This is a genomic window from Allosediminivita pacifica (assembly GCF_003054175.1).
In the GTDB taxonomy this organism is placed as follows: Bacteria; Pseudomonadota; Alphaproteobacteria; order Rhodobacterales; family Rhodobacteraceae; genus Allosediminivita; species Allosediminivita pacifica.
This window is the reverse complement of the sequence record NZ_QBKN01000002.1, coordinates 230,223-282,188: the sequence shown is the minus strand read 5'-3', so window position 1 is coordinate 282,188 and position 51,966 is coordinate 230,223. Positions and strand designations below refer to the sequence as shown.

The 51,966-nt window shown below is 65.4% G+C and carries 51 protein-coding genes, 2 tRNA genes, 1 pseudogene and 1 riboswitch (1 of these 55 cut by a window edge); of the genes and pseudogenes, 41 read left to right on the top strand and 13 right to left on the bottom strand.

Features of this window, described 5'->3' with window-relative positions; all coding sequences use genetic code 11:
- Positions 1-20: 20 nt before the first annotated feature.
- Positions 21-2,552 carry a PAS domain-containing protein gene (locus tag C8N44_RS02835; protein ID WP_107974647.1) on the bottom strand — a complete coding sequence of 844 codons (2,532 nt, stop codon included), beginning with the start codon at positions 2,550-2,552 and terminating at the stop codon, positions 21-23.
- Between the two features lie 189 nt (positions 2,553-2,741).
- Here C8N44_RS02835 and C8N44_RS02830 point away from each other — a divergent pair, with 189 nt between their 5' ends.
- From C8N44_RS02830 to C8N44_RS02805, 6 genes are all read left to right on the top strand, one after another.
- Positions 2,742-3,923, top strand: coding sequence for a substrate-binding domain-containing protein (locus C8N44_RS02830; protein WP_107974646.1), 1,182 nt, complete (start codon positions 2,742-2,744; stop codon positions 3,921-3,923).
- An 88-nt stretch (positions 3,924-4,011) separates the two neighbouring features.
- Complete coding sequence (locus C8N44_RS02825) at positions 4,012-4,773, top strand: ABC transporter ATP-binding protein (protein WP_107974645.1); 762 nt, start codon at positions 4,012-4,014, stop codon at positions 4,771-4,773.
- A complete protein-coding gene (locus C8N44_RS02820) occupies positions 4,766-5,488 on the top strand; it encodes an ABC transporter ATP-binding protein (RefSeq protein ID WP_107974644.1) in 723 nt (240 codons plus the stop codon). The genes C8N44_RS02825 and C8N44_RS02820 overlap by 8 nt, the downstream gene beginning before the upstream one ends.
- Positions 5,485-6,516: a branched-chain amino acid ABC transporter permease gene (locus tag C8N44_RS02815; protein WP_107974643.1), complete on the top strand. Its 1,032-nt coding sequence runs from the start codon at positions 5,485-5,487 to the stop codon at positions 6,514-6,516. The genes C8N44_RS02820 and C8N44_RS02815 overlap by 4 nt, the downstream gene beginning before the upstream one ends.
- Before the next feature lie 4 nt (positions 6,517-6,520).
- On the top strand, positions 6,521-7,573 hold the full coding sequence (locus C8N44_RS02810; RefSeq protein ID WP_107974642.1) for a branched-chain amino acid ABC transporter permease: 1,053 nt from the start codon (positions 6,521-6,523) through the stop codon (positions 7,571-7,573).
- 190 nt (positions 7,574-7,763) lie between these two features.
- A complete protein-coding gene (locus C8N44_RS02805) occupies positions 7,764-8,687 on the top strand; it encodes an MYG1 family protein (RefSeq protein WP_107974641.1) in 924 nt (307 codons plus the stop codon).
- Positions 8,688-8,708: 21 nt separating this feature from the next.
- Here C8N44_RS02805 and C8N44_RS02800 read toward each other — a convergent pair whose 3' ends face one another.
- The 3 genes and pseudogenes from C8N44_RS02800 to C8N44_RS02790 all read right to left on the bottom strand — a co-directional run bounded on the left by C8N44_RS02800 (position 8,709) and on the right by C8N44_RS02790 (position 11,145).
- Entirely contained in the window at positions 8,709-9,674 is a 966-nt protein-coding gene (locus C8N44_RS02800) for a glutathione S-transferase family protein (RefSeq protein ID WP_107974640.1), read from the bottom strand.
- Positions 9,675-9,685: 11 nt separating this feature from the next.
- A pseudogene (gene ygiD / locus C8N44_RS02795) lies at positions 9,686-10,509 on the bottom strand (4,5-DOPA-extradiol-dioxygenase).
- A 60-nt stretch (positions 10,510-10,569) separates the two neighbouring features.
- Positions 10,570-11,145, bottom strand: coding sequence for an NADPH-dependent F420 reductase (locus C8N44_RS02790; RefSeq protein ID WP_107974639.1), 576 nt, complete (start codon positions 11,143-11,145; stop codon positions 10,570-10,572).
- 132 nt (positions 11,146-11,277) lie between these two features.
- On the opposite strand from C8N44_RS02790, the gene C8N44_RS02785 reads away from it, so the two are divergent.
- The gene (locus C8N44_RS02785) at positions 11,278-12,174 is read left to right on the top strand and encodes a LysR family transcriptional regulator (RefSeq protein ID WP_107974638.1); all 897 of its coding nucleotides are present in this window, start codon (positions 11,278-11,280) and stop codon (positions 12,172-12,174) included.
- Positions 12,175-12,294: 120 nt separating this feature from the next.
- Positions 12,295-13,599, top strand: coding sequence for a replication-associated recombination protein A (locus C8N44_RS02780; protein WP_107974637.1), 1,305 nt, complete (start codon positions 12,295-12,297; stop codon positions 13,597-13,599).
- A 9-nt stretch (positions 13,600-13,608) separates the two neighbouring features.
- On the opposite strand, the gene C8N44_RS02775 is transcribed toward C8N44_RS02780, so the two are convergent.
- From C8N44_RS02775 to C8N44_RS02765, 3 genes are all read right to left on the bottom strand, one after another.
- Positions 13,609-14,571 carry a glycoside hydrolase family protein gene (locus tag C8N44_RS02775; protein WP_107974636.1) on the bottom strand — a complete coding sequence of 321 codons (963 nt, stop codon included), beginning with the start codon at positions 14,569-14,571 and terminating at the stop codon, positions 13,609-13,611.
- Positions 14,572-14,718: 147 nt separating this feature from the next.
- Positions 14,719-15,486: an SDR family NAD(P)-dependent oxidoreductase gene (locus tag C8N44_RS02770; RefSeq protein ID WP_107974635.1), complete on the bottom strand. Its 768-nt coding sequence runs from the start codon at positions 15,484-15,486 to the stop codon at positions 14,719-14,721.
- Positions 15,487-15,523: 37 nt separating this feature from the next.
- The gene (locus C8N44_RS02765) at positions 15,524-15,901 is read right to left on the bottom strand and encodes a DUF2255 family protein (RefSeq protein ID WP_107974634.1); all 378 of its coding nucleotides are present in this window, start codon (positions 15,899-15,901) and stop codon (positions 15,524-15,526) included.
- A gap of 285 nt (positions 15,902-16,186) precedes the next feature.
- On the opposite strand from C8N44_RS02765, the gene C8N44_RS02760 reads away from it, so the two are divergent.
- The 5 genes from C8N44_RS02760 (at position 16,187) to C8N44_RS02740 (ending at position 22,584) form a co-directional block, all read left to right on the top strand.
- Positions 16,187-17,326, top strand: coding sequence for an efflux RND transporter periplasmic adaptor subunit (locus C8N44_RS02760; protein WP_107974633.1), 1,140 nt, complete (start codon positions 16,187-16,189; stop codon positions 17,324-17,326).
- On the top strand, positions 17,323-20,436 hold the full coding sequence (locus tag C8N44_RS02755) for an efflux RND transporter permease subunit (RefSeq protein ID WP_107974632.1): 3,114 nt from the start codon (positions 17,323-17,325) through the stop codon (positions 20,434-20,436). The genes C8N44_RS02760 and C8N44_RS02755 overlap by 4 nt, the downstream gene beginning before the upstream one ends.
- On the top strand, positions 20,433-20,906 hold the full coding sequence (locus tag C8N44_RS02750) for a GNAT family N-acetyltransferase (protein ID WP_107974631.1): 474 nt from the start codon (positions 20,433-20,435) through the stop codon (positions 20,904-20,906). The genes C8N44_RS02755 and C8N44_RS02750 overlap by 4 nt, the downstream gene beginning before the upstream one ends.
- A 40-nt stretch (positions 20,907-20,946) precedes the next feature.
- A tRNA-Arg gene (locus C8N44_RS02745) sits at positions 20,947-21,023 on the top strand.
- 316 nt (positions 21,024-21,339) lie between these two features.
- Positions 21,340-22,584 (top strand): lytic murein transglycosylase, encoded by a 1,245-nt coding sequence (locus tag C8N44_RS02740; RefSeq protein WP_107974630.1) that lies wholly within the window; start codon positions 21,340-21,342, stop codon positions 22,582-22,584.
- Here the strand turns inward: C8N44_RS02740 and C8N44_RS02735 are convergent.
- A complete protein-coding gene (locus C8N44_RS02735) occupies positions 22,527-23,282 on the bottom strand; it encodes a DUF1194 domain-containing protein (RefSeq protein WP_107974629.1) in 756 nt (251 codons plus the stop codon). The genes C8N44_RS02740 and C8N44_RS02735 overlap by 58 nt on opposite strands.
- A gap of 127 nt (positions 23,283-23,409) precedes the next feature.
- Here C8N44_RS02735 and C8N44_RS02730 point away from each other — a divergent pair, with 127 nt between their 5' ends.
- Positions 23,410-23,814 carry a c-type cytochrome gene (locus tag C8N44_RS02730; RefSeq protein WP_107974628.1) on the top strand — a complete coding sequence of 135 codons (405 nt, stop codon included), beginning with the start codon at positions 23,410-23,412 and terminating at the stop codon, positions 23,812-23,814.
- Here the strand turns inward: C8N44_RS02730 and C8N44_RS02725 are convergent.
- A complete protein-coding gene (locus C8N44_RS02725; RefSeq protein ID WP_107974627.1) occupies positions 23,811-24,497 on the bottom strand; it encodes a hypothetical protein in 687 nt (228 codons plus the stop codon). The genes C8N44_RS02730 and C8N44_RS02725 overlap by 4 nt on opposite strands.
- Positions 24,498-24,645: 148 nt before the next feature.
- Here C8N44_RS02725 and C8N44_RS02720 point away from each other — a divergent pair.
- Positions 24,646-24,729: transfer RNA gene (locus tag C8N44_RS02720), tRNA-Leu, on the top strand.
- A 130-nt stretch (positions 24,730-24,859) separates the two neighbouring features.
- Positions 24,860-26,002, top strand: a complete 1,143-nt coding sequence (gene nagA, locus C8N44_RS02715; RefSeq protein ID WP_107974626.1) for an N-acetylglucosamine-6-phosphate deacetylase — start codon at positions 24,860-24,862, stop codon at positions 26,000-26,002.
- Between the two features lie 3 nt (positions 26,003-26,005).
- On the opposite strand, the gene irrA is transcribed toward nagA, so the two are convergent.
- Positions 26,006-26,443 (bottom strand): iron response transcriptional regulator IrrA, encoded by a 438-nt coding sequence (gene irrA, locus C8N44_RS02710; protein ID WP_107974662.1) that lies wholly within the window; start codon positions 26,441-26,443, stop codon positions 26,006-26,008.
- A 176-nt stretch (positions 26,444-26,619) separates the two neighbouring features.
- Between irrA and fabA the strand changes: the two genes are divergently transcribed.
- The 5 genes from fabA (at position 26,620) to C8N44_RS02690 (ending at position 31,898) form a co-directional block, all read left to right on the top strand.
- Positions 26,620-27,129: a bifunctional 3-hydroxydecanoyl-ACP dehydratase/trans-2-decenoyl-ACP isomerase gene (gene fabA, locus C8N44_RS02705; RefSeq protein ID WP_107974661.1), complete on the top strand. Its 510-nt coding sequence runs from the start codon at positions 26,620-26,622 to the stop codon at positions 27,127-27,129.
- 435 nt (positions 27,130-27,564) lie between these two features.
- Positions 27,565-27,927 (top strand): hypothetical protein, encoded by a 363-nt coding sequence (locus C8N44_RS23100; protein ID WP_146178791.1) that lies wholly within the window; start codon positions 27,565-27,567, stop codon positions 27,925-27,927.
- Between the two features lie 1,180 nt (positions 27,928-29,107).
- Positions 29,108-30,337 carry a beta-ketoacyl-ACP synthase I gene (fabB, locus tag C8N44_RS02700; protein ID WP_107974625.1) on the top strand — a complete coding sequence of 410 codons (1,230 nt, stop codon included), beginning with the start codon at positions 29,108-29,110 and terminating at the stop codon, positions 30,335-30,337.
- Between the two features lie 6 nt (positions 30,338-30,343).
- A complete protein-coding gene (locus tag C8N44_RS02695; protein WP_107974624.1) occupies positions 30,344-31,135 on the top strand; it encodes an enoyl-ACP reductase FabI in 792 nt (263 codons plus the stop codon).
- An 88-nt stretch (positions 31,136-31,223) separates the two neighbouring features.
- Entirely contained in the window at positions 31,224-31,898 is a 675-nt protein-coding gene (locus tag C8N44_RS02690) for an FAD-binding oxidoreductase (protein ID WP_107974623.1), read from the top strand.
- Here C8N44_RS02690 and C8N44_RS02685 read toward each other — a convergent pair.
- Positions 31,799-32,437, bottom strand: coding sequence for a GNAT family N-acetyltransferase (locus C8N44_RS02685; protein WP_107974622.1), 639 nt, complete (start codon positions 32,435-32,437; stop codon positions 31,799-31,801). The genes C8N44_RS02690 and C8N44_RS02685 overlap by 100 nt on opposite strands.
- Positions 32,438-32,916: 479 nt before the next feature.
- Here C8N44_RS02685 and miaB point away from each other — a divergent pair, with 479 nt between their 5' ends.
- From miaB to metK, 8 genes are all read left to right on the top strand, one after another.
- On the top strand, positions 32,917-34,242 hold the full coding sequence (gene miaB, locus C8N44_RS02680) for a tRNA (N6-isopentenyl adenosine(37)-C2)-methylthiotransferase MiaB (protein WP_107974621.1): 1,326 nt from the start codon (positions 32,917-32,919) through the stop codon (positions 34,240-34,242).
- A 184-nt stretch (positions 34,243-34,426) separates the two neighbouring features.
- Positions 34,427-34,840 carry a hypothetical protein gene (locus C8N44_RS24160; RefSeq protein ID WP_188758620.1) on the top strand — a complete coding sequence of 138 codons (414 nt, stop codon included), beginning with the start codon at positions 34,427-34,429 and terminating at the stop codon, positions 34,838-34,840.
- A gap of 12 nt (positions 34,841-34,852) precedes the next feature.
- Entirely contained in the window at positions 34,853-35,137 is a 285-nt protein-coding gene (locus tag C8N44_RS02670; protein ID WP_107974620.1) for a hypothetical protein, read from the top strand.
- A gap of 134 nt (positions 35,138-35,271) precedes the next feature.
- A complete protein-coding gene (locus C8N44_RS02665) occupies positions 35,272-36,261 on the top strand; it encodes a PhoH family protein (protein WP_107974619.1) in 990 nt (329 codons plus the stop codon).
- A 73-nt stretch (positions 36,262-36,334) separates the two neighbouring features.
- A complete protein-coding gene (ybeY, locus tag C8N44_RS02660) occupies positions 36,335-36,841 on the top strand; it encodes an rRNA maturation RNase YbeY (RefSeq protein ID WP_107974618.1) in 507 nt (168 codons plus the stop codon).
- Positions 36,842-36,874: 33 nt separating this feature from the next.
- Positions 36,875-37,798, top strand: a complete 924-nt coding sequence (locus tag C8N44_RS02655; RefSeq protein ID WP_107974617.1) for a transporter associated domain-containing protein — start codon at positions 36,875-36,877, stop codon at positions 37,796-37,798.
- Positions 37,791-39,329: an apolipoprotein N-acyltransferase gene (lnt, locus tag C8N44_RS02650; protein WP_107974616.1), complete on the top strand. Its 1,539-nt coding sequence runs from the start codon at positions 37,791-37,793 to the stop codon at positions 39,327-39,329. The genes C8N44_RS02655 and lnt overlap by 8 nt, the downstream gene beginning before the upstream one ends.
- A 19-nt stretch (positions 39,330-39,348) precedes the next feature.
- Positions 39,349-39,397, top strand: a riboswitch (SAM-SAH riboswitch).
- A 3-nt stretch (positions 39,398-39,400) separates the two neighbouring features.
- Complete coding sequence (gene metK, locus C8N44_RS02645; RefSeq protein ID WP_107974615.1) at positions 39,401-40,567, top strand: methionine adenosyltransferase; 1,167 nt, start codon at positions 39,401-39,403, stop codon at positions 40,565-40,567.
- Between the two features lie 119 nt (positions 40,568-40,686).
- Here metK and C8N44_RS02640 read toward each other — a convergent pair whose 3' ends face one another.
- Positions 40,687-41,088 (bottom strand): winged helix-turn-helix transcriptional regulator, encoded by a 402-nt coding sequence (locus C8N44_RS02640; protein WP_210204140.1) that lies wholly within the window; start codon positions 41,086-41,088, stop codon positions 40,687-40,689.
- 83 nt (positions 41,089-41,171) lie between these two features.
- Between C8N44_RS02640 and C8N44_RS02635 the strand changes: the two genes are divergently transcribed.
- From C8N44_RS02635 to C8N44_RS02580, 12 genes are all read left to right on the top strand, one after another.
- Positions 41,172-42,017: an SDR family oxidoreductase gene (locus tag C8N44_RS02635; RefSeq protein ID WP_107974614.1), complete on the top strand. Its 846-nt coding sequence runs from the start codon at positions 41,172-41,174 to the stop codon at positions 42,015-42,017.
- Between the two features lie 122 nt (positions 42,018-42,139).
- Entirely contained in the window at positions 42,140-42,889 is a 750-nt protein-coding gene (locus tag C8N44_RS02630) for a dienelactone hydrolase family protein (RefSeq protein WP_107974613.1), read from the top strand.
- Positions 42,886-43,422, top strand: a complete 537-nt coding sequence (locus C8N44_RS02625) for a histidine phosphatase family protein (RefSeq protein ID WP_107974612.1) — start codon at positions 42,886-42,888, stop codon at positions 43,420-43,422. Before C8N44_RS02630 ends, C8N44_RS02625 begins: the two co-directional genes overlap by 4 nt.
- A gap of 40 nt (positions 43,423-43,462) precedes the next feature.
- Positions 43,463-44,176: a tRNA (guanine(46)-N(7))-methyltransferase TrmB gene (gene trmB, locus C8N44_RS02620; protein ID WP_107974611.1), complete on the top strand. Its 714-nt coding sequence runs from the start codon at positions 43,463-43,465 to the stop codon at positions 44,174-44,176.
- A 144-nt stretch (positions 44,177-44,320) separates the two neighbouring features.
- The gene (aroA, locus tag C8N44_RS02615) at positions 44,321-45,670 is read left to right on the top strand and encodes a 3-phosphoshikimate 1-carboxyvinyltransferase (protein WP_107974610.1); all 1,350 of its coding nucleotides are present in this window, start codon (positions 44,321-44,323) and stop codon (positions 45,668-45,670) included.
- A 52-nt stretch (positions 45,671-45,722) separates the two neighbouring features.
- On the top strand, positions 45,723-46,343 hold the full coding sequence (locus C8N44_RS02610; protein ID WP_107974609.1) for a (d)CMP kinase: 621 nt from the start codon (positions 45,723-45,725) through the stop codon (positions 46,341-46,343).
- 83 nt (positions 46,344-46,426) lie between these two features.
- Positions 46,427-46,879: a DUF4168 domain-containing protein gene (locus tag C8N44_RS02605; RefSeq protein WP_107974608.1), complete on the top strand. Its 453-nt coding sequence runs from the start codon at positions 46,427-46,429 to the stop codon at positions 46,877-46,879.
- 205 nt (positions 46,880-47,084) lie between these two features.
- Positions 47,085-47,714 carry a nitroreductase family protein gene (locus C8N44_RS02600; RefSeq protein WP_107974607.1) on the top strand — a complete coding sequence of 210 codons (630 nt, stop codon included), beginning with the start codon at positions 47,085-47,087 and terminating at the stop codon, positions 47,712-47,714.
- Positions 47,715-47,922: 208 nt separating this feature from the next.
- Positions 47,923-49,602 (top strand): 30S ribosomal protein S1, encoded by a 1,680-nt coding sequence (gene rpsA / locus C8N44_RS02595; protein ID WP_107974606.1) that lies wholly within the window; start codon positions 47,923-47,925, stop codon positions 49,600-49,602.
- Between the two features lie 321 nt (positions 49,603-49,923).
- Positions 49,924-50,205 (top strand): integration host factor subunit beta, encoded by a 282-nt coding sequence (gene ihfB / locus C8N44_RS02590; RefSeq protein ID WP_107974605.1) that lies wholly within the window; start codon positions 49,924-49,926, stop codon positions 50,203-50,205.
- Positions 50,206-50,209: 4 nt separating this feature from the next.
- Positions 50,210-50,569, top strand: a complete 360-nt coding sequence (locus C8N44_RS02585; RefSeq protein WP_107974604.1) for a LapA family protein — start codon at positions 50,210-50,212, stop codon at positions 50,567-50,569.
- A 90-nt stretch (positions 50,570-50,659) separates the two neighbouring features.
- The gene (locus C8N44_RS02580) at positions 50,660-51,325 is read left to right on the top strand and encodes a phosphoribosylanthranilate isomerase (protein WP_107974659.1); all 666 of its coding nucleotides are present in this window, start codon (positions 50,660-50,662) and stop codon (positions 51,323-51,325) included.
- Here C8N44_RS02580 and C8N44_RS02575 read toward each other — a convergent pair.
- Positions 51,322-51,966, bottom strand: partial view of a quinone-dependent dihydroorotate dehydrogenase gene (locus C8N44_RS02575; RefSeq protein WP_107974603.1) — the 3' portion only. The gene runs 414 nt beyond the window's last position; the window shows 645 of its 1,059 coding nt (coding positions 415-1,059); the start codon falls outside the window, past its right edge; its stop codon occupies positions 51,322-51,324. The genes C8N44_RS02580 and C8N44_RS02575 overlap by 4 nt on opposite strands.

Genomic DNA, 51,966 nt, shown 5'->3' with positions numbered 1-51,966 from the left:
CCGTATCCACGATCACAAGATCAACCGCCTCGACGAACTGCTCCCGTGGAACTGGAAGTCGTAGGATCAGGCGACGGTATCAACCGGTCGGTTACCTCGCTCTCGCGGTCATAGCTTCGCCGGTTCGGGAGCCCCGTCAGTCCGTCATGGAGAGCCTGGTGTTCATTCTCGCGACGCATCTTTTCGGCCATCTCGTGCGTTCGGCGCAATTCGGTCTCGCGCCGAACATCCTCGGTCACATCAATGGCATTGCCGAAGCCGTTTACCCCATCGTCGTCATATTTGTTCGGGCTCAGAGATACCAATACCCATCGCTCACCCCGCTCGGGATGATTCACGCGATGACGAAACCGGACTGACTTTCCAGAATTGATCGCCCGGTGAATGTGCGCGATACTTGCCTCGCGATCTTCGCGGGGGACATTGGTATAGACTGCGAATCCATCCTCCTGGATATTTTCGCATGTCACCCCGAGGAGGGCCGGAAGCTGTGGGCTTACAAAGAGAAAGTGCAGCTTGCGATCGATCGTGAGGCGGAACTCGAATATCGCTCCTGGGGCATTGTCTGCCATGACGAGAAAGCGAGCATGCGCGCGGCGTAGCTCTTCCGAGGCTTGGTTGGCGCGTTTCTCGGCTTCCATTCGTTCGGTCGCGTCGAACATGAAGCCGAACCAGCGCGCGACGCTTCCGTTTTCGACGATGGGTTTTGCCGTCGCTGTGATCCAACGCTCGCCGCCTTCTGTCATTGTGGTGCGAAACGTTTGCGAGAACTGCTCAAGTGTCTCGCGTGATCGTTCGGTGTCCGCTATGATGGCGGGCAAGTCTTCTGGATGAACAGCGTCGAAGACCGATTGGCCATTTTCGGTGATCTCCTTGGCGGAGACGCCCATTAGTGCGGGCATGCGCGGTGTGAAGAACGGGAATTCGCTCTTGCCATTTTCATCGATACGAAATTCGTAAAGAGCCGCGGGAGCATTCCCGGCGAGGCTGCTCAGCCGCTTGTGCAGGTCTTTCAGTTCTTCGAATGCCATGGCGGCGCGGGCTTCGGTTTCTTCCTGTTTGGTTACGTCGAGGAGGTTCGCGAACCAGGCGGTTACGCCGTCGCCGATCTCCGATGGCTGGGCGGAAATCAGGAGCCTCCGCGCCCCCTGTTGCGGATGGTTCAGCGTATAGGAGCAACTGAAAGGGGTATGGGTTTCACGGGCTATTTCAAATTTTTCTATCAACTGCTGCGAATCGGATTCCGAGACATAACGCAAACAGGAAGTTGGATCCCGATGTAGAGTTTCGGCATCAACGCCGACCATCTCGGGCAGGCTTGCGCTGAAGTATGCGAAGGCCACGGTCCCGTCTGGCATTTCGCGGTACTCCCAGAGCGCGCCCGGGGCATTGTCGGCCAGCCGGTTCAGTCTGTCGTGCGATGCGCGGAGTTGCTCTGCCGTTTCTGCCGCGCGTCGTTCGGCGGCGACCTGGGCGGTGATGTCGGCCATGTTCCCGAACCAGATGGTTGATCCGTCCGGCTGTGTGTAGGGACGTGTCGTCAACATGACGGCGCGCATTCCGCGAGTCGGATGCGCGATGTGCAGCACCCTTTCGATCTCTTCTCCGGTTTGGCGCACGACCGAGATCTGCGCGGCAATCTCTCGTTTCTGGTCGGCATCGATGTGCTTGAAGACGGCGCGACCGTCGCGCTGGATCTCTTCCGCGGTTACGCCGAAGAGGTCCGGCATGCCTGCGCTATGGTAGGTATAGACCCATTGCCCGTCCACGGTGTCGACGCGCTCGTAGACAGCACCCGGGGCATTGTCCGCCATCTGGCGGAACCGGTTCAGCTGACGCTTGGCGGCCTCGGCGCTTTCCTCGAGGCGAAGCATGTCTTCCTGTTCAGGCGTGATATCCCGCATCAGGCAGATCAGTTCTGTCGGTCGTTCTGTTCCTCTGTCCTCTGGCCATCTCCCCGTGAGACGCAGCCAAAGCCAGCTGCCGTCTGGGCCCAGGGTCCGGAATCGAGTGTCGATCCCTCCCAGTGGACAGGTCTCGGCCATGTTTCGAAGCGAAGCCGAGACGTCCGCGTCTTCCGCATGAATGCGTTCGAGAAATTGTCCGAATGTCAGATCTCGGCCGTCCGGTAGGCCGAGAGCCGCAGCGCCCGGGCCAAAGGCGATGGTTCCAGAGCCCGGCCGGATCGTGACCGGGACGAAGCCATCGGCAAGAGGGGCGGGCAACGAGCCGCGTGCCCCGGCCAGCATTCCGTTTGCCGTTGCTCCTTGCTCTGAAGTCAATTCGACAAGGATCCCCGCAGTCGGATCTTCGCGGTCGACCCACTTGGCAAGTACTAGGGCGTCCAGATCGTCCGGCTCCGCGCTCCATGGTTCAGCGACCGGCCGATCGCGTGTGCCGCTTCTAAGCACGGTGACTGCCTTGATGACGCAGGCGGGGACCGGGGCTGCCTGCGTCGTGAGCCGGCGCGCACCGCGACTGAGTGCGAGCAATTCACCCCCGTCGGAGCAGAGCCAAACAGGGTGATCAAGAGCTTCGATGAAGTGTTTCATTCTTCCAAAAAAGGCAGAACCGGTCGCCTGTCGTAGGCAACCTTCACCGCGCAAGCCTGCATGGAAAATCTTAAGGTGACGCTTCGCGCGGTGCGTCTGGAGACCGCTCGATATTTGCACCGGTCGAACTTGACAGGAACATTGCTTCGCATGTCATGATCGGCCCAGGGACCAGGGAGGAAAACTGGCATGTCGACCACGAAAATTCTGGGGGCCGCGGTTGCCGCGTTCGCCCTCACGGGCACTGCTGCGCTGGCGGACATCACCATCGCCCATGTCTATGGCAAGACCGGTGCGCTCGAAGCCTATGCCGAGCAGAGCCACATCGGCCTGATGCTCGGCCTCGAATACGCGACCGACGGAACGATGGAGATTGACGGAGAGCCGGTCACCGTCATCGAAAAGGACACGCAGCTCGATCCGGCGACTGCCCGGGCCGTTCTGGCCGAGGCCTACGGCGACGACGGCGCGCAGATCGCCGTCGGGCCGGTGAGTTCCGGCGTGGCGCTGGCCATGCTGCCGGTCGCTCAGGAATATGAACGCCTTCTGATCGTCGAGCCCGCCGTCGCGGACTCGATCACGGGCGAATCCTGGAACCGCTACATCTTCCGTACCGGGCGCAACTCTTCGCAGGATGCGATCTCGAATGCCGTGGCCCTCGGGGGCGAGGGGGTGACCATCGCCACGCTCGCACAGGACTATGCCTTCGGTCGCGATGGTGTGGCCGCCTTCAAGGAGGCGCTGGAAGGCACGGGCGCGACGCTGGCGCACGAGGAATACGTGCCCACCGACACCACCGACTTCACCGCCGCGGCGGAACGCATCTTCAACGCGATGGAGGGTGTCAAGGGCGAGAAGAAGCTCTTCATCATCTGGGCTGGCGGCGGCAACCCCATGGGCAAGATCAACGCCATGGACCCGTCGCGCTTCGGCATAGAGATCGCGACCGGGGGCAACATCCTTGCCGCGCTGACGGCCTACAAGGAGCTGCCGGGGCTCGAAGGGGCGACCTACTACTACTACGAGATCCCGGACAACGAAGTGAACGACTGGCTCGTGACCCAGCACCAGGAGCGCTACGACAGCCCGCCGGACTTCTTCACGGCTGGCGGCATGGCGGCGGGCATCGCCGTGGTTGAAGCGATCCGCAAGGCCGGCGGGGCCGAGGATACCGAGGCTCTGATCGAGGCCATGGAAGGCATGGAGTGGGAGACGCCGAAGGGCACCATGCGCTTCCGCCCCGAGGATCATCAGGCCCTGCAGTCCATGTACCACTTCCGCACCGAGGTGCAGGAGGGAAGGGACTACGGTGTTCCGGTCCTCGTGCGTGAGCTGGGCATTGACGACATGGATATCCCCATCCGGAACTGAGCCGCGGGACGGTGGGGCCGGTGACCGGTCCCGCCGCCCGTGCCAGCTTTCCCACCTCCTTCCTTCGACCGCGAGTCCACGGGGGCCCATGACCGACCTTCTTCAGACGACGGACCTGACCGTGCGCTTCGGCGGCCATGTGGCCGTCGATGGCGTCAGTTGCACCTTCCGTGCCGGCGAGCTGACCGCGATCGTCGGCCCGAACGGGGCCGGCAAGACCACCTATTTCAATCTCATCTCGGGGCAGATCCCCGCCACGTCCGGCACCGTGCAGCTCATGGGAGAGGACATCGGCCGACTTTCGCCCTCGGACCGCTGTCGGCGCGGGCTTGGTCGAGCCTTTCAGCTGACGAACCTCTTTCCCGGTCTGACCGTGCTCGAAAACGTCCGCCTCGCGATACAGGCGCACCGGCCGGTGTCACGTGCGCTCTTCTCCATGGCCGCCAGCCACACAGCCCTGACGACCGAGGCCATGTCGGTCCTCGAACGCGTCCGCCTCGACGGCGTTCGCGACCAGCCTGTCCGCGAACTCAGCCACGGCAACCAGCGCAAGCTGGAGGTCGCCATGCTGATCGCGCTCGATCCCAAGGTCTACATGTTCGACGAACCCACGGCGGGCATGAGCGCCGACGAGGCGCCCGTGGTCCTGGATCTCATTGCCGAGCTGAAGGCCGATACCGACCGCACCATCCTGCTGGTCGAGCACAAGATGGACGTGATCCGCACGCTCGCCGACCGCATCATCGTGCTGCACAACGGTGCGCTGGTGGCGGACGGCGATCCCGCAGACGTCATCGCCTCGGACGTCGTGCAGGAGGCCTACATGGGCAAGGAGCTTGCCGATGTCTGATCCGATCCTGCGGCTCGAGGGCGTCCACACCGACATCGCCCAGTACCACATCCTCCAGGGTGTCGACCTCGAGGTGCCGCGCGGCGCGGTGACCATGCTGCTGGGGCGCAACGGGGTCGGCAAGACCACGACCCTGCGCACCGCGATCGGCCACTGGGGTACCCGCGCCGGTCGCATTCTCTTCGACGGTGAGGATGTCACCGCGACGAAGACCGCCGACCGCGCCCGCATGGGCATCGGCTACGTCCCCGAGGACATGGGCATCTTCTCGGACCTGACGGTCGAGGAGAACATGACCCTCGCCGCCGTCTCGGGGCCGCTCGTTCCTGCGCGCCGAGACTGGATCTTCGGGGCCTTTCCGCCGTTGCGCACCTTCTGGAAATCGCCCGCGGGGACGCTTTCGGGCGGGCAGAAGCAGATGCTCTCAATCGCGCGCGCCATGGCCGAGGAGCGTAGGCTCTATCTCATTGACGAGCCGACCAAGGGCCTCGCCCCGGCGATCGTCTCGACCATGGCGGGCGCCCTTCGCGAGCTGAAGACGCAGGGCGCTTCGATCCTGCTGGTGGAACAGAACTTCGCCGTGGCCAAGGCGCTGGGCGATCATGCCGCCGTCATGGACGACGGGCGCATCGTCTGGACCGGCCCGATGTCTGAGCTGGCAACCGACGCGGGCCTCCAGGAACGCCTGATGGGCCTGAGCATGGAGGCGACATGACCGACGCGCCCGATCACCGTCCCACCATGGCCGGTATCACGATTGTCGACCGCATGGCGCAGGCCATGCCGGTGCTTCTTGTGCCGATCCTGCTGGTGCTCGGCTTTCTAGCCATCGGCAATCCGTCGAGCTGGCTCACGCTGACCGTCTCTGGGCTCGCCATGGGCATGATGATCTTCATCATGGCTTCGGGGCTGACGCTGGTCTTCGGCCTGATGGACGTCATCAACTTCGGCCACGGCGCCTTCATCTCGGTCGGGGCCTTCGTCGGCATCAGCGTGGTGCTGGGCCTATCGCAATGGGCGCAGGCGCCCTCGCTGGTGCTGAACCTCTGCGTGGTGCTTCTGGCCGTCCTTGCCGCCATGGTAGTCACCGGCCTTCTGGGCTGGGCCTTCGAGAGGGTCATCGTGAAACCCGTCTACGGCGCGCACCTCAAGCAGATCCTTGTCACCGTCGGCGGCTTGATCGTCATCGAGCAGCTCATCCACGTGATATGGGGCCCCGACGAGATCTTCTTTGCCCGGCCCGAAACGCTCAAGGGCGCCGTGACTTTCTGGGGTGCCGCGCTCGAAAAGTACCGCTTGCTGGCCGTGGCCATCGGCCTCGTGCTTTTCATCGCGATGCGCATGGTTTTCCGTCGCACCAAGATCGGCCTCATCGTGCGCGCGGGCGTCGAAAACGGCGAGATGGTCGAGGCACTGGGCTACCGGCTGCGCCTCGTCTTCGTGGGCGTCTTCATCGCAGGTTCCGCGCTCGCGGGCCTCGGCGGCGTCATGTGGGGGCTCTACCAAGAGGTCATCACGGCCGGCATGGGCGAGGAGATGATGATCCTCGTCTTCATCGTGGTCATCATCGGCGGGCTCGGCTCGGTCGAGGGCGCCTTCATCGGTGCGCTCATGGTGGGCCTGCTGCAGAACTACATCGCCTTCCTAGAACCCAAGCTGGCGCTGATCTCCAACATCGGCCTGATGACCGCGATCCTGATGTGGCGGCCCCAGGGCATGAAGCCCGTCGTGAAGGCGAAGTGATCCCATGCTGATGACCCTCATCTCCGGCGACCGGCCGCGGTCGCGCGTGCTGACCCTCATCCTCCTGGCGATCTTCCTCGGGCTGCTGTTTGCCCCCTTCCTGTTCCCTGGCGTGCGGTCGCTGGAAACGGCGGCGCGGATCTCGGTCTTCATCCTGCTGGCGGCAAGCTACGACCTGCTGCTGGGCTACACCGGCGTGGTGAGCTTCGCCCACACCATGTTCTTCGGCATGGGGGCCTACGGCGTGGGCCTTGCCTCGCAGCAGATGGGACGCGGCTTCGGGGCGCTGATCGTCGGCTCGCTCGCGGGTGCGGCGCTCGCCGCCGCCTTCGCCTTCGTCATCGCGCTCTTCTCGCTTCGGGTCCGCGCGATCTTCTTCGCCATGATCACCCTCGCCGTGGCCTCCGCCGTCGCGGTGCTGGTCAGCCAGCTGTCGCAGATCACCGGCGGCGAGGACGGCTTCACCTTCCAGATTCCCCGCGCGCTCGGCCCCGCCAACCGGATGGGCGTATTCATGGGGGTGAGCATTACCGGCAAGATCCTGAACTACTACCTGATCTTCTTCATGTCGCTCGCGCTCTTCCTGCTGCTGCTTCGGATCGTGAACTCGCCCTTCGGCCGCGTCCTCCAGGCGATCCGCGAAAACGACTTCCGCGCCGAGGCCATCGGCTACCGCGTGGTCCGCTACCGGACGGTCGCAACCTGCATTTCGGCCGCGGTGGCCGCCATGGCGGGCAGCTTGTTTGCGCTCTGGCTGCGCTACGTCGGTCCGGACACCACCCTGAGCTTTGAGATCATGCTGGACCTGCTGCTGATTGTCGTGATCGGCGGCATGGGCACCATGTGGGGCGCGGCAATCGGCGCCACTCTCATGGTGCTGGCCCAGACCTACTTGCAGGACCTCATGGGAAGCGCCGCCGAGGCGACCGAGGCTCTGCCGCTGCTGTCGCGCCTGCTGGATCCCGACCGCTGGCTGCTGTGGCTCGGCGTCCTCTTCATCCTGAGCGTTTACTTCTTTCCCACTGGCATCGTCGGGCGGCTGAGAGGCGGGCATTGAGGGCTGACCGGTGCGAAGGCAGAAAGATGGCTGCCTCATCCCACCGAGAGACTGCCCGCTCTTGCCGAGCTTTGAAGCGGATTAGGCGGCTCGCAAGATCCGGCTCGGCATGCTAGGCGCTTCACTTCGCCCGACGCGGCATTCGGTATCCGCGGGCCCTTTGCATACCAGACCAGCGCGAGCAGTATTCATGATCATCTCCCACCTCGTCACCCACTCAGGGGGCTTTCACGCGGATGAACTTCTTTCCTCGGTCGTCTTGACGCAGCTCTTTCCGGAGGCCCAGTTAGTACGGACCCGTGATGCCGCGTGGATCGCGCCGGGCGAGGGTAAGCTGATCTATGATGTCGGCCGCGACTATGATCCCGAGGCCGGAGTGTTCGACCATCATCAACGGCCAGGCCCGTTGCGCGACGATGATCAACCCTACTCCTCCTTCGGGCTGATCTGGAAACACTTCGGTCGGGAGTATCTGCGTGCGCTCAGGGCGCCGGAAGAACAGCTGGACGACCTGCATCAGAGCTTTGACCGCGGCTTTGTCCTGCCCATCGATCTGGTCGACAACGGTGCGCTCGAACCTTCGGCCGCCGGGCCGCTGGCCGGCATGACGCTTCCGGTTCTGCTGGAAAGCCTAAAGCCCGCCTTCGACGAGACCGATCCCGGCGCAGAGGATGTCGCTTTCTCAAAAGCCCTTGGCGTCGCGCGTGCCCTTGTCGAGGCGGCGGTGAAGGGCCGGATGTCGAAACGCCGCGCGCAGGGCATGGTGGATCAGGCCATCGAGGCGGCGGGCGAGAGCAAGATCCTCGAGCTTCCCCAGGGGATGCCCTTCCGCTCCGCCGTCGAGAAGGCCGGTGCGGACCACCTCCTCTTCGTCGTTCATCCGCGCAACGGCGACTGGGTGTTGACCACGATCCGCAGGAGTGGCGATACCTTCGAAAACCGCGCTGACCTGCCCGAAGCCTGGGCCGGCCTCACGGATGCCGCGCTCGAAGAGGCCAGTGGCGTCACAGGGGCGAAGTTCTGTCACAACGCCCGCTTTATCGCGGTTGCGGCGAGCCGCGACGCCGCGCTTGAAATGGCGGCAAGAGCGGTTGCCGCCACCGAAGCTGAATGAGCGTCGCGCCCGCGCGCTGCTCTATTGCGTCTGCTTCAACAGGCGGTCGATATGCGCCGGCCCCACGGGCTGTATACGTGCCGGGTTGAGGGCTTTGATGGAATAGTAGCCCCGCGTGATGTGATCCAGGTTCACCGTCTCGCGCACGCCGGGCAGGTTCAGGATACGCGCCATGTAGGCCGACAGCCGCGGGTAATCCGCAATCTGACGCAGGTTCGTCTTGAAGAGCCCGTGGTAGGCGGCATCGAAGCGGATCAGCGTGACGAAGGTGCGGATATCCGTCTCGGTCAGGCGGTCCCCGAACAGGTAATCCCCCGTCAGCCGCGCCTCCAGCATGTCGAGCGTCTCGAAGACACCCGCCACGGCCTCGTCGTAGGCCTCCTGCGTGCTGGCGAACCCGGCCTTGTAGACGCCGTTGTTCAGCCGGTCGTAGATCACCGGGTTCAGCGCCTCAATCTCCTCGGCAAGATCATCGGGGTAAAGCCGCAGGTCCGAAGGCACCAGCCGCTCGAAGGCGGTGTCGAACATGCGCAGGATATCCGCGCTCTCGTTGTTCACCATCACGCCGCGCTTCATGTCCCACAGAACCGGCACCGTGGCGCGGCCGGTGAAATGCGGATCGGCCCGGGTATAAAGCTCGTGCATGTAGGTCGCCCCGAACAGCGGATCCTCCTCGGCGCCGGGATAGCCGCCGAACTGCCAACCCTGGTCGGACAGCACCGGATGCACCACCGTCACCGGGATCAGGTCCTCGAGCACCTTGAGCTTGCGCGCGATCAGCGTGCGCGAGGCCCAAGGGCAGATCAGCGCCACGTAGAGCCGGTAACGCCCGGCCTCGGCCTCGAAACCGCCCTCGCCGGTCGGCCCGGCGCTGCCGTCCGGCGTGATCCAGTTGCGAAAGCTTGACACCTGCCGCACGAAGCGGCCCTTCTCGTCGGCCTTCTGCACGGGCTGCCAGTCTTCTGTCCATTTTCCGTCTACGAGCATCTTTCTTCCTTTCAGCGGGCGTGGAACACGAACGAGCGCATCGAGACCGAGGCAAGGTCGATGGCATCCGTCATGAAGGTCAGGTCGTCGCGGTCGTCCGATGCGCCGGCTATGGTCAGCGCGGGCATGTAGTGATCGACCGAGGGGTGCGCGAGCCGCAGCAGCGGTCCAAGCCCCTCGCGGTCGGCCAGCGCGCCGAAATCGCGGTCCGTCAGCCGGTCGGCAAACAGCCCGTCGAACTCCAGCGCGAAGTCATGCGGCTTGCCGTCGAACTGCATGGCGCGCAGGTTGTGCACCACGTTCCCGGACCCGAGGATCAGCACGCCCCGGTCACGCAGCTCCGACAGCGTCCGCCCGATCTCGAGCTGGTGCCCCAGCCCCCGGGTCATGTCGATCGAGACCTGGAACACCGGCACGTCGGCCCCGGGATAGAGGAACTTCAGCACCGTCCAGGCCCCGTGGTCGAGCCCCCAGCTGTCGTCCTCCTCGGCATAGTGGCTGGCAAGGATCGACACCACCTCGCGCGCCAGTTCGGGCTGGCCCTTGGCGGGGTACTGCTGGCGTAAAGCTCGGCGGGGAAACCGCCGAAGTCGTGGATCGTCTTCGGCATGGCCGAGACATCGACCAGCGTGGTGCCCCGCGTCATCCAGTGGGCGGAGACCACGAGGATCGCCTTGGGCCGCGGCAGGCTCTTGCCCAACTCCGTCCACGTGCGGCTGTAGGCGGTGTCCTCGATGGCGTTCATCGGGCTGCCGTGGCCGAGAAAGACCAGCGGCATCCGGTCGGAGGGGGCAAGGCGGTCGCGCAGGTCGGCGAGCGTGCGTCTGGCGGACATGTCTATTCCTTTCATCGGTCGGCAGGTGGGGTGACGGCGGCTGCACCGTCACGAGATCTCTCAGGCGCCAAGCCAGTGCGGCGCGACACCGCCACCGAGGCCCAGCACGAAACCGAACTGGATGTTCATGAAGCCGAGCGGCTCAAGGTAACGGGCGTTCTTCAGCGGTCCCGCGTCTATCGGCATCAGGCCGATGTCGGTGGCAAGCCGTGTCACGGCCGCCTTGGCGGCGGCGTCGTCCGAGGCGACCAGCGCCTGCAGCGCACGGCCCTCGATCTTCAGGCCCTCGGCATAGTGGCCTGCAAAGATCGTGTTGAACGCCTTGACCACGCTGGCCCCCGGCAAAAGCTTGGCGATCTCTTCGGCGGCCGAGGTGTCGAAGCCCAGTTGCAGCCCCGAGAAGTCCTCGGTGATCGGGTTCGACACGTCGATGACGATCTTGCCGTCGAAATCCGCCGCCGCCGCGATCGAGGCCGCCGCGCCGTAGGGGGTGGCGAGGATGACTGTCTCGGCCCGCTCGACGGCGGCAGCGAGGTCGTCGCCCTGGTCGGCGGTGACGACGTCATGACCTGCGGTGGACAGAACGCCGGCAAGGCCGCGACCGATGTTGCCGGCTCCGATGATGGTGATCTTCATGGCTCTCTTCCTTGTCTTTCGCCCGGACCGTTGCGGCCCCGGCGTCTGATCCGGATTTAGCCCTTGCGGACATTCCACAAAATGGCGACATCATTGAATGACTATCTTCAAATTATTCTCAATGGACAGCGCATGGACATCCTCGACCAGCTCCGCGCCTTCGTCGCCACCGCCAAGACCGGCTCCTTCACCGCCGCCGCCGACCAGCTTGGCGTCTCGAACCGGCTCACCTCGAAATACGTGGCCGAGCTCGAATCCCGCCTCGGCGTCCGCCTGCTCCAGCGCACCACCCGCAAGGTCGGCCTCACCCCGGCGGGCGAGGACCTTCTGGCGCGGGCTCCCGCGCTATTGGATGATTTCGACGATCTGCTGGCGGAGGTCTCGGAAGGCTCGCGCGCCTTTACCGGTCTCATCCGGATCTCAGCGCCGGTAACTTTCGGCGAGGTCTACGTGGGGGGGATGCTAGCACGGTTTTCCGAGGCCAACCCCGGCCTGTCCTTCGATCTGCGCCTGCACGATGGCTATGTCGACCTTGCCAGCGAGGGTATCGATCTCGCTTTCAGGATCGGTCAATCCGGAATGATGGCGATCAAGACGCGCAAGCTTGGTGAGATGCGATCCGTCGCCGTGGGAAGCCCGGGCTACGTCGCCAAGCACGGGGCTCCGGCAGTTCCGAAGGATTTCGAATCCTGCAGCTGCATCGTCGACACCAACCGGCGCATGCCGCGCCGGTGGACCTTCTACAACGGTGCAGAAGCCGAGACAGTGAACGTGATGGGGCGTTTCAGCGTCAATTCGGCGAGGGCCGCAGCGGATCTGGCGGCTGCGGGTCTAGGTATTGCCTACGCTCCGCGTTTCGCGTTGCATGAAAGGCTGGCCTCGGGCGATCTCGTGCCGATCCTCGACGATTTCGGAGGCGAGAAGGGCCAGGTCAGCGCGGTCTACCTTGAAGGGCGTGACCTGCCCCGCAAGGTTCGCGCACTGATCGAGTTCGCGGCCGAAGACATTCGTGCGACGTCGATCCTGTGATGATTGTTTGCTCCGGGAGACGGCTCTGAAGATGTTGCATCTCGCAGCCATGGTCTTATTCCGGCGAGGGGATGATCGCCCCGGCTTTGGCATCGTCCCGCAACAGATTCCAAGGATGCCATGACCGACCTATTCGATGCCGCGCCCTCGCAGGGGCATGTCCCACTCGCCGCGGCGTTGCGGCCGGAGACGCTTGATGATGTCGTCGGGCAGCCCGGCATCACCGCCGAAGGATCGATTCTGCGACGGCGCATCGCGGCGGGCGCGCTTGGTAGCCTGATCCTCTACGGCCCCCCGGGGATCGGCAAGACGACCATCGCGCGCGCGGTGGGCAAGATGCTTGGCAAGGAATTCCGCCCTCTGCATGCCACACGCGATGGCGTGAAGGAGCTGCGCCGCATCGCGGACGAGGCAAGGATCCGTCCCTTGCTGATCTTCGTGGACGAGGTGCACCGGTTCTCCGCCACCCAAGCGGATGATCTGCTGTCGATCTGCGAGGAGGGGACGGCCGATTTCGTCGGCGCCACCACGGGCAACCCCTACCATGCGCTGCCGCCTGCGCTTGTTTCACGGTCGACCATCCTCAAGCTCGAACCGATGTCCCTGGAGGACATGGAGCAGGTCGTCCGGCGGGGGCTCGACCATCTTGACGCAACCGGCGGGGATATCGAGATGACGGACGAACAGGTCCGGCTGATCGCGGGCCGCTCCGGCGGTGATGCGCGCCGGGCGCTGACGACGCTCGAAAGCCTGACAGTCGGGCATTCCGGTGGGAAGATCACGATCACCGAAGAGATGTTGGAAGAAGCCTATGCCTCGGCGGCGGTCAACCACGACCGTTCCGGCGATCAGCATTACGACGTCGTTTCCGCCTTCATCAAATCCATGCGCGGCTCGGACGCAGACGCGACGCTCTATTGGCTCGCGAGGTTGATCCACGCAGGCGAGGACCCGCGTTACATCGCCCGGCGGATCATGATCCATGCCTCCGAGGACGTGGGCCTCGCGGACAACACCGCGCTGCAGACTGCGGTCGCGGCGGCCACTGCGGTGGAGAAGATCGGCTACCCCGAGGCGCGCATCATCCTCGCCCATGCGGCGCTCCACGTGGCGCGCGCGCCGAAATCCGCCTCGGCCTGCCGCGGTATCTCGCTGGCGCTCGAAGCCGTCACCACGCAGCCGCCTGCCGTGGTGCCGAAACACCTGCGCGATGCGCATTACAGCGGGGCAGAGAAGCTGGGGCATGTGGGCTACCAGCTGCCCCACGATGACCCGCGCGGCTGGGTGGACCAAGAGTACGTTCCCGGGCTGCGTCCTGGCACCTTCTACCAGAGCGACGCGCGCGAAGCCCCCACATTCGAGAAGAGGGCCGATCAGTTCCACGAGCAGCTGACCGGCAAGCCAACGCGGCGCACCTTCCGCTGAAGATCCTTGTCAGCGGGAGAGAACCAAGCGCCCTGCCTCGTCCGTCGCAAGTTCCACAGGGTCGTCAAGCACGCCGCGGAATTCGCCACCTTCCGACAGGATACAGCGCATGAGCAGGTCCCGTCCGTCGGCATTGACCCAGCGTGGCGCATAATGTGCCGGGTCGGTCGAGCTGTCCATGAACGGCCCGGCCCCCATCCTCCAGGGGCCAGAGATCGCGTCTGCCCAGAGGTAGTGAATCCCCAAAACGGGCGCCCCGGGGTGCGTCGCCTTGAAGGCCTCCGACCAGGCGTTCGCGGGAGTGCAGAACAGGCAGAACCACCTCCCGTCCTTTTCGAAGACCGTAGGCACCTCGATCTCGGCGAAGGCGCCGGTGAAGATGGGTGGCTCCAGTGTCCAGCTTTGCAGATCGGGAGAACGGGCAAGCCCGATCGCGCCGCCCTCCATCGGATCTTCGGGGAGGGGGGAGCGGGCCGTGAAGAACATCAGCCAGCCGGATCCCTCCGGATCGCGCATGACCCAGGGATCGCGCATCGAGCAATCCTTCCAACGCCCCGGAACGTGGCCCTCGTAATGGTCCGAGCCGGGGCCTGATCGTTCCAGCGCCATGCCCTGCCGGGTCCAGTTTGAAAGGTCGGTACTGGTAGCATGGCCGATGCGCTGCACGAGCCCGTCTTCGGCATGGCTCGTTCCGGTGTAGAAAAGGTGCCAAAGGCCGTCTTCGCCACGCACGACCGAACCCGTCCAGGTCGTATAATCGTCGAAGGCCGGAGATTCCGCCGGGGCGAAGACCGTACCATTATATGTCCAGTCGGCAAGGTTGCGGCTGGTGGCATGACCGTAGGTCACGTTCCAGTGGCGCAACTCCGGATCACCGAGAGACTTGTCCGCTTGAAGGAAAAACGCATGCCAGAGGCCCTGATCCTCCGCGTACCAACTGTCCCAGATCCACTTGTCGTCGAGCTCCAGCATGTCCCCTCCGCGCGTTGAATGCGTGGCGATCCTAGTTGTTTCGCACTTGCTTGCACAGCAAGAGGGGCCACTCCGAAAAGCCCCGCGCCACGTGTCGCGGGGCCTCTGGTGATTGTGGAAAAGCGATAGGTGCGCCCTTGAAGGGGGTCAGATGAACTGGCCGTTGTCCACCTGGATCACCTGGCCGGTCACCGCCCGGCCCATCTCGGAAGCGAGGTAGAGGGCTGCATAGGCTTGGTCGATGGGTTCAGTCGAAGGCACTGAGGTGTTGGTATACTTGTCCGAGAACTCGAGCATCTCGCCACCACCTTCCTGTTCCCCCGCAGCCCAGGCACGGGCTGCATCGGTGTCGGTCACGCCCGGAGCAATGGCGTTGCAGCGGATCTTGGTGCCCGACAGCCGCATTGCGATATTGAGGGTCATCGTGTTCAGCCCACCTTTGGTCGACGTGTAGGCGACGCCGCAGATGGGGGTTGTGCCGTTGACTGAGGACACGTTGATGATGCGGCCCTCATTTCGCGGCATCATGTGGTTTACCGCCTCGCGGCAGAAGCGGAAGGGACCGGCGAGGTTGATCTGCACGATCTTGTCGAAGTGGTCGTCGCTGGTCTTCTCGACGGCATACATCTCGCCGACGCCCGCGTTGTTGACGAGAATATCGACTTGTCCGAACGCGTCGATCGCTTCCTTGAAGACGCGGGCAGGGGCGTCGCGATCGGCATTGTCTGCGACGACGGCGACCGCCTTGCCTCCATTTTTGCGGATGGCCCCGACAGCTTTGTCGAGTTCGTCCTGCTTGCGTGCGGTTATGACGACGTTCGCGCCTTCCTCGGAGAAGAGCTCGGCGATGGCGTAGCCGATACCCTTGCTTGCGCCAGTAACGATGGCGGTCTTGCCTTCCAGAAGCTTGCGCATTGTTTTCTTCCTATCTTGCTGGTCTTTGACGATGGGCTCAGCTCTCGCCGCGCGGCAGCACCTCGACAGTCGCTGCCCTGCAGCGCTGGGAAATCATCGGGGCGAGGTATTGGCTGTCGCCGTATTTTTCGCGGTAAGCGGCGTCGATCCCATCGAGGCTGTCGCCGTCGGCCTTGTTGAAATGCACGTCATGGGTTTCTCCGTCGGCCTGGATCTGGCCTGCGCCCTGGGCGAGGGCGGCCCGGTACCAGCTGGAGTTCTGGCCGGAATAGGCGCGAACGTAGAGCGCTCCATCGGAGACCACCGACCAGATGAAGGTCGGTGTCCCCGCTGTTCTTCCATCCTCGCGGAAAGGGGCGATACGGAAATCGTCTGTTTCGGCGAAGGTTGCGAGCTGTTGCGGTGTCCAGGTCATGTAGTTTCCTCTGCCGTGGTCGGACCGGTCGGCGTGGAAGCCGGGGTCATGTCCTCTCATGGACATAGTGCCCTTCCGCCGCCCGGATTATGGAGGGTCTGGTACTGCCTCCTATGCGGGCGTTTCATGAAACCTTGCTGTCGGCGTGACAAAGTCGGCACATCCACGGAGGGGTGCGACGGGATGCGCGCCTTGTCGCGTTTGGAGAAGCGGGGGGCTGAAACACTTGTCGATTCTGCGAAGCTGCGTCAGGACTGGCGCGGACATGCCGGAGGAGGTTGCCCGATGGGAGAGACAAACGAGACCGGTGGCGTGAGAGAGCCCCTGAAATTTGAGACGGACGCGGGCGCCTCTCGGTCGGTCTGGATCGCCTTGCTGATCCTTCTTGCGATCATCCTCTGGATGGGAAGCGGCTTCGTTCCGCCGACAGAGGACGGCGAGACGCGGGCGAGTGCCGTCACCCCCGCCCCGGCCGCCGTCACGGTGCGGACTTCCCGAGCGCAGGATGTCACGCTGACCTTCAGCGCAGAGGGGCAGGCCGAGCCGGATCGAGATACCCAGATACTGGCGGAAGGCACCGGAGAAGTCGCAGAAATGGCTGTACGGAAAGGGCAGGACGTGGAGGCGGGTGCCCTGATTGCGCAACTCGATACCGAAAGCGCCGAGGCAGCCCTGGCTCAGGCGCAGGAAGAATTCAGTCGCGCGCAACGGGAATTTGATAACGCGAGCCGTCTGCTCGATCGTGGTGTTGCCACTGCAGACCGGATGGCCGAGGCACGTGCCGACCTGGCGACGGCGGAATCCGGGGTGACAAGTGCGCGCCGCGCGCTGGACGACCTTTCGATCAACGCGCCCTTCGCAGGTCGTATCGAGGTGCTCTCCATCGAGGAGGGCGAATTCGTCTCGGCGGGCAGCTCGATCGGACGGATCGTGGACAACAAGCCGCTCACCGTCGCGTTCCAGATCCCTCAGCAGTCGCTCAGCCGGATCGAGACGGGGCAGGCCGCCGAGGTGACCTTCATCACCGGCCAGACACGCCAGGGCGAGGTGACCTTCGTCGGCACCGCCGCGGCGAGCGAGACCCGGACCTTCCTGGCCGAGGTCGAGGTCGCCAACGAGGATGGGGACATTCCTGCCGGCGTCTCGGCCGAGATACGCATTCCGACAGGCAGCGCCCGGGCACACAGGGTCGCCCCTTCCATCGTTTCGCTCAATCCCGAGGGCGAACTGGGCGTCAAGACAGTCGAGGACGGAACCGTGGTCTTCCACCCGGTCGAGCTCGTCAGGGCCGATGCGGGCGCGGTCTGGGTCAAGGGCCTGCCCGAAGAGGCGATGATCATCACAATCGGCCAGGGCTTCGTCCGCGCGGGCGAAGAGGTCGATGCGCGCCCCGACGAGCCGCAACCTGCGGAGGAGAGCCCGTGAATGCGCTGATCGACGCCGCCTTTTCCCGCGGACGGGTCATCGTCATCGCACTGGTGATGATCCTCGCCGTCGGCGCGACCGCCTACATCACCATTCCCAAGGAAGCGAACCCCGAGGTTTCGCTGCCGCTTGTCTACGTCTCGACAACCGTCGACGGCATCAGCCCCAGCGATGCCGAGCGGCTCCTGCTGGAGCCGATGGAGGCCGAGTTCGGCGCGATCGAGGGACTCGAGACGATGCGCAGCGAGGCCACCGAGGGCTTCGCGAGCGTCCAGCTCGAATTTGCCGCCGGTGGCGATGTCGACGAGGCGATGGACAAGGTGCGCCAGGCCGCGGACGACGTGCAGTCGGATCTGCCGGAAAGCGCCACGACCATCAACGTGACCGAGATCAACACGGCGCTCTTTCCGGTCATCACAGCGATCCTGTCGGGGCCGGTCCCGGAACGGACGCTAAACGATCTCGCCGAGAACGTGCAGGACGAGGTCGAGGCGCTGCCGGGCGTGCTTGAGGTCGACATCGGCGGCAAGCGGGAGGAGTTCCTCGAAGTCCTGATCGACCCCACGGTCTTCCAGACCTACAACCTCAGCTTCGACGCCCTGATCAGCCAGCTGCAGCGCAACAACCAGCTCATCGCGGCGGGCGCGATCGAGACCGGCGGCGGTCGCATCGTTCTGAAGGTCCCGGGCCTAATCCAGAACATCGAGGATGTCATGGAAATCCCTGTGAAGGTCAGCGGCGATACCGTCGTAACCTTCGGCGACGTGGCAACCCTGCGCCGGACCTTCGAGGACCCGACGAGCTTTGCGCGGATCGACGGCCAGCCGGCGCTTGCGCTCGAAGTGACCAAGCGTTCGGGCGCCAATGTCATCGAAACGGTCGATGCCACCAAGGCCGCCATCTCGCGCCTGCAGCAGGATTGGCCGGACTCGGTGTCCGTCAGTTACCTGCAGGACCAGAGCGAGGAGGTGAAGACGCTGCTGTCCGACCTCCAGGCCAACGTCATCACCGCCATCGCGCTGGTCATGATCGTCGTGGTCTTCGCCCTTGGTCTGCGCTCGGCCATCCTTGTGGGGCTGGCCATTCCCGGTGCCTTCCTCGCCGGTGTCGCAGCACTTGCGGTCATGGGCTACACGATGAACATCGTTGTGCTCTTCTCGCTGATCCTCGTGGTCGGCATGCTCGTGGACGGTGCCATCGTGACCGTGGAGCTCGCCGACCGGCGCTTGCAGGAGGGAGATACGCCGGCTCATGCCTATGCGACGGCGGCCAAGCGCATGGCCTGGCCGGTGATCGCTTCGACCGCGACGACGCTGAGCGTCTTTTTTCCGCTGCTCTTCTGGGGCGGAATCATCGGCGAGTTCATGAAATACCTGCCGATCACGGTGATGCTTACGCTGGGCGCCTCGCTTTTCATGGCGTTGATCTTCATTCCCGTCACCGGCGGCGTGATCGGGCGCAAGCAGCCTCGGACGGCGACCGAAAAAGCTGCCCTGCACGCCGCCGAACGGGGCGATCCACGCGCCATCGGCGGGCTGACCGGCGCTTACGTCCGGGTGCTGGAGCGGGCGATCCTGCGTCCCTGGGCCACCGTCCTGCTGGCGCTTGCGCTGCTCATGGGGGCCTTCGCGCTCTATGGCGAATTCGGGCGCGGCATCTCGTTCTTCCCCGACGTCGAGCCGGAGTTCATGCAGGTCCAGGTCCGCGCCCGCGACAACCTTTCGATCTATGAACGCGACGATCTCGTGCGCGAGGTCGAACGCCATCTGCTGGGCCGGCCCGATGTCGAACACGTCTATGCCCGCTCCACCATGAGCGCGGGCGGCGGTGACGAGGATGTCATCGGGACCATCCAGCTTGATCTAGTCGATTGGCAGGACAGGCCGCCGGCTGTCGAGATCGGGGCCGAGATCCGGGAGGAGATGGCGGAAATCGCCGGGATCGACGTGCAGGTGGAGACGGAATCCGGCGGCCCGGCCTCCGGCAAACCTGTCAATCTGCGTCTCACGGCGGACGATCCCTCGGGGCAGTCCGAACTGACGCGGCAGGTGCTGGAGATCATGGAGCGCGTGGGCGGTTTCACCGACGTGACCGATACCCGTCCGCTTCCGGGTGTCGAGGTCGCTGTGACGGTGGACCGTTCCGAGGCGGCGCGCTTCGGTGCGGACGTCAGCCTTCTGGGGCAGGCCGTGCAGCTTCTGACTCAAGGGATCACGGTCACCGATTATCGGCCTTCGGACGCCGAGGGCGAACTCGATGTGCGCGTCCGTTTCCCCGCCGATGAACGCTCGCTGGCAGAACTCAACAACCTGCGCGTTCCGACCTCTTCCGGGTCGGTTCCGATCTCGAACTTCGTGACCCTTTCCCCGGTCGAGCGTGTGGGGGTCATCCGCCGCGTGGACGAAAGGCGCGTCACCACGATCGAGGCCAACGTGGCGCAGGGTCTTCTGGTGAACGACCAGATCAACGCGCTCGATGCGGCGCTGGCCGAGGCCGGTATGCCCGAGGGCGCCAGCTACGAGTTCGCGGGAGAAGCCGAGGACCAGCAGGAAGCGATGACCTTCCTCTCGGGCGCCTTCGTCGGTGCGATCTTCCTGATGTTCCTGATCCTCGTCACGCAGTTCAACAGCTTCTACCAGGCCTTCGTCGTGATGAGCGCAATCATCATCTCGGTCGCGGGTGTCCTGCTGGGGTTGCTGGTGACAGGGCGCCCCTTCGGGGTCGTCATGGGCGGTGTGGGGGTGATCGCTCTGGCCGGCATCGTGGTGAATAATAACATCGTCCTGATCGACACCTACAACGATCTGCGCCGCGAAGGCGCAGCGCCGCGCGAGGCGGCGCTCAGGACCGGGGCCCAACGCCTCAGACCGGTCCTTCTGACCTCAATCACCACGGCGCTGGGTCTCCTGCCCATGGTCATCGGGCTGAACATCAACTTTTTCACGCGCGAGATCCTCTACGGGGCCCCGTCGACCCAGTACTGGACCGAACTGTCCGCGGCGATCGCTGGTGGTCTTTCCGTTGCAACCGTGCTGACCCTCGTGGTGACGCCCGCCATGCTGATGCTGCGCGACGGACCGGGGCGGCGGAAACGGAAGGCAACCACATGAGCGAAACGCAATGGCATCTCGTTCGGGTCGAGGTGCCCGATGCCGGGGTCGATACCCTGCTGGAAAGCCACCATGCGCTCATGTCCTCGCAGACCCCGGCCGAGAGCTGCCATGTGATGACGGGGGCCGACCTGCGGGCGGCGGGTGCACAGATCTACGCGCTGCGCGACCCGGTGGGCGAGGTGCTTGCCATCGGCGCGGTCAAACCGCTGGCCGATGGATCGGTAGAGCTCAAGAGCATGCATACAGCAGAGGCTGCCCGAGGACGTGGCCTCGGCCGCATAATGCTTGGGCACCTGATTGAGGGAAGTCGACGCCTTGGCGCCCGCGAGGTGTTGCTTGAAACCGGCAGCGGCGCGGAATTCGCGGCGGCACGCAAGCTCTACGAAGGTGCGGGGTTCGGCTATCGAGGCCCGTTTGCCGACTACGTCGAAGATCCGCTCAGCGTTTTCCTCTCGCGCCCGATCTGACGCTGGACAGCCGCGACCCGAGACGGCAAAAGGCGGGCGGGGCCCCTTAGCTCAACTGGATAGAGCAGTCGACTTCTAATCGACAGGTTGAGGGTTCGAGTCCTTCAGGGGTCGCCATGGCAGGCGCGGTCAGATCGCCGCCACCAGCGTCCGCAAGACGGCGCCCCAGAAAAGCACCACGCACAATGCAATCGCGGCCCAGATCAATGGTCTGAGTTTGTGGCGCGGGGGCACTGTGGGGGCTCCGTTTTCGGATGAGGCATTCATGGCATTTGCCGGCGCAGGGCCTGAGGTTAGATTGTCTGCCATGCAACTGGCGGGCAAGGACACGCAGAGCCGTCTAAACAGAAATGGTTTCCAGAACCTTTCCCGAGCATGAATGAATGCGCGTCATGACCAATTGACGCCGAATTGAGCAGTGGAGAAGCAAGTCATGAACATGACAAGGCGGGGACTTGGGCTCGGAGGGCTGGCAATTGCCATGCTCGCTGGCTGCGGCGGTGGACCTCTGGTGCGGGGAGGGCCTGCAGGCGAGAGCGACCCGGGCCTGCGCCCGCAGCCAAACGCGGATTACGATGCCTGGGTGGTTGCCTTCCGTGGGCGGGCGCAGGCCGCAGGGATTACACGCACGACACTGGACAGTGCCTTTGCCGGCGCAGGCTTTCTGCCTGGTGTGGTGGAGCGGGATCGCAACCAGACGGAGTTCACGCGAACGCTCGAGGATTACCTGGCGATCGTGGCGCCCGAGGAAAAGGTGCAGTTCGGGCGCGGTCAGGTCGCGACACAGCGCGATGTCCTGGCCCGGGTCGAGGACACCTATGGTGTCCCGCCCGAAGTCATTGGCGCGCTCTGGGGCATGGAGAGCTACTTCGGCACGCGCCGCGGGACCATCAACGTCTTTTCGGCCACCTCGACCCTCGCCTGGGAGGGGCGCCGCGGCACCTTCTTCGAGGCACAGCTCATGTCAGCGCTGAGGTTGCTGCAGGCCGGTGACGCGCGCGCCTCGGAAATGGTTGGCAGCTGGGCCGGGGCGATGGGGCATACGCAGATGATGCCCGATGTCTACGAGACCTATGCCGTCGACTTCGACGGCGACGGGCGTCGCCATATCTGGGGGGATGATCCCGCGGACGCGCTTGCCTCGACCGCCCGGTTTCTCGAACGGCGCGGATGGCGCCGCGGGCAGCCATGGGGTTTGGAAGTAATCGTACCCGCTGGGTATTCCGGACCGACGGGGCGTGGTTCCGACCGCCCCGTAAGCTCGTGGAGGGCGGCCGGGATCGTGCCGGCTCGGGGCGGGGCATTGCCCGAAGCCGGCGAGGCGGCGCTGCTGATCCCGGAGGGGCCGGGCACGCCGGCCTTCCTCGTCTACCACAACTTCGAGGTCATCCGACGGTACAACCCCTCGACCAACTACGCGCTCGCGCTCGGCTATCTGTCGGGCCGGCTGGCCGGCGGTGGTCCTCTGGTCGGAGAATTCGGGCCCGACGCCAACGGCCTGACGCTCGAGGACCGGAAGTCGATCCAGAGAGGCCTGTCCCGACGCGGCTACGACGCCGGTACTGCCGACGGCGTGGTCGGTGACCGAACCGAGGCGGCGATCAGTGCGTGGCAGCGGGATCAGGGGCTTCCGGTGACCGGAGAACCCTCCCGGGCACTGCTCGCATCGCTGTCCTGAGACGCGAAAAGACGCCGGGGCGAGAGGCCTGAGATCTCGAGGATCAGCTTGCGCTTCACCGCCTCGGCAAAGCTTTCGCGGCTTTCCGCTGTCACGACGAAACTGCCGGGGCCTCCGATGATGCGGTTCTCGTAGGCGGCTTCCAGCCCGCCATGCGCGCGGCCGGGATCGTCCGGCGGCAGGATGGGCAGCGCGTTGATCGTCACGCCGGCCTCAAGAACCGTCCGGCGTGCCTCGGATATGGAGGGGCCGCTGTAGGAATTCACGGAATCCCCGGAGAAGTCGATCACCCGGCGCCAGCCCTCGATCTCGTTCTCCTCCATCAGGCGAAGACCTTCGAGCAGCGCGGAGCCGATGGCGTTGCGCCCGTAGGCCTGCCGCGGCCGCGTGGTGAGTTGCTCTGCGAAGGACGCGGCGCTTTCGGTGCCGTCGATGATGGTCCAGTCGGCCACCACGGCTTGGTTCGAGGCCCACTCGACGTAGGTCACCGCGATGGTGCCGTAGGCGGTATTGGCGATGGTGGCGAGGACCTCGGGATCGGTGATGGCCTGCGCATAGCCCTGTCTCTGGAAGGCGATTTCCGAACTGTCTATCGACCCCGAGGCATCGGCGAGCAGGACCAGTTCCAGATCGGTATCCTGCGCCGCGGCCGACGATGCGACGACCATGGTCGTGATGACGGCGAGTACCCGGCGCATGATCGGCTCCTGTTGGTGACCCTTGGAAAGGTAAGATCCCAGGGCTGCGCGTCGAGGGTTTGATGCCGATCAAGGTGCATGGGTCTTGGCAAGCTCACGATGGGTGCAAACTTCGGGAGAACCGATCATGTCACGCACGCTTTGTCTTCTGGCCCTTCTGATCCCGACTGCGCTTTCCGCGCAGGATGCCGAGAGCGGACGGGAACTCTACATGACGCATTGCGCGACATGCCACGGCGCGGACGGGCAGGGGGACGGACCGATGGCGTCTGTTCTTCTGATCCAGCCCACGAACCTGACCGCGCTGGTCGAGGGAAGCGGCGGGGTTTTCCCTGTGGAGCGTGTGGTCAAACGCATAGACGGACGGGATCCGCTGGTGGCTCATGGCTCGCCCATGCCGGTCTACGGCGATTTCTTCGAAGGCAGATATGACCTGATGCTCAGGCTGGAGCATGAGCAGGGGGTGCGCGCAACGCGCCCCCTTGCCGATCTTGTGGCCTACATCGCCGAACTCCAGCAGTCGTCCGACTAGCGGCAGATGCCTTCCACCTTCGCGCCGGCCCAGGGTATGCGAACGCGGGGAGAGTCTAGTGCGTCGTCCAGCCGGGTGATCGGCATCTCCGCGCTGATCATCTCGCGCAGCCGGGCGGTGCGTGGTGCTTCGGGATCGAGCAGCCTGCAGCACACGTATTCCTCGACGATGGACCCCTGCTGTTCATAGCCGTGATCGAGAAAGCTGCCCGCCTCTTCTGGGTCGAACAGGTAGGGGTCCTCGGACACCGTGTGCTCTCCGAGGGCCTTCAGTGGGGAATAGCCGGTGCGGCGCCGGTTCTGCCATTGCCAGACATGGGTCATTTCGTGCGCGAAAAGCATGGCCTGGAACAGGTCCACCTCTTCCGGCCAGCCCGCCATGAGATCGTCCTCGTAGAGATCATCACGATAGAAGACGCGATTGAAGATGACGGTCGCCCCGGGAGAGACCGTCATGGCCTCCCCCGCGACAGGCGGCCAGATCCGTTCCTGACAGGTGAGCCGGGGCCGCGTCGGCATTTCGTACTCGAACGAGCCGGCAAAGTGGCCATCGTGCAGGCGGACCCGATCCGGATTGGTCTGATCGCCCTGAAGGGCCCGCAGGTACGACACCTCGGCATCCGTCAGCGGACGACCGCAACCGGCAAGGACGAGGCAGATCGTGAGGAGGAGGAACGCGCGCATGGGGGCGAGGGAACCCCAGCGCGCCGCCGGTGACAAGTGGCCTCACGCGTGCTTAGCCCGACCGTCGAAATGCCGCCGCGTCCGATGTGCCGCAGCAGCGGTCGAAGCTCTGGTCAAGATGGATATTCTGAGGCAGAACCGGGGTCGGGCCCGCGTGGTGGAATGGTAGACACAGGGGACTTAAAATCCCCAGGCTTCGGCCGTGCGGGTTCGAGTCCCGCCGCGGGTACCAGGGCCTTGCATCAGCGATGCGGGTCCTCGTACGGGGCCGTCGGTCATGCCCATGGCTTTCGACTCTCGCCCGGCAGATGTGCTGATGCGGGCTGGCGCTTTGAACGGGGGCCGCTTGGGAGGAGAAAGACATGACACGGATGGCATTCACCGGCGCTCGCGTCTTTTATGGCGGCACGCTCCACGAGAACATCGCTCTGGTAGTCGAGGGTGGCCGTGTCCTGGATCTGCGCCCGGCCTCGCGCCTGCCCGAGGACCTGCCGCGCCGGAACCTGCGCGATGGGATCCTGGCCCCGGGCTTCGTCGATCTTCAGGTAAACGGCGGTGGCGGCGTCATGCTGGGTGATGATCCCTCCGTGGCGACCTTGCGGACGATGGCGGAAGCTCACGCCCGCCTGGGCGCCACGACGATCCTGCCTACACTGATCTCAGACACGCCCGCAAAGGTGGCCTCGGCCATCGACGTGGTCGCTGCGGCTATGGACGGCGGCGTGAAAGGGATCGCCGGGCTTCATCTGGAAGGGCCGCACCTCGATCCCGCGCGTGCCGGGGCGCATGATCCGTCCGTGATACGGCCCATGGAAGACAGCGACGTCCGCGTGCTGTGCGAGGCGGCGGCACGTCTTTCGGTTCTGAAGGTGACGCTCGCGCCGGAGGCCGCGACCCCGGCTCAGATCGCCGCATTGGTCGAGGCCGGCGTGCGTGTGGCCCTAGGGCACAGCAACTGCCGCCTGGACGCCGTTCGCGTGGCCACGGACGCCGGGGCGCGGCTTGTTACGCATCTTTTCAACGCCATGAGCCAGCTCCAGGGCAGGTCGCCGGGCCTGGTGGGCGCAGCCCTGTCGGATGGCCGGCTGTCGGCTGGTCTGATCGCGGACGGTGTCCACGTGCATCCCGTTTCCATGAAAGCCGCGGTTGCTGCGAAGCGCGGGCCGGGGCGCATCTACCTCGTGAGCGACGCCATGGCCGTGGCGGGCACGCGCCGGAGCAGCTTCGAAATCGGCGGGCGCAAGGTTCTGCGTGCCGATGGTCGCCTCACGCTAACGGATGGGACCCTCGCTGGCGCCGACCTGACGCTTTGGCGGGCCGTGCAGGTAATGGTGGAGGATGTGGGGCTCGCGCCGGCCGAGGCGCTTGCAATGGCCACGCAGATCCCCGCAGATATCATCGGAAGCCGCGCCGGGAGGCTCGATCCTGGCTGCCCCGCGGATTTCGTCCACCTAGGCGAAGACCTCGAGATGCGCGGCGTCTGGCGGGGCGGCCTGAAGCTCTGAGGTTCAGGCCTTGCCCTCGGCCGCATCGCGGGCGCGCAGGCGGATGACCACGTCAACGGACGCGATCTCGTAGCCGTCGGGGGCATTCGGCAGCGAGGCAATCCGCAACTCCTCGGCGGGTGCGTCGGTGAGCTTGCCGTCATTCTCCCAGAAGAAGTGCGGGTGATCGTGGGTGTTCGTGTCGAAGTAGCTCTTGGAGCCGTCCACCGTCACCTCTTGCATGAGGCCTGCGTCGCAGAAGGCCCGGAGGGTGTTGTAGACAGTCGCGAGGGACACGCCGACGTCGGTCTTCTTGGCTGCCGCGAAAAGGCTCTCGGCGGTGACGTGGCGGTTCTGGCCGTCACCGATCAGAAGCTCGGCCAGCGCCAGACGCTGACGCGTCGGGCGAAGCTTCGCCTGACCGAGCCAGTCCTTGCCGCGTTTTTGCGCCTCTGTGGTCATTTCGGGTTGCTTTCCTTCGATCTTCACCCCTCCATATAGGGCGTCACCCCCTTCCTTTTCAAATGGAATCCCGTCACGTCCCGGTGCGGCGCAGTGCCCGTGGCGGCTTGCAAGCCTCGCGCGGCGGGTGATAGAGGGTCCCCCGGATTGTTCTGATGGCTGGGGAGCCCACGGAGATGGCCGAGTATCCGACGAGTTTCGACAAGGACGACCTGTTGAAATGTGCCCGCGGGGAGCTCTTCGGGCCGGGCAACGCGCAGCTGCCCGAGCCGCCGATGCTGATGATGGACCGGATCACGGACATCTCGGGCGATGGCGGGCCGCACGGCAAGGGGCACGTGGTGGCCGAGTTCGACATCCACCCCGACCTGTGGTTCTTCGAGTGCCACTTCCCGGGCAATCCGATCATGCCCGGCTGCCTTGGTCTCGACGGCCTCTGGCAGCTCACGGGCTTCAACCTCGGCTGGCGCGGCTGGCAGGGGCGGGGCTACGCGCTGGGCGTGGGCGAGGTGAAGCTGACCGGGATGGTGCGGCCCGACCGGAAGATGCTGACCTACTACGTGGACTTCACCAAGGCCGTGCAGACCCGCCGCCTGACCATGGGTGTCGCCGATGGCCGGGTCGAGGCGGACGGCGAGACGATCTACCAGGTCAAGGACATGAAAGTGGCCCTCTCGGAGACCTGAGAGGGCGGGGACGCGAGGGCGTCCCGCGCCGGGACATTTTTGACCTCAGGAAAATCAATGGGTTAAAGAGACGGCTTAACCGTTTCTTAAGAATGTCCCGCGTGACGGGGCCGGAACGCAGTGTGAGATGGACCTCCGCTGCGGCTGCTGCGCTGTAGCCAGCGGGACTTGCGGTTGGCTGTGGCTCTGCCCGAAATTGTCGATCAAGCCGCACCGCACGACCCCGAGCCTACAGGTTCATAAGGGGCCGAGGGCGCCTGATCAGGCGTGCGAAGGTAGTTCTGTCGTCCCTCGCAACTCGATGCGGGTGTACCTATTGGCTATGTTTCCTGAACCCAGCACGGAAGTGCAGGAAAGTTGCGCGTGACAAAACCACCGCTTGTGTGAAAGGCATTCAAGTGCGTTACGTATCGCGTCTTTGAGAGGTGGAGCTTCGTGAAAAGGCCATTTTTCTCTTTTCTGATTCTGGCTGGTTTGACTTTAGTAGGCATAATCATCTACTCTCTTGAATTGTCTATGCCGGACAGATTTGAGGCTATCGAGATGGCATCGGCGCGCGCTATTGAGTTTTATGAGAACGAGTGCGGGCACTCTGATGATATTTCGGTAACGACAAAGGTGATCTTTAGAGGCGAAGATCTTTTCCATGTCGAATCTGAAATGGTTGCGTCTGAAATGGCTTCGCCTAGTGACGAAAGCTCTTTCGTCCATTCATTCGTATATCCAACGATAAATTTGGGAGTAGGGAAGATCGAAAATATCGACGTTATTGGGGTTGCAATACGTTGTTGGAATTAGCTTCAGGACCCATTGATCGGAGGGTCATGCCGTGAGGCAGAAACCGCTCGTCGAAGGCGAGCGATGGGTGATCTTTGGGGCTGAGTAACGCGCAGAGGGAGCTACCGCTTGCCGCGCGCGGATCAAGTCCAGCCAACATGGTGCCTCCGACATCGTATCGAGATGATCCAATAAGGTCGCATGACGAATTGACGCCATGCCGCTATACGCTACGCGAGATATCCGAATGATTTCCTGTCGGGCATTGGGCTTGGGTCGCGGTCACCTGTTGGCTACGAGCACGAGCCTATAAAAACTCAGATCAGCCGAAAATTTGCATTGAGTTCACTCACTTTTCTTTTTCCTCATGTAAAATCTGACATAATTTTCAATGGCAAAAGCAATGGGGCCGAAGATGATGCCGAGATAGATAAGGGGGAATAGCCTGGTATGGCTGAAGCGTTCCGGATCAACCAGCCCTACATAACACAGGAGGAGATGTAACACGCCATAGCCAAGCCATCTCAGGCAAATCGATCTTTCACCAGACAAGTCTCTTCCTCATATTCAACATGCATCTGTGGTCGGAGGCACTTTGCAACAAAGTGGAAAACTTTCGTAGCTGCAAGACGGCTTTGGCTCAGGACCCCTTGGTTATGTGCAAACGCCGTGACTCAGCCTCCGCTCAGTCCATCCGATCCACCAGATGCCGGGGCTGAACACTTAACTCATGTCCCCGGAGGTGCCATTATCCTGGCTACACCTTCTCGAAACCCATCCTACTGATGAACGTCTGATCCGTACTCGATCCATTCAAACTACAGGCTGTCAAAAGAGTGTATCGTGAGCTCGTATCGCTGGCTTTCACCTCGGGTTTTCCCTCAAAAAGCAGCTTCAATCGTTCTTCATCCAAGAACAGGCGCAATCTTCCTGCTTCTTCAGCTGCGGATGAGAGTTGGTGGATGTTGTCATGCGGCCGACCAAACCATCCGCCGGGCAGAACCAAACCTCTACCCCCTGTTTTTTTTTAACCATCGTTCAATCTGAGAACTTCGATTCATTTTACTATCCAATTCAGGTTGACCCTACGGGGGGCTGAACGGCAAGCCAAGCGTTCGATGGCGGCTGCCGCACCTCCACACCTTGCACGCCCCCATGGGCTTGCCATAGACAGGCGGCCAACAGACCAAGAGGGGGCCGCATGCGCCGCGTCGTCGTGACTGGGCTGGGGGTAGTCTCCAGCATCGGGAATACTGCCGAGGAAGTGGTGGGCTCGTTGAAGGCCGGCCGCTCGGGCATCTCTGCCAACGAGCAGATGAAGGAATACGGCTTTCGCAGCCAGATCGCCGGCAATCTGAAGATCGACCCGGCAGAGCATATCGACAAGCGCACGTTGCGCTTCATGGGACCGGGCGCCGCCTATGCCCATATCGCGATGCAACACGCCATCGCGGATGCGGGGCTGGACGAGAGCGACGTGGTGAACCCGCGCACGGGGCTCGTCGCGGGGTCGGGCGGGCCGTCGACCAGCGCGATGCTGACGGCACACCAGACCGTGCTCAAGACCGGGGCGACCAAGCGGATCGGGCCCTTCGCGGTGCCGAAGTGCATGTCCTCGACGATCTCGGCCAACCTTTCGACCGCCTTCAAGATCAAGGGCATCAATTACTCCATCACCTCGGCCTGCTCGACCTCGCTGCACTGCATCGGCAACGCGGCCGAGCAGATCATGATGGGCAAGCAGGACGTGATGTTCGCCGGCGGCGGCGAGGAGCTGGACTGGACGCTGAGCTGCCTCTTCGACGCGATGGGCGCCATGTCGACCAAGTTCAACGACACGCCGGAGAAGGCCAGCCGGGCGTTCGACGCGGACCGCGACGGGTTCGTGATCTCGGGCGGCGGCGGCATGGTGGTGCTCGAGGATCTCGAGCATGCCAAGGCGCGCGGTGCCAAGATCTATGCCGAGGTGACGGGCTATGCCGCCACCAGCGACGGGCACGACATGGTGGCCCCCTCGGGCGAGGGCGGCGAGCGGGCGATGCGGCTGGCGCTGCAGACGCTGCCCGAGGACCGCAAGGTGAGCTACATCAACGCGCATGGCACCTCGACACCGGTGGGCGACGTGGGCGAGATCGAGGCGGTGCGCCGCGTCTTCGGCACGGGCACGACGCCGCCGGTGAGCTCGACCAAGTCGATGACGGGACACAGCCAGGGTGCGACCGGCGCGCAGGAGGCGATCTATTGCCTGCTGATGCTGCGCGACGATTTCATCACGCCCTCGATCAACGTCGAGACGCTGGACCCGGCGCTGGAGCCTGCCGAGATCGCGACCGATCTTGTCGAGGGCGCGGGGCTCGACACCGTGATGACCAATTCCTTTGGGTTCGGCGGGACCAACGGGTCCATGCTGCTTTCGAAATATGATGGATAGCGACCGATGACAGGCAGTCTGAAGGGCAAGCGCGGGCTTGTCATGGGTGTGGCGAACGAGCGGTCGATCGCCTGGGGCATCGCGAAGGCGCTGAGCGAGGCGGGGGCCGAGCTGGCCTTTGCCTACCAGGGCGACAACTTTGCCAAGCGCGTGAAGCCGCTGGCCGAGTCCGTGGGATCGGACCTTCTGGTGGACATGGACGTGACCGACGACGAGGGGCTGGACGCGGGCTTTGCCCAGCTGGCCGAGCGCTGGCCGACCATCGACTTCCTCGTGCACGCGGTGGCCTATTCCGACAAGAACGAGCTGTCGGGGCGGTTCCTCAACACCAGCCGTGCGAACTTCAAGCATTCGCTGGAGATCTCGGCCTATTCCTTCATCGAGGTCGCCCGGCGGGCCCATCCGATGATGGTGGAGAACGGCGGCACGCTGCTGACGCTGACCTACCAGGGCAGCCACCGGGTCGTGCCGAACTACAACGTGATGGGCGTGGCCAAGGCGGCGCTGGAGTCGGTGACGGCCTATCTTGCCAACGATCTCGGCCCCGAGGGCATCCGCGTGAACGCGATCAGCCCCGGCCCGATGAAGACGCTGGCGGGGTCGGCCATCGGCGGCGCGCGGCGGACCTACAAGTACACCGAGGCCAACACGCCGCTGCGGTCGAACGCGACGCTGGAGGCCGTGGGCGGCACGGCGGTCTGGCTGGTGTCGGACGCGGGTTCGTGCACGACTGGCGAGGTGGTGCACGTGGACGGCGGGTTCCACATCCTCGGGATGCCGCAGCTCGAGAACCTCTGAGCCTGGGCTGGCGACGTCTGCCGCCGCCACAGGAACCCCGGCCTTCGCGATGTGGTTGATGTGTCAAACCACATGACAGGAGGCCGCAATGCCACATCGTCTGACACTGAAGGCCATTCAGCCCGTCACCCACGACGTGAACCATCTCGTGTTCGACAAGCCCGAGGGCTTTTCCTTCACCCCCGGGCAGGCGACGGATTTCGCGCTCGACCAGGACGGCTGGCGCGAGGAGAAGCGCCCCTTCACCTTCACCAGCCTGCCGCACGAAGACAGCCTGCAGTTCGTCATCAAGTCCTACCCGGACCATGACGGGGTGACGACGCGGATCGCGGACCTGAAGCCCGGCGACACGGTACTGATCGACGAGCCTTGGGGCGCGATCGAGGACAAGGGCGACGGCGTCTTCATCGCGGGCGGCGCGGGTGTCACGCCCTTCATCTCGATCCTGCGCAAGAAGCTGCACGAGAAGGGTACGCTCGACGGCAACACGCTGATCTTCTCGAACAAGACCGAGCAGGACATTGTCCTGCGCGAGGAGTTCGAGGCCATGGACGGCCTGCGCGTGCACTGGACCGTGACCGAGGAGAAAAGCAGTCCGCTGGCGCGCGGCATGATCGACCGCACGATGCTGGCCGATTTCGTGAAGGCGCAGACGGATTTCTGCTACGTCTGCGGGCCCGATCCGATGATCGAGGCGATCCGGGGCGAACTCGAGTATATCGACGTGGCGCCAGATCGCATCGTGACCGAAGACCTCGACTGATCGGGGCGGAGGCGGGTCGCGTCGCCCAGCTTGAGCACGAACTGGATGTCGTCCGCAGGCCCGTCATCGGTGACGATCGCGTCGGGCAGGCGGCCGACTTCCTCGAACCCGAAGCTTCCGAAGAACGAGAGGGTGCAGCTTCGGGCGCGGTCCGAGATAGAGAACTCGATCTGCGTCGCACCCTCGGCGCGCGCGTTCGTGAGCAGCGCGATCATGAGCCGGAGCGGGGCCTCTCCGTGCTCCGCATGCGGGCGGATGTAGAATTTCTCCAGCCGCCGCCGGTGGCGTGCGCGGAAGGGCGCGGGTATGGTCAGGGCTGCGAGCCCGACGCAGTCAGCTTCGTCCTCATCGGCGTTCGTCTCGAAAATCCCGAAACGCCTGCCACCTGCCAGCGCGGCGGCCACCCTCTCTTCGGGGATGCGCCGCGCCTCTTCGGCGCTTGCGTGCAGCGCGTGGGGATAGAGCTCTGTCATCTCGTTCACGAGCGCGCGCCAGATGCCGACGTCGCCTTCGTGTAGGGGACGGACGGTCAGTGCCATACAAGAGCCTCCGTCGTTTCGGGGTTGAGCATGCGGCGACATCTGGCGCCTACGTGGAGTCGAGGGGGGATGCAGGAGTCGCGCGATAGGTTCCCGCGAGGCGGTAACTTTTCTGATGGTGCGGCGATGGCCGGAGACGCAGTGCCTCGACGTGGAGTTTGGCTGCCATGGACTGGCATGTGCGATATCTTCCCTAATCCAAACATGAGATCGGGGCTTGCCGACGGCCCCTGAGAGGCGCGAAATACGGGATCCTGTCGATCCTGCGCCCTTGCCAGCGATAAGACTCTGGTCCCGTGACCGCAAGCAATTGGTAAGCATGCTTGCCGTTTCCGAGCGGTTTGACCGTTTGCGCGGCGCTCGCCACCGCACCGGAGTACTGCCGGGTGCATTGCAAGGGCGAGGGGTTTTGCTGTATCCGCGGCCACTGAGACAAGGCTGGCCGGGCGCAGGCGCGCCGCCACGCGAAAGGACGCGCGATGACCGAGGCGAAGAAGCTCTTCATCAAGACATATGGCTGTCAGATGAACGTCTACGACAGCGAGCGCATGGAGGAGTCGCTCCAGGGCTACGAACGGACCGACACGCCCGAAGATGCCGACCTGATCCTGCTGAACACCTGTCACATCCGGGAAAAGGCCGCCGAGAAGGTCTATTCCGAGCTGGGCCGCTTCAAGCACCTCAAGGCCGAGCGGCCCGATCTGCGCATCGGCGTGGCCGGCTGCGTGGCCCAGGCCGAGGGCGCCGAGATCATGCGCCGCCAGCCGCTGGTCGATCTGGTCGTCGGTCCGCAGAGCTACCACCGCCTGCCGCAGCTTGAGGCGCGGGCGCGCGCCGGCGAAAAGGCGCTCGACACCGATTTCCCCGAGGAAGACAAGTTCGAGAAGCTCAAGCGCCGCCCCAAGGCCAAGCGCGGGCCCACGGCCTTCCTGACCGTGCAGGAGGGCTGCGACAAGTTCTGCGCCTTCTGCGTGGTGCCCTACACCCGCGGGGCCGAGGTCAGCCGCCCGGCGACCCGCATCTTGGAGGAGGCGCGCGACTTGGTCGAGCGCGGCGTGCGCGAGATCACGCTGCTGGGCCAGAACGTGAACGCCTATCACGGGCAGGGGGCCGACGGGCGGGAATGGTCTCTGGCGCGGCTCATCTGGGCGCTGAGCGAGATCGACGGGCTGGCGCGCATTCGCTTCACCACCTCGCACCCCAACGACATGGACGAGGACCTAATCGAGGCGCATGGCAGCTGTTCCAAGCTGATGCCCTACCTGCACCTGCCGGTCCAGGCGGGCAGCGACAAGATCCTCAAGCGCATGAACCGCTCGCATACGGCGGAGAGCTACCTCAAGCTGATCGACCGGCTGCGCGCTGCGCGCCCCGACCTGCATCTGTCTGGCGACTTCATCGTGGGCTTCCCGGAAGAGACCGAAGAGGATTTCCAGGCAACGATGGATATCGTGCGGGCGGCGGGCTACGGCTCGGCTTTCTCGTTCAAGTATTCGACGCGCCCCGGGACACCGGCCGCCGAGCGCGACCAGCTGTCGGAAGAGGTCAAGGACGACCGTCTGCGGCGCCTGCAGGCGCTGCTGACCGAACAGCAGCGCGCCGTGCAGGACAGCATGGTCGGGCGCGAGGTCTCGGTGCTGGTCGAAAAGCCGGGCCGGTTCGAGGGCCAGATGGTCGGCAAGTCGGAGTACCTGCATGCGGTGCATTTCGATGCCGCGGGTCACGTTCCCGGCGATCTGGTGCGGATGCGGATCACAGCTTCGGGGCCGAACTCGCTCTCGGGCGAGGCGCTGCAACTCGCCTGAAGCGACGTCCTCCCAAGCGGCTAACCCGTTTGCCGAGTTCTGGTCGTGCGGGGCACTTCGTCTTGCGGGAATGCCACTTGCAGCGGGCCTCTGAGGTGATGCGTCTATTACGCTGCGTAAATAGCTGATAATCAGGAGGGACTCGGCGTCCCCTCCGCAGTGGGCCGCCTTCGGGGAGGAGCCCATGACGAGGATCTTTGTGAAGACCCATGTCCGCGCCGTGCTGGTGGCGTTCGCGGCGCTGCTGGGGGCAGGCCAGCTCGCGGCCGAGCCCATCGTGATCGACGAGGAGACCGGCGAACAGATCCGCATCAACGGGCTGAGCGATGGCGCCATGGAGACGCTGCGCGGCGGCGGGCGGGTCATCGCCACCACGCCCGGCGGGCGCGTGGTCTTGAAGGGCGAGGTCTTCCGTCCCGGCATCTGGACTGATCCCGACGGCTGCCAGCACTGGATCATGGACGACGGGATCGAAGGCTACATGGCGCCGATCCTGACCCGCGAGGGCAAGCCGGTCTGCCACCGGGGCTACATATCGCGCGAGGGGCAGTTCGTCATCCGCAAGTCCGACCTGCCGCCCGGCAGCGCGGAACGGTAGGGGAGGGCGCGGATGCTTCGGACACTTGCGACCGCTGCGCTTGCCTCTCTTGCTCTGTCGGGCTGTGCGGTCGACCGGCCCGTGGGGCCCGACAAGTCGCACGAGGGGCGTCAGGATCTGGCCGACCTGCGCGCGGGCATCTGGATTTCGCCCCACGGCTGCCAGTACTGGATCATCGACGATGGCGCAGAGGGCTATATGAGCCCGCGCTTCGATCCGATCACGGGCCGGCCGGTCTGCACCCGTGTCCCTGTGGATTTCCCCGGCCTCGCCACCGGTGACTTCCGCGGTGGCTAGACGCCGCTGCGGGCGGCAGTGACTACGCCGATCGCCGCAGGACGCTTCCCTCGCGTCGTGCCGCGCGTGCTCTTGCTTGCCACGACCGCCCGGGCTTGGCACGCTGGGGACGACTCGCACACCAGGAGAGATGCGTGACCACGGGCACCCTGACCGAAGCCATCCTTGAATTTCCCGACAACCGTCTGCTGATCGATCTTTGCGGCGAATTCGACCGCAACCTCACGGACATCGAATCCCGCACCGGGGTGCAGATCCTGCGCCGCGGCAACCAGCTGGCCGTGCACGGCCCGGAGGACGCCCGCGAGGAGGCCGCCGAGGTGCTGCGCGCGCTTTACGAGCGGCTCGAGCAGGGCCGCGAGGTGAGCAGCGCCGACATCGACCGCGAGTTCCGCATGGCCTCGCCCCAGCCGGAGGAAAGCACCGCCGGGAGCTCGCAGCTCGAGATGTTCGGCAGCGGCGACAAGATCGAGATCAAGACCCGCCGCAAGCTGATCGAGCCGCGCACCGAGGCGCAGAAGGCCTACGTCAAGTCGCTCTTCGAGAACGAGCTTGCCTTCGGCATCGGCCCCGCCGGCACCGGCAAGACCTACCTCGCCGTCGCGGTGGGGGTGAACATGCTCATCAACGGGCTGGTCGACCGGATCATCCTGTCGCGCCCGGCGGTCGAGGCGGGCGAGAAGCTCGGCTACCTGCCCGGCGACATGAAGGACAAGGTCGACCCCTACATGCAGCCGCTCTACGACGCGTTGAACGACTTCATGCCCGGCAAGCAGCTCGGCAACATGATGGCGGAAAAGACGGTCGAGATCGCGCCGCTGGCGTTCATGCGGGGGCGTACGCTGTCCAACGCCTTCGTGGTGCTGGACGAAGCACAGAACGCCACCTCGATGCAGATGAAGATGTTCCTGACCCGCCTGGGTGAGGGCTCGCGCATGGTCATCACCGGCGACCGCAGCCAGGTCGACCTGCCGCGCGGCGTGAACTCGGGGCTGGCGGATGCCGAGCGCATCCTCAAGCACATCCCGGCGATCTCGTTCAACTACTTCACCGGCAAGGACGTCGTGCGCCACCCGCTGGTCGCCGCGATCATCGAGGCCTACGAAGACGAGCCGAACCGCTGAGCCCGCGCCCCTTGCTTCTTTTCGCCCAAAATACCTCGGGGGTCCGGGGGCGGCGCCCCCGGCGGCCGGCCAGATGCTGACCGAGACGATCTTCGAGGACCCCCGCTGGGAGGAGGCGGATCTCGAGGCGTGGTCGGAACGCGCGGCGCGTGCCGCGCTCACCCACCTCGGGATCGCGCCGGAGGGCTACGAGATCGCGGTGCTGGGCTGCGACGACGACCGCATCGCCACGCTCAACGCCGATTTCAGGGGCAAGCCCCGCCCGACCAATGTGCTGAGCTGGCCGTCAGAGGATCTCGCAGCCGAAAACCCGGGCGAAGCCCCCGAACCGCCGCCGCCGCCCGATTCGCTGGACGCCCATCATCTGGGCGATCTTGCCCTGTCCTACGACGTTTGTAGGCAGGAAGCCGCCGAGGGGGGCAGGGAATTTGAGCACCATGTGACTCATCTTCTTGTTCACGGGGTTTTACATCTGCTGGGTTACGACCATATCCGTGATGAAGACGCCACGCTCATGGAAGCGCTGGAGACCACGATACTTGGCAACCTCGGCATCGCCGACCCATATAATAGGATGTGATAGGGCCAGATGGCTCGCGACTGGAAGCAGGAGATGGGCGACACAGACGGATCGCCTAACGCAGCGCAGAGCGCGCTGGAGAATGGGCATTCAGAGGATGGATCGGGATTTTTCCAGAAATTTCTGGGATTTCTCGGCGGTGAGCACGAGGCGGAGGGCGAAGATGGCACCGCCTCCGAACCGCGCGTCTCTCCCGGACTTATCAACCTTCGACGCATGCGCGTCGAGGATGTGGCAATCCCCAAGGCCGAGATCGTGGCCGTGCCGGATACGATCACCCGGGACGAGCTTCTCGAGGTGTTCCGCGAATCGGGCCTGACCCGGCTCCCGGTCTACGAAGGCACGCTCGACACGCCCGTGGGGATGGCACACCTCAAGGACTTCGCGCTGTCGCACGGGTTCGATGCGGGCGAGACCGAATTCGAGCTGAAGCGCATCCTGCGCCCGCTGCTTTTCGTGCCGCCCTCCATGCCCATCGGCGTGCTGCTCACCAAGATGCAGACCGAACGGCGGCACATGGCGCTGGTGATCGACGAATACGGCGGCGTCGACGGTCTGGTGACGATCGAGGACCTGATCGAACAGGTCATCGGCGAGATCGAGGACGAGCACGACACCGACGAGGACACCTTCTGGACCCGAGAGCGCAGCGGCTGCTACATCGCGCAGTCCAAGACCCCGCTCGAGGAATTCGAGCAGGAGGTGGGCATCAGCCTCACCGAGGACGAGGAGATCGACGGCGAGGAGATCGACACGCTGGGCGGCCTGGTCTTCATGCTGGCCGGGCGGGTTCCCGCGCGTGGCGAGGTGATCACGCATCCTGCAGGTCTCGATTTCGAGGTCGTGGACGCCGACCCGCGCCGCATCAAGCGGCTTCGCGTGCGTCTTCCGGGGGCATCGTCGGCCTCCACCCCGGCGGCACTGCCACCGCCGCCGCGTCCCACGGATTATGCGTGACCTGACACTCCGGGCCATCGCGACACCGCGACTGGCCCGGATTCCGCTCGCCTTCCTGGTGGGGCTCGCGCTCGCCATGGGCGCCGCCCCCTATGAGCTCTGGGCCGTGGCCCTTCTGGGGCTGGTGGGCGCCTTCTGGATCTTCATCGCCCTCGGGCCGCGCCGCCGCGCCTTCCTGACCGGATGGACGGTGGGCTTCGGCTATTTCGTCTTCTCGCTCGGCTGGATCACCGAACCCTTCCAGGTGGACGCTGCGGTGACTGGCTGGATGGCGCCCTTCGCGCTGGTGTTGATGGCGGCAGGGCTGGGGCTGTTCTGGGGCGCGGCTTTCTGGGCGGCGGCGCGGTCGCCGCGTCCGCTGATCGCGCTGGTGGTGCTCTGGTGCGCCGCCGAGATGGCGCGCGGCTACCTGCTCACCGGCTTTCCATGGGGCATGGTGGGCTATCTCTGGGCGCCGGTCCCGGCAATCCAGTGGGTGTCGATCGTCGGCAGCTACGGGCTGACTTTCCTGACGCTCGACCTGGCCGCGGTGCTGGCAGTGGCGCTGCACGGGCGCGACCGGCGGATGCTGGCGCTGGGGGCGGCGGGCTTTGTGCTGCTGCTGGGGGGCGGGCTCTGGCTGACCCCCGCGCCGCAGGACCTGTCGGAGCGCCCCGTGGTGCGGCTGGTGCAGCCCAATGCCCCGCAGGACGAGAAATGGAACCCCGAGATGGTGCCGGTCTTCTTCGAGCGGCAGTTGCGCCTGACGGGGCAGCCCGTGGCCGATAGCCTGCCTGCGCCCTCGCTGGTGGTCTGGCCCGAGACGGCGCTGCCCTGGCTCCTGCACCGCGCGCGCGAACCGCTCGACATGGTGTCCGAGGCCGCGGGCGACGTGCCGGTGGCGCTGGGCATCCAGCGCCGCGACGAGGAAGGGCGCTACTACAACTCGATGGTGCTGATGCAGGGCGACGGGAGCCTCGCCGAGACCTACGACAAGCACCACCTTGTGCCCTTCGGGGAGTACATGCCGGCGGCGTCTCTCTTCGCGCACGTGAACATCAGCGGGCTCGCCCAGCGGGCGGCGGGCGGTTACAGCGCCGGGCCGGGGCCGCAGCTGATCGATCTCGGCGTGCTGGGCACGGCGTTGCCGCTGATCTGCTACGAGGCGGTCTTTCCCCAGGACGTGAACGGCGCGCCGGGGCGGGCCGACCTTTTGCTGCATCTGACCAACGACGCCTGGTTCGGTACATGGTCGGGGCCCTACCAGCATCTGAGCCAGTCACGCATCCGTGCGATCGAGCAACGTCTGCCGATGCTGCGTGCCGCAAATACGGGCGTTTCCGCGGTGATCGACGGGGCCGGGCGTGTGATGGCCCAACGTACGTTGGGCGAAGCGGGTGTCGTGGATGCCCGGGTGCCCCCGCCCATGGCGCCTTCTTTCTATGCAACGACCGGCGATCTGCCGTTCTTCCTGTTGCTTTTGGTCCTGATTGGGGCGGTCTTCATCCCCAACAACCGCATTCCGATTGACCCGCGGTTAAACCGGCCTTAGGCAATCACCAATCAGAAGAGTGCCACCACAACGGCTTCCTGGCGTGGTGGCTAAACCCCAATGGAGCACTCATGTCCCGACAAGAATATATCTTCACCTCCGAATCCGTTTCGGAGGGCCACCCGGATAAGGTCTGCGACCGGATTTCGGATGCCGTCCTCGACGCGCTCATCGCGGAGGAGCCCGAAGCACGCGTTGCCTGCGAAACCTTTGCCACATCCGGCCTTGTGGTCATCGGTGGCGAGGTCGGGCTGAGCGACCAGGAGAAACTGAAGAACTACATGGGCCGGATCGGCCAGATCGCGCGCGACGTGATCCGCGAGATCGGCTACGAGCAGGAGAAGTTCCACTGGAACACCTGCCACGTGATGAACTTTCTGCACGAGCAGTCCGCGCACATCGCGCAGGGTGTCGACAAGGACGGTGCCGGTGACCAGGGCATCATGTTCGGCTTCGCGACCAACGAGACGCCCGATCTCATGCCGGCGCCGATCCAGTACTCGCACAAGATCCTGAAAAGCCTTGCCGATGCGCGCAAGTCGGGCAAGGAGCCGCTGCTGCGGCCCGACGCCAAGTCGCAGCTGTCGCTGCGCTACGAGAACGGCAAGCCGGTCGAGGTCACCCAGATCGTGCTGTCGACCCAGCACGAGAGCGAGGACCAGTCCAGCGACGACATCCGCGCCATCGTGGAGCCCTACATCCGCGACGTGCTGCCGGCGGAGTGGATCACCGACGCGACCGAGTGGTGGGTGAACCCGACGGGCACCTTCGTGATCGGCGGCCCCGACGGGGACGCGGGCCTGACCGGGCGCAAGATCATCGTCGACACCTACGGCGGTGCGGCCCCCCACGGCGGCGGCGCCTTCTCGGGCAAGGACCCGACGAAGGTGGACCGTTCAGCGGCCTACGCGGCGCGCTACCTTGCCAAGAACATCGTGGCCTGTGGCGCGGCCGAGCGCTGCACCGTGCAGCTCTCCTACGCCATCGGCGTGGCCAAGCCGCTGTCGATCTACGTCGACACCCACGGGACCGGCGAAGTGGCGGAAGAGGTCATCGAGAAGGCGATCCCGAAGGTCATGGACCTGACGCCGCGCGGCATCCGCACGCATCTCGACCTCAACAAGCCGATTTACGCCCGCACCGCGGCCTACGGCCACTTCGGCCGCGAGCCCGAGGCGGACGGCGGCTTCAGCTGGGAACGCACGGACCTGGCCGAGGCGCTCAAGAAGGAAATGTGATCCGCAACAGCTTTGCGTGACACGCGCGGCCCGTCCCGGAAGGGGCGGGCCGTTTCGCGTTCGGGCCGGAAGGGGCGGGCCGTTTCGCGTTCGGGCCGGACGCCCTTGGCCAAACAGCCTCAGTCCCCGGCCACCTCCGCCTGATGCGCCATGATCCGGGGCAGGTTGCCCTCGATCCAGTCGGCCAGATCGCGCAGCTTCTCGGCCGCCTCAGCGCCCATGGGCGTGGTGCGATACTCCACGTGCGGCGGCACCGTGTCGTGGGCGATCCGCTCCACCAGCCCGTCGGCGGCCAACTGCTTGAGCGTCTGCGCTAGCATCCGCTCGCTCACCCCGCCGATGCGCCGCCGCAGCGCGCCGAAGCGGTAGGTCTCGGACCCCAGCGCCAACAGCGTGAGGATGCCCCAGCGGCTGGTCATGTGGCTCAGCACCTGCCGCGAGGGGCAGGCCGGCGACAGCAGGTCGCCCCGGTCGAACATCACGGCATCGGGAGCGGAGGCGGTGATCTCGGGATTTTCCATACTTACCTTTTTGTCGGTACTTATCATTCGTGCGGCAGGGCAGATATGGGAAGGACAGAGACGAAAAAGAAGGAGTCCCTCCCATGACCATCGCGATCACCGGCGCCACCGGGCAGCTTGGCCGCCTCACCGTGCAGAAACTCGTCGACATGCAGGGGGCCGATGGCCTCGTCGCGCTGGCCCGCAGCCCCGAGAAGGCCGAGGACCTCGGCGTCGAGACGCGCGCCTTCGACTACGACCGGCCCGAGACGCTGGCCCCGGCGCTCGACGGCGTCGACGTTCTGGTGCTGATCTCCTCGAGCGAGGTCGGCAAGCGCGAGGCACAGCACGGCGCCGTGATCGAGGCCGCCAAGGCCGCCGGTGTCACCCGCATCGTCTACACCAGCATCCTGCACGCCGACAGCTCGCCCATGAGCCTCGCGCCCGAGCACCGCGCCACCGAGGCGCTGCTGGCGGCAAGCGGCCTGAAGGTCACGCTGCTGCGCAACGGTTGGTATCACGCCAACTACCTAGGCGCGCTGCCCGCCGCGCTGGAACATGGCGCGATGATCGGCGCCGCGGGGGAGGGGCGCATTTCCTCGGCCGCGCGCGAGGATTTCGCCGAGGCCGCGGCCGTCGCCGCCACCGGCGAAGGCCACGAGGGCAAGACCTACGAACTGGCGGGCGACGAGGCCTACACGCTGGCGGAACTGGCCGAGGTGGTCTCCGCACAGACCGGCAAGCAGATCCCCTACGTGAACATGACCGAGGCCGAGTATGCCGAGGCGCTCAAGGGCGCGGGTCTCGACGCGGGCACGGCGCAGATGGTCGTGGGGCTGGACGCGGGTGCATCGCAGGACGCGCTGTTCGACGACAGCCGCACCCTGTCGCGCCTGATCGGCCATCCCACCACGCCGATCTCCGAAGCGGTACGCAGGGCGCTGGCCTGACGCTGCGCCTCGCGCCTTCGTGACCGGAGGGGAGGAGCCATGGGCGGCGCGGAGACCCCGCGCCGCTCGACTTTCCGGCGCGCGATCTAGGTTCCCTTGCGTCACAGCAGGGAGGACACCGCATGTTCCGCACCACCATCGCCTTGGCCGCGCTTTGCGCAGGGACCGCCGCCAGCGCCCAGATCATGGGGGAACACCACAGCTACACCGTCGGCGACACGGCCTTCGAGGGCTACGTCGCCACCAATCCCGACATCACGCCGCGCGGCACCGTGCTGATCGTGCACGACTGGGACGGCATGACGGATTACGAGGAACGCCGGGCCGAGATGCTGGCCGAACGCGGCTACACCGCCTTCGCCGTTGACCTCTATGGCGCCGACACCGACCCGCAGTCCGTCGACGAGTACCGCAGCCTGTCGGGGGCGCTCTACCAGGACCGCGATCTTTTCCGCGAGCGGCTCATGGGTTCTATTGCCGAGGCGGCGAACATCCCCGGTGCCACCGACGACATGGTCCTGATGGGCTACTGCTTCGGCGGCGCGGCGGTGCTCGAGGCGGCCCGGGCGGGCGCGGACCTCGACGGCTTCGTGAGCTTCCACGGCGGGCTCGAGACACCCGAGGGGCAGGACTATTCCGCCACCACGGCGCCCGTAATGCTGTTCCACGGCTCGGCCGATCCGGTTTCGGGGATGGATGCGCTGGCGGGCCTCATGACCGAACTGCAGGAAGCCGGCGTCACGCACGGGGCAGAGATCTTCGGCGGCGCGCGGCACAGCTTCACGGTCTTCGGATCGGACGACTACGACCTGGACGCTGACCAGGGCGCCTGGGACGGGCTGGTGGAGATGCTGCGGGACAGTCTGGGATGATCCGCCGGTGTATCCTCATCCTCGGCCTGCTCTGGCCGGGGATCGTCTTCGCGAATGACTGGGATGCGCTTGAGCAAGAGGGCGCCTTCGCGATCATGCGGCACGCACTGGCGCCCGGTACGGGCGACCCGGCGAGCTTTGACCTCGACGACTGCGCCACGCAACGCAACCTCAGCGCGGCGGGCCGCGACCAGGCGCGTGCCATCGGCGACGCCTTCCGGGCGCGCGGACAGGGCTTCGACGTTGTGCTGACCAGCCAGTGGTGCCGCTGCCGCGACACGGCCCGGCTGCTCGATCTCGCCCCGGTCCGCGCGGCGCCGCCCTTCAATTCCTTCTTCGGCGGGCGCGGGGACTCGGCGGCGCAGGGCCGCGCGGCGCTGGAACTTCTTCGCGGGCTCGAGGGCAGGCCGCTGGTCGTGACCCACCAGGTCAACATCACCGACCTCACGGGTGTCTTTCCCCGTTCGGGCGAGGTGGTGGTGGTTCGCCTGTCCGGCGACGGGCTAGAGGTGCTGGGCCGGATTCGACCCTGAGACTTGCCGCGGCGCGCGGGGGCGGGTAGAGGCCCGCCCCATGACGCAAGATCGCCACCCCTCCGGCGCCCCGTGGCGCAACTTCTACGGCCGCTTCAAGGGCAAGGGCCTGCGCAAGTCGCAGGAGGCCTATCTCGACGAGGACCTAGGCAAGCTCTCGCCCGGGCCCGTCGACTGGGACGTGAACCCCGACCGCACGCCGCTCGATCTCGACGCGCTCTTCGGCGGCGCGCCGGTCTGGCTCGAGGTGGGCTTCGGCGGGGGCGAACACCTCGTCCACCAGGCGAAGGGCAACCCCCATGTCGGCATCATCGGCTGCGAGCCCTACATCAACGGCGTCGCCATGCTGCTGGGCAAGATCCGCGAAGCTGGCGTGAGCAACCTGCGGGTGCACCCCGGCGATGCGCGCGATCTCTTCGACGTGCTGCCCGAGGCAAGCCTCGACAAGGCCTTCCTGCTCTACCCTGATCCCTGGCCCAAGAAACGCCACCACCGCCGCCGCTTCGTGACGCCCGAACACCTCGAACCGCTGGCGCGGGTGCTGAAACCGGGGGCCGAGTTCCGGGTGGCCACCGATATCCCCGACTACGTGCGCCAGACCCTGCAGGAGGTGCCGAAGGCGGGCTTCGACTGGCTGGCCGAGCGCCCCGCCGACTGGCGCACCCCCTGGGAGGACTGGATCCCCACCCGCTACGAGCAGAAGGCCCTGCGCGAGGGCCGCGTGCCCCACTACCTCACCTTCCGCCGCCGCTGAGCTCGCAACCGCCGCTTCTTCTTGGCAAAAATACTCCGGGGGAGTCCCGCAGGGACGGGGGCAGAGCCCCCTCTTTCTCCGCGCCTTCTGGACGGCCCCCACGTCAGCGGCTATCAGGCCCGCGACCCATGCGCAGGAGGCCCCATGTCGAGCCACGGCACCCCCATCCCGATGACCGCCCGCAAGGCCGGGCCCCTCTCCGGCACCGCTGACGTGCCCGGCGACAAGTCGATCTCGCACCGTTCGCTGATCCTCGGCGCCATGGCGGTGGGCGAGACGCGGGTGACCGGGCTGCTCGAGGGGCAGGACGTGCTCGACACTGCCAAGGCCATGCGTGCCTTCGGGGCCGAGGTCGACAAGCAGGGCGACACCTGGGTGATCCACGGCGTCGGCACCGGCGGCTTCGCCGAGCCCGACAATGTCATCGACTGCGGCAACTCGGGCACCGGCGTGCGGCTCATCATGGGGGCCATGGCCACCACGCCGATCACCGCGACCTTCACGGGCGATGCGAGCCTCAACAAGCGGCCCATGGCGCGGGTGACCGATCCGCTGGCGCTCTTCGGGGCGCGGGCCTACGGGCGCTCGGGCGGGCGTTTGCCCATGACCATCGTAGGGGCCGAAGCCGCTGTGCCGGTGCGTTACGAGGTGCCGGTGCCCTCGGCGCAGGTGAAATCCGCGGTGCTGCTGGCGGGGCTTGCCGCCCCGGGCGAGACCGTGGTGATCGAGCGCGAGGCCACGCGCGACCATTCGGAGCGGATGCTCGCGGGCTTCGGCGCGCAGATCTCGACCGAGGTCACGAACGAGGCGCGCATCATCACGCTGACCGGCCAGCCCGAGCTGCGGCCGCAGACCATCGTGGTGCCGCGCGATCCGTCCTCGGCGGCCTTCCCGGTCTGCGCGGCGCTGATCGTCGAGGGTTCGGACGTGCTGGTGCCCAATATCGGCCTGAACCCGACGCGGGCGGGGCTGTTCACCACGCTGCGCGAGATGGGCGCCGACCTGACCTACGAGAACATGCGCGAGGAGGGCGGCGAGCCGGTCGCCGACCTGCGCGCGCGCTTCTCGCCTGACCTCAAGGGCATCGAGGTGCCGCCGGACCGCGCGGCCAGCATGATCGACGAATACCCCGTTCTGTCGGTCGTGGCCGCCTTTGCGGAAGGCAAGACCCACATGCCCGGCGTCAAGGAACTGCGGGTGAAGGAATCCGACCGCATCGACGCCATGGCCACCGGCCTGCGCGCCTGCGGCGTCGAGGTCGACGAGGGCGAGGACTGGTGGACCGTGCATGGCCGCGGCCATGGCGCCGTCGCCGGCGGCGCCACGGTGGAAAGCCACCTCGACCACCGCATCGCCATGTCCTTCATGGTGCTGGGCTTTGCCGCCAACGCGCCGGTGACGGTCGACGACGGTGGCCCCATCGCCACCTCCTTCCCGATTTTCGAGCCGCTCATGGCCGGGCTCGGGGCCGAGATCACGCGCGGGCAGGGCTGAACGCGGCGCGGTGGGGGTGGAAAGCCCCCGCCACATGGGTTTTAGTCACCGGATGAGCTTTACCATCGCCATCGACGGGCCCGCCGCCAGCGGCAAGGGTACCATCAGCCGGGCCGTCGCCCGGCACTTCGGGTTCGAGCACCTCGATACCGGGCTCCTCTACCGTGCCGTGGGGCAGCGCATGCTGGAGGGCATGGATCCGGTCGAGGCGGCGCAGGCACTGCGGGCCGAGGATCTCGACCCCGAGACCCTGCGCACCGCCGAGGCGGCGCAGGCGGCCTCCAAGGTCGCGGCGATCCCCGACGTGCGCGCGGCGCTCCTGGATTTCCAGCGTGCCTTCGCCCGCCGGGCGGGCGGCGCGGTGCTGGACGGGCGCGACATCGGCACGGTGATCTGCCCCGAGGCCGAGGCCAAGCTCTTTGTCACCGCGAGCGCCGAAGTGCGGGCAGACCGCCGCTGGCGCGAACTGGTCGCGGCCGGTTTCGACACCCGTTTCGACGACGTGCTCGCCGACGTCCACGAGCGCGACCGCCGCGACATGGGCCGCAGCGATGCCCCCCTGCGAGAAGCCGAGGATTCGACCCGCATCGACACTTCGCGGCTGACCGTGGACGAGGCCATCGCCGCGGCGATCGCCGCTGTGAACCTCGCGCGCGCCCAGATCGGCGGCTGAATGCCGGTCTTGGAGCCCGGGGGAACTTACCCTTGGGGCCGTGCGTCGGGTCTGCGACGGAAAAACTTCCAAAAGGAGGAAACATGACCATTCGCAAGACCATGACCGCCGTCGGCCTCAGCCTTGGCCTCGCCGCAGCCCCCGTTGCCGTGATGGCGCAGGACAGCGAGGAGCCGAACGAAGAGCAGGGCATCCAGACCATGGATTCCGAGACACAGCCCATGCAGTCCGAACCCGAGACCATGCAGGGCGACACGGAAACCGCATCCTACGACGATGCCGAGGTCGATGCCTTTGCCGACGCCGTGATCCAGATCACCGAGATCCGGAACTCCTACGCAGGTGAACTGCAGGGTGCATCCGATCAGGAAGAGCAGCAGCAGATCATGCAGAAGGCAAACGCCGAGATGCAGGCCGCGATCGAAGAGGTGGATGGCATGACCGTCGACCGTTACCTCGCCATGGCCGAGCAGGCCGCTCAGGACGAAGACCTGACGCAGCGCATCGGCGCCCGCATCGAGACCAAGATGCAGTAAGCGGACCTGTTTTCCGCGAGCTTTCCGGGCCGGGAGCGCATAGCGCCCCGGCCCTTTTCTTGTGCAGGGCAGGGCGATGCGGCCCAGCTGTGCAGGCATCCTCAGGTGCTGCGCGATCGGGGCCCTTTTCTCTCCGCCGCCGGATGGGCACATGGGCGCAAACGACCCCACGTCGGGCCGCGCGACACGTCAGGAGGATATCCCCATGCTGATCGACACGCTGAACTGGCGCTATGCCACCAAGAGAATGGATCCTTCCCACGCCGTGCCCGAGGAGAAGGTGGACCGTATTCTGGAGGCCGCCCGCCTGGCGCCAACTTCGAGCGGGCTGCAGCCCTTCGAGATCTTCGTGGTGACGAACCCGGATCTGCGGGAAAAGCTGCGCGCGGCAGCCTTCGATCAGGCGCAGCTGACCGACGGATCGCATGTGCTCGTCTTCGCGGCCTGGACAAACTATTCCGAGGCCCGAATTGACGAGATCGTCGAGATGTCCGCCGAGGCGCGTGGCCCGTCCGATGCCCTGAGCGGCTACTATGAGCGGCTAAAGGGGATGTATTTGCCGCGCGAGGCCGGCGTGAACCATGATCACGCGGCCCGGCAGGCCTATATCGCCTTTGCCATGGCCATCGCGCAGGCCGCCGAGGAAGAGGTCGACGCAACGCCGATGGAGGGCTTCGAGGCCGACAAGGTGGACGAGATCCTGAACCTGAAGGCGCGCGGACTGCACGCGGTTACGATTCTGCCTCTGGGCTACCGCGCCGCCGAGGGCGACTGGCTGAAGGGCCTTGCCAAGGTGCGGCGTCCGATGGACCAGCTCGTGACCCGCCTGGACTGAGCGCATGCAGGCTCGCGCGGTCTTGCGCGGACCTGCCTGATCGGGTAAAAGACGCGCGTCGAAAAGGCGTTCACGCCGCAGACCAAAAAGATCGAGCAGGGCCGGCCCACCGGCCCTTTTTGGTTTTGCGGGGCCAATGACCAATCCCAAGACCGGCGGAGACAACCGCCCGGCCGGAAAATGATGAAGTAAAGGATCTATACGCCATATGGCACAAGCAAGCATGGACGACTTCGAGGCAATGCTCAATGAGAGCCTCGAAATGGACACGCCCACCGAGGGCAGTGTCGTTAAAGGCAAGGTGATCGCCGTCGAGGCGGGCCAGGCCATTATCGACGTCGGTTACAAGATGGAAGGCCGCGTCGAGCTCAAGGAATTCGCCAACCCCGGTGAAACCCCCGACATCAGCGTCGGCGACGAGGTTGAAGTCTACCTTCGCGCAACCGAAAACGCGCGTGGCGAGGCCGTCCTCAGCCGCGAGATGGCTCGCCGTGAAGAGGCATGGGACCGTCTCGAGAAGGCCTACGCAGACGACGCCCGCGTCGAAGGCGCGATCTTCGGCCGCGTCAAGGGTGGCTTTACCGTCGATCTCGGCGGCGCCGTGGCCTTCCTGCCCGGCTCGCAGGTCGACGTGCGCCCCGTGCGTGACGCAGGCCCGCTCATGGGTCTCAAGCAGCCCTTCCAGATCCTCAAGATGGACCGCCGCCGCGGCAACATCGTGGTGTCGCGCCGTGCGATCCTCGAGGAAAGCCGTGCCGAGCAGCGCGCCGAGGTCATCGCGAACCTCACCGAGGGTCAGACCGTGGAAGGCGTGGTCAAGAACATCACCGAGTACGGCGCATTCGTCGACCTGGGCGGTGTGGACGGCCTGCTGCACGTCACCGACATGGCATGGCGCCGCGTCAACCACCCCTCCGAGATCCTGTCGATCGGCGAGACCGTCAAGGTCCAGGTCATCAAGATCAACAAGGAAACCCACCGTATCAGCCTCGGCATGAAGCAGCTGCAGGAAGATCCGTGGGACCTGGTTGCCGCCAAGTACCCGCTGTCTTCGGTGCACACCGGCCGCGTCACGAACATCACCGACTACGGTGCCTTCGTGGAGCTGGAACCGGGCGTCGAAGGTCTGGTCCACGTCTCCGAGATGTCCTGGACCAAGAAGAACGTGCACCCCGGCAAGATCGTCTCCACCTCGCAAGAGGTCGACGTCATGGTTCTGGAAATCGACCAGGCCAAGCGCCGCGTTTCGCTGGGTCTCAAGCAGACCATGCGCAACCCGTGGGAAGTGTTTGCAGAAACGCACCCCGAGGGCACGCAGGTCGAGGGCGAGGTCAAGAACATCACCGAATTCGGTCTGTTCATCGGCCTGCCGGGCGACATCGACGGCATGGTGCACCTCTCGGACCTCAGCTGGGACGAGCGCGGTGAAGACGCCATCCAGAACTACCGCAAGGGCGACGTCGTCCAGGCCGTGGTTTCCGAAGTCGACATCGAGAAGGAGCGCATCTCGCTCTCCATCAAGGCGCTGGGCGGCGACAAGTTCGCCGAAGCGGTCGGCGGCGTGAAGCGCGGTGCGATCATCACCGTCGAAGTGACGGCGATCGAGGACGGCGGCATCGAGGTGGAATACGAGGGCATGAAGTCCTTCATCCGCCGCTCCGACCTGTCGCGTGACCGTGCCGAACAGCGCCCCGAGCGCTTCTCGGTCGGCAACAAGGTCGACGTCCGCGTGACCAACATCGACAACAAGACCCGCCGTCTTGGCCTGTCGATCAAGGCACGCGAGATCGCCGAAGAGAAGGAAGCCGTGGAACAGTTCGGCAGCTCCGACTCGGGTGCGTCGCTCGGCGATATCCTTGGCGCCGCTCTGAACCGCGACGACAACTAAGATCTTCCGGATACCCGGAAAGGGAAGGGCCCCGGCATCGCCGGGGCCCTTTTTCGTGGCCGGCGCGGTCGGCGCCCGCAGCGGGAAACAGGGCGGTTTCATCGCCGCGGCGCGCCCCGAATCACGCAAAGGTGACCCCCGGTCGGTCCTCGACCTTCGGGCCCGCGCGGACCGGTCCGCGCTTCGCGGCGCCTCATCTCCCCGCAAATCTCTGCCAGTGAACGGTTTTCCGGGAGACTTCCCATTTCCGTTTTCCGTTCCCGGACGTATAGTCCCCGTGGAAAAGCGCCATCGAAGGTGCGTACAGGGGGATAGGGTCACATGATCAGGTCGGAACTGATCCAGAAGATCGCGGACGAAAACCCGCATCTTTACCAAAGGGATGTGGAGCGGATCGTGAACACGATCTTCGAGGAAATCACCAACGCGATGGCGCGCGGCGACCGGGTCGAACTGCGTGGCTTCGGCGCCTTTTCGGTGAAGAAGCGGGACGCTAGGATCGGCCGGAACCCGCGCACGGGCGAGTCGGTCGAGGTGGAGGAGAAATACGTGCCCTTCTTCAAGACCGGCAAGCTGCTGCGCGACCGACTGAACGGAAAGTGAGCCCATGCGCTATATTCGCTATGCCTTCCTGGCGATCCTCGCCATCGTGCTGATCACGGTCGCGCTGGCCAACCTCGGTAACGTGACCCTGAACACCCTGCCGGAAGGCATGGCCACGCTTCCCTGGATCGGTCTGCTGGCGTTCTCGGTCGAGATGCCGCTCTTCCTGGTGATCCTGGGCGGGATCGTGGCCGGCCTTCTGATCGGCTTCCTCTGGGAGTGGCTGCGCGAGCACAAGCACCGTGCCGATGCCCGGCGCAAGCAGGCGGAGCTGAATCAGCTCAATCGCGAGCTGCGCAAGACGCGCGCCGAGCGCGACAAGGACAAGGACGAAGTGCTCGCCCTGCTCGACCGGGCGGGCTGACGGACTATCTCGGAAGGGAAGGGGCTCTGCCCCCGTCGCGGCCCTGCCGCGACTCCCCCGGGATACTTGTACCAAGAAGAAGCGATGACGATGCGGTCCGACATGCGTGTCAAGATATGCGGCCTGTCCCGGCCCGAGGACGTGGATGCGGCCGCGCGCGCGGGTGCCGCCTACTGCGGTTTCGTGTTCTTCGAGAAAAGCCCCCGGCATGTCAGCCTCGAGACCGCGCGCCAACTGGCCGTGGATGCGCCGCTGGGCTTGGCGAAGGTCGGGCTCGTGGTGAACCCGGACGATGCCCTGCTGGACGAGATCGCGGCGAAGGTGCCGCTCGACATCCTGCAGCTTCATGGCAGCGAGAGCCCCGAGCGGGTGGCCGAGGTGCGCGCGCGCTATGGCCTGCCGGTGATGAAGGCGGTGGGCGTCGCTGACGAGGCGGACCTCGCCGAGGTGGAGCTTTATGGTCAGGTCGCCGATCAGCTTCTGATCGACGCGAAGCCGCCGAAGGAGGCAACCCTGCCGGGCGGCAACGGTCTGGCCTTCGACTGGCGGCTGGTGGCCGGACGGCGCTTTCCGCGGCCGTGGATGCTGGCTGGCGGGCTCACGCCCGCCAACGTCGCGGAGGCGGTGGCGCTGACCGGCGCGCAGCAGATCGACGTGTCGAGCGGCGTCGAGGCGGCACGCGGCGTGAAGGATGCAGGCCTGATCCGTGACTTCGTCGCCGCCGCGCGGGATGCGGCCCCGGTGCCCCGGTTCTAGAGCCAGTCGGCGCGGCGCGTGCCTGCTGCCTCTGACACGTTTTCGAAACCGTCACGCGCGAGCAGGGCGTCGAGTCCGCGGATGATCTCTTCCCCGAGGCTCAGGCCCCTTAGCGCGAGCGCCGTGTAGAGTTGGACCGCCGAGGCGCCTGCGCGGATCTTGTCATAGGCGTCTTCAGCCGAGGCCACGCCTCCCACCCCGATCAGCGGGATCTGTCCCTCGGTGTACTGCGACAGGCGTGCCACGATGCGCGTGGAGCGATCGAAGAGCGGCCGGCCGGAAAGGCCGCCGGGTTCGGAGGCATGGGGCGAGCGCAGCCCGTCGCGGGCGAGCGTGGTGTTGGTGGCGGTGATGCCCGAGATGCCCGAGGCGCGCGCCACTTCGGCGACGTCGCGCAGGCCCCCATCGTCAAGATCGGGCGCGATCTTGAGGAAGACGGGGATCTGCCGCGGCAGGCCGGCGCGTGCCTCCATGACGCCCGCGAGAAGCGCCGCGAGAGCATCCTTGCCCTGCAGGTCGCGCAGCTTCTCGGTGTTGGGGGAACTCACGTTGACCGTGGCGAAGTCGAGCATCGGGCCGCAGCGCTTCAGCACCTGCACGTAGTCGCCGGCGCGGTCGGCACTGTCCTTGTTGGCCCCGAG

Bases quoted from the DNA above. Each gene is read 5' to 3' on its own strand.
- C8N44_RS02750 (WP_107974631.1), top strand. From the start codon at position 20,433: ATGAGCGAAACGCAATGGCATCTCGTTCGGGTCGAGGTGCCCGATGCC.
- C8N44_RS02785 (WP_107974638.1), top strand. From the start codon at position 11,278: ATGGACATCCTCGACCAGCTCCGCGCCTTCGTCGCCACCGCCAAGACC.
- C8N44_RS02735 (WP_107974629.1), bottom strand. From the start codon at position 23,282: ATGCGCCGGGTACTCGCCGTCATCACGACCATGGTCGTCGCATCGTCG.
- fabA (WP_107974661.1), top strand. From the start codon at position 26,620: ATGGCCGAGTATCCGACGAGTTTCGACAAGGACGACCTGTTGAAATGT.
- C8N44_RS02635 (WP_107974614.1), top strand. From the start codon at position 41,172: ATGACCATCGCGATCACCGGCGCCACCGGGCAGCTTGGCCGCCTCACC.
- C8N44_RS02815 (WP_107974643.1), top strand. From the start codon at position 5,485: ATGACCGACGCGCCCGATCACCGTCCCACCATGGCCGGTATCACGATT.
- C8N44_RS24160 (WP_188758620.1), top strand. From the start codon at position 34,427: ATGACGAGGATCTTTGTGAAGACCCATGTCCGCGCCGTGCTGGTGGCG.
- C8N44_RS02655 (WP_107974617.1), top strand. From the start codon at position 36,875: ATGGGCGACACAGACGGATCGCCTAACGCAGCGCAGAGCGCGCTGGAG.
- C8N44_RS02740 (WP_107974630.1), top strand. From the start codon at position 21,340: ATGAACATGACAAGGCGGGGACTTGGGCTCGGAGGGCTGGCAATTGCC.
- C8N44_RS02770 (WP_107974635.1), bottom strand. From the start codon at position 15,486: ATGCGCAAGCTTCTGGAAGGCAAGACCGCCATCGTTACTGGCGCAAGC.
- C8N44_RS02820 (WP_107974644.1), top strand. From the start codon at position 4,766: ATGTCTGATCCGATCCTGCGGCTCGAGGGCGTCCACACCGACATCGCC.
- C8N44_RS02835 (WP_107974647.1), bottom strand. From the start codon at position 2,552: ATGAAACACTTCATCGAAGCTCTTGATCACCCTGTTTGGCTCTGCTCC.
- aroA (WP_107974610.1), top strand. From the start codon at position 44,321: ATGTCGAGCCACGGCACCCCCATCCCGATGACCGCCCGCAAGGCCGGG.
- metK (WP_107974615.1), top strand. From the start codon at position 39,401: ATGTCCCGACAAGAATATATCTTCACCTCCGAATCCGTTTCGGAGGGC.
- fabB (WP_107974625.1), top strand. From the start codon at position 29,108: ATGCGCCGCGTCGTCGTGACTGGGCTGGGGGTAGTCTCCAGCATCGGG.
- irrA (WP_107974662.1), bottom strand. From the start codon at position 26,443: ATGACCACAGAGGCGCAAAAACGCGGCAAGGACTGGCTCGGTCAGGCG.
- C8N44_RS02775 (WP_107974636.1), bottom strand. From the start codon at position 14,571: ATGCTGGAGCTCGACGACAAGTGGATCTGGGACAGTTGGTACGCGGAG.
- C8N44_RS02790 (WP_107974639.1), bottom strand. From the start codon at position 11,145: ATGAAGATCACCATCATCGGAGCCGGCAACATCGGTCGCGGCCTTGCC.
- ybeY (WP_107974618.1), top strand. From the start codon at position 36,335: ATGCTGACCGAGACGATCTTCGAGGACCCCCGCTGGGAGGAGGCGGAT.
- C8N44_RS02760 (WP_107974633.1), top strand. From the start codon at position 16,187: ATGGGAGAGACAAACGAGACCGGTGGCGTGAGAGAGCCCCTGAAATTT.
- C8N44_RS02600 (WP_107974607.1), top strand. From the start codon at position 47,085: ATGCTGATCGACACGCTGAACTGGCGCTATGCCACCAAGAGAATGGAT.
- C8N44_RS02765 (WP_107974634.1), bottom strand. From the start codon at position 15,901: ATGACCTGGACACCGCAACAGCTCGCAACCTTCGCCGAAACAGACGAT.
- lnt (WP_107974616.1), top strand. From the start codon at position 37,791: ATGCGTGACCTGACACTCCGGGCCATCGCGACACCGCGACTGGCCCGG.
- C8N44_RS02585 (WP_107974604.1), top strand. From the start codon at position 50,210: ATGCGCTATATTCGCTATGCCTTCCTGGCGATCCTCGCCATCGTGCTG.
- C8N44_RS02800 (WP_107974640.1), bottom strand. From the start codon at position 9,674: ATGCTCGTAGACGGAAAATGGACAGAAGACTGGCAGCCCGTGCAGAAG.
- rpsA (WP_107974606.1), top strand. From the start codon at position 47,923: ATGGCACAAGCAAGCATGGACGACTTCGAGGCAATGCTCAATGAGAGC.
- C8N44_RS02580 (WP_107974659.1), top strand. From the start codon at position 50,660: ATGCGGTCCGACATGCGTGTCAAGATATGCGGCCTGTCCCGGCCCGAG.
- C8N44_RS02725 (WP_107974627.1), bottom strand. From the start codon at position 24,497: ATGCGCGCGTTCCTCCTCCTCACGATCTGCCTCGTCCTTGCCGGTTGC.
- C8N44_RS02690 (WP_107974623.1), top strand. From the start codon at position 31,224: ATGCCACATCGTCTGACACTGAAGGCCATTCAGCCCGTCACCCACGAC.
- C8N44_RS02685 (WP_107974622.1), bottom strand. From the start codon at position 32,437: ATGGCACTGACCGTCCGTCCCCTACACGAAGGCGACGTCGGCATCTGG.
- miaB (WP_107974621.1), top strand. From the start codon at position 32,917: ATGACCGAGGCGAAGAAGCTCTTCATCAAGACATATGGCTGTCAGATG.
- C8N44_RS02830 (WP_107974646.1), top strand. From the start codon at position 2,742: ATGTCGACCACGAAAATTCTGGGGGCCGCGGTTGCCGCGTTCGCCCTC.
- C8N44_RS02610 (WP_107974609.1), top strand. From the start codon at position 45,723: ATGAGCTTTACCATCGCCATCGACGGGCCCGCCGCCAGCGGCAAGGGT.
- C8N44_RS02825 (WP_107974645.1), top strand. From the start codon at position 4,012: ATGACCGACCTTCTTCAGACGACGGACCTGACCGTGCGCTTCGGCGGC.
- C8N44_RS02670 (WP_107974620.1), top strand. From the start codon at position 34,853: ATGCTTCGGACACTTGCGACCGCTGCGCTTGCCTCTCTTGCTCTGTCG.
- C8N44_RS02730 (WP_107974628.1), top strand. From the start codon at position 23,410: ATGTCACGCACGCTTTGTCTTCTGGCCCTTCTGATCCCGACTGCGCTT.
- C8N44_RS02625 (WP_107974612.1), top strand. From the start codon at position 42,886: ATGATCCGCCGGTGTATCCTCATCCTCGGCCTGCTCTGGCCGGGGATC.
- C8N44_RS02810 (WP_107974642.1), top strand. From the start codon at position 6,521: ATGCTGATGACCCTCATCTCCGGCGACCGGCCGCGGTCGCGCGTGCTG.
- C8N44_RS02605 (WP_107974608.1), top strand. From the start codon at position 46,427: ATGACCATTCGCAAGACCATGACCGCCGTCGGCCTCAGCCTTGGCCTC.
- C8N44_RS02630 (WP_107974613.1), top strand. From the start codon at position 42,140: ATGTTCCGCACCACCATCGCCTTGGCCGCGCTTTGCGCAGGGACCGCC.
- ihfB (WP_107974605.1), top strand. From the start codon at position 49,924: ATGATCAGGTCGGAACTGATCCAGAAGATCGCGGACGAAAACCCGCAT.
- C8N44_RS02695 (WP_107974624.1), top strand. From the start codon at position 30,344: ATGACAGGCAGTCTGAAGGGCAAGCGCGGGCTTGTCATGGGTGTGGCG.
- trmB (WP_107974611.1), top strand. From the start codon at position 43,463: ATGACGCAAGATCGCCACCCCTCCGGCGCCCCGTGGCGCAACTTCTAC.
- nagA (WP_107974626.1), top strand. From the start codon at position 24,860: ATGACACGGATGGCATTCACCGGCGCTCGCGTCTTTTATGGCGGCACG.
- C8N44_RS02805 (WP_107974641.1), top strand. From the start codon at position 7,764: ATGATCATCTCCCACCTCGTCACCCACTCAGGGGGCTTTCACGCGGAT.
- C8N44_RS02780 (WP_107974637.1), top strand. From the start codon at position 12,295: ATGACCGACCTATTCGATGCCGCGCCCTCGCAGGGGCATGTCCCACTC.
- C8N44_RS02640 (WP_210204140.1), bottom strand. From the start codon at position 41,088: ATGGAAAATCCCGAGATCACCGCCTCCGCTCCCGATGCCGTGATGTTC.